The organism is Psychrobacter sp. GP33, from assembly GCF_014119005.1.
GTDB lineage: Bacteria > Pseudomonadota > Gammaproteobacteria > Pseudomonadales > Moraxellaceae > Psychrobacter.
The window spans coordinates 1-56,887 of sequence record NZ_JACGYX010000010.1 but is presented as its reverse complement, the minus strand read 5'-3'; the positions used below and the strand labels follow the sequence as shown (position 1 = coordinate 56,887).

Genomic DNA, 56,887 nt, shown 5'->3' with positions numbered 1-56,887 from the left:
AAGCATATAAATTCGCGAGGTACCCCACTCTATCCACCAGGTGATTTTATCAATAGCCGCTAGCCACTCTGTGATACTAATTGCTACCGTCAGCCATAATCCGCCTACCAAATAGCCGCCAATTACATCGCTTAAATAGTGCTCGTTTAAAAGTATTCTACTGAACCCAATCAGTATCGCAAAAAAAACCGCGAAGACAAAAATGCGTACCTGCTGAATAAATTTTTGGCTAAATCGAATCAATAAGTAAGCAATAAACCCATATAAAGCAATGGTAATCGTCGCATGACCGCTTGGAAAAGAATACGTTCGCTCAACCAACAATATATTATCAGGTCTGGCACGTTGAAATAGGGACTTACTTAAGAAAGTAAAGGTAGTGCTACCTAATGTCGCGATGAGCAATCCAATGAGGACATAGCGTTGACGAAGCGACCAACAAGTAAGCATAGTTAGTAGTATAACCAAACAGGTTATCGCTGTAGACCCAAAGCTAGTTATAACGACAAAAATCTTGATGATGGGAGAGTCCTGCAATTGACTCATCTGCGCCGATACGAAATAATCCATATCCACGATAGGCTGTAATGTTATAACATCTTCAACCAAACCGATGAACCATGACACGAGATACCCCATAAGCACAAATAGAAGCGTCAGAGGCAAGCCATAAAAATGGCGACTATCAAAGCGTTGTGATAAAAAATGATAGCTTTTTGGGTGCTTATTTTTTACTCCAATCAGAAATATATTCTGTCCGAGATAACGCCTAAGCATCAACCAGTAATATCTTAATTTATTGAAAATAGATTCAGCATAGCGGACGATCACGTATTGCAATATTACCAAAAGAATAATTATAAAGAAAAATAGAAGACTAACGGTGGACAGCGGCTGATAGTCTTGTATAAAGGTAAGTGGCATTGCACAGTATTCCTTTTGGTTGATCTATACTCATATACTCATATACTCATTATAGGCATAACGCTATGAATGATGCTTGGCAATGGCTTGCGATATAACCAGGATAATCGGCTCATTAATCAAGAAGCGATACACTTGGCTATTGCCATCTGCTAGCGGATGAATATATACAAAGTCAAAGTAAGCAACAGCCCTACGTATCAGCGCCGATTGTCCATAGATATTTTTCATTAATACCTGTAGTCTTCGCAGTTTGCAAGCAATTATACCGCTACCCCAAATAAGTGCCCAATCAACGACGTTGCTACCATAGCCAAGACGCCCCAAATCACCACCCGAGCAGTAGCAGGAATAACAGGCGCGCCACCTAAGCGCGCAGAGATAATACCAAGTAGAATTAAACCAACTACAGTTAAAGATGATAATGACCATACCAATGTGCGCGCTGGTAATATCAAAATACCTATAACAGGTAATATCGCTCCGGTGATAAAAGCTAACGCAGAGGCAATTGATGCAGGAATGGGCTTAGCTTGGCTGAGATCATTTAACCCTATTTCGTCACGAGCATGCGCCTCAAGTGCATCATGCTTAGTTAGGGCGACGGCAACTTGATGAGCCAAGGCATGATCAAGCCCACGTGTCTCATAAATTTTTGTCAACTCAAACAGTTCGCGCTCAGCGTGATACGTCAGCTCATGCAGCTCTTTGTCTAAATCCGCTTTTTCGGTATCGGCTTGTGATGATACGGAAATATACTCACCAGCCGCCATCGATAGAGCGCCTGCTGTTAGTGCTGCTACTCCTGTCAGCAGCAGCGTCTGACTGCTTGGATTTGCTGCCGCAACGCCGACTAGTAAACTGGCAGTTGAAATCAAGCCATCATTTGCACCCAGTACTGCCGCTCTTAACCAATGATTGCGATTGCTTAAATGCGGCTCATCATGAATAGAATAGTGCATAGATACCCTCAACTTACGGAGATACAAATTTGAATAGATTAATGTAGGGTATAACGTTGTACCACTTCATGAATAGTCATGTAGTGTGATTTAAAACAATAAGTCGATAAGTGATAAGCAAAAAAACCAATGTTTGACTACCGGCATAGAACAATAATAAAGGCAGTGCGCGACTGTCAGAACCCACCATAAAGACATGAATACTAATAAACATATAAGCAAAGAAAGTTAGAAAGTGCAGCCAACGCCATGCTGATTGCCCAATATACTGCTTAACGTAGAAGCTAAAAGCGCAGATGAATAATAGCCAGAACCCCAATTGCCCTAATGCAACGCCCACACGCTCAGTCTGAAAACCAAAAGGTAATAAAATTTGCCATATGTTCAGATTTAAGAAATTATCTGCTAACAAAACTCCTGCATGAAAAGCTGCAAAGCCCACCGCAACCAGACTTAAATACTGATGTAAGGCAAATACTCGTGCGGCATTAAAGTGCTTACCTAATCGCGCGCTCAGCAACAAGCCAAAAACGACTGCTAGCCAAAATAAAGTATAGGCAATAACACCACTTGCTCGTGATAAATACCAAAAGTTCTTATCTGTGGCTGTTAATAGTTGAGAAACGGTTTCTCCCCACATTAATAGCGCATAACTGCCGAATCCGACAGCAATGCTTAACAGCAATACAGTCCATAAAGCCTGAATAAAAAGATTTGTTTTGAAAACAGTTTGACTGTTGGTAGGATTGTCAATGTTCATAACTATGCTCCTATGCTATCAATCAAGTTTGGTTGGACTAAATATGGATAAACAGCAGATGTCGTAATCACGTTGTTATCAGTATCAATTAACAGCGCCGCAATATGATGTTTGTTAAGCCATGTTGTTGCCGCTTTAACACCAAGTAGCACACAGTATTTAGCGTATACCTCTGCTGTCATGGTGTCCGTAGCCAGTACGGTTGCGGTCAGCACATCGCTTGTTACCGGACGAGAATAATGAGGGTGGATTAAATGATGTTGCCAGCGACCATCATGCCACCAGCGACGATAGTCTTGCCCAGACGTGGCGACAGCCCCAGAGCTGACTTTAAGGATCGCGACATCTTCATCATCGTGAACCTGCTCATCATTAGAAAAATAAGGTTTAGCAATAGCAATCCCCCAAGTAATTGGTTTATCTACTTGGTCTCTTGGAACGCCAATTGCGATATCGCCCCCCATATCCACTAAACAGGGTAGATGCCAATCATGGATTTGACTAACATATTCAGCCAACTGCATGGCGCACCAGCCTTTGACATAACCATTCAAATCTAGTGCCATACTAGATGGAAGATATACTTGATATTTTCCGTCAGTTAGTCGGCGAAGCTGAATACGTTCTATATTCTGATTGCCATAGTTGACTACAGGGGTATCTTGAAAACTTTTTTTAACATTTAAGTTAATATTTGATGTATCGCTTAGGTTAGTAAAAGGTATGGATGGCATAGACAGTTTTGGCAAAGTTTCAAATGAATGCTTATAGCCAGCTGCCCACAGGGATGTAAGTAAGGTCGGTGTCACTAATCCTTGGGTTTTTGGAACAAACTGAATCGCACGCTGTAAGACCTCAAATAACTCTGCACTCACATCAGTCCATTGGTCAGTATGCTGATTAAGTCTCATCAGCTCGCTGGTATCATCAAAACGACTGAAAACGTGTTCCCAGTGAGCCAATTTCTGCTGAACATCACTTGCTAGCAAGGCAATCCGGTTATTTATTTCCGTCTTTGAATACTGCGTGCTCAGTCTTTTAATATTCAAACTGACCTGAATATGACAACCCATCGCTAGTATGTCAAAAGTTACCAATTGCGGCGTAGTTTTATTGGGTTCGTTTATTTTCATTCGAAACCTCTCTATTTTTACCAAAAAACCAAAGTTTAATAACTGTTAATTTTTTCTCATTTATCGAGAAGAACGCGTACGAGCGACGACATCTATCTGCTCAACAGGCGCGACTTCATTGACCTGCCGCAACTGATTGATATTAGTAGGTGGCGTTGACTCCTTACTATCTTTAGGAGTAACCGCAGTTAACATGGCGGTATTCACAGGCGCAGTGTCAGTTTCTTGATTGAGTAGTATTAACCACCCGGCCATAGTGCCTGCTATTGAGACAATCATAATGCTGCTTTTAAGGGTGGCAAAAGGATCAGATTTTTTAGCTGTCTGATTAGAAGCTCTATTACCAGCTTGGGTCGGATGTGATTTGATATTAGTCATAGTAGTCATCCTCATCTTGCTGTTTATAACTGGTGGTAATTAAACGACCTTTCTCTTTATAATGCTTGTCGCCGTGTTTTTTGCTGTGGTGTTTCTCACCCTTATGTTCATCGTCATCGTGATGCTCATTTTTATAACTATCATGCTCATCGTCATCACTAAAGCCTTCTGTACCATAACCATTGCTAGTGACCGGATTTAGTACAGCGCCTAGATTGGAGTCAATATAAGTGGCACCACTATCTAAAATCACTTCATAAGCGACTGTACCGTTATAATTAATAAGCTCTGGGGTGGCCTGTAATATCGCATCAGGAGCGTTTTGTTTGGCAAGCGCTGTTGCTTGGGCAGCAGTGAGTGCAGCAAGGGAGGATTGCTGAGCTGATAAAGATTGTGTGAGTGGATTTGTTACTGCTTTAAATGAGGATAAAGAAGACGTCATGTCAGAATTTTGACTCACAGTATTTACTGCGGCTTGGATGCTATCAACGGTTGGCGATTGGATAGATAAAGCGATGACGCCACCAAAAAACACCAATGAAGTAGCACCGACAGTCAATAACAGGGGTTTTAATAGAGGTAAGCTCATAATATGTACTCCGTATATATCATTAGGGAATACAAGTAGCATACGGAGTGAATATTAACTCAAGCTTAAGAGAATGCGTTTTAATTCTTTATAGTATTTTTATAGGGCGTTTGATGGTTATTTTTTATTGCTTACCATTGCGATAAAACCATTCTCTGGTACGGAACGATTAGCAAACTCTACTCTCAGACCATGCAGCTCAGCAATTCGATTAACAATGGATAGTCCTAAGCCGCTACCTAATTGGCTTTGACCTGCTGGGCGGTAAAAGCGCTCACTCAGACGCGCTAATTGCTGTTGCTCTACACCTAAGCCATTATCTATTACTCTAATGGAATTGATATCTAACTGAAGTTCAATCAAAGAGCCGTCAGGACAGTAGCGAATGGCATTGTCTAATAAGTTTCGGATTAATAATTTGAATAATATTGGATTGATAAGAATGGGCAAAATATCGGCAGGATTATCACAGAATACGGTGCGTTTTAATTGAATATGTTTTTCACGAGCCAAACGATTGACATCACTAAGCACAATATCTGTGAGCATCAGCCAATCTGGTTTTTCTAATTGCTCAGGCGGCAATTGTTGTTGTGGTTCTATTTTGGCTAAAATCAGCAGTTGGTCAACTAAATGAGTGGCGCGCTCAATGCCATTGCTAATTTTTTGAGTATGATAAAACAGCAGGCTATCGTCCTCTATACTAGACAGCTGTAATAGCTGCTGCTCTAATAAATCCGCTTGTAGTTTTAATGCTGCAAGTGGGCTTCGTAACTCATGCGAGGCGTCAGCTGTAAAGCGTTGCTCACGTGCTAGAGTTTCCGCTACTTTAACAAATAAAATATTTAATGCCGTCACCAAAGGCTGAATCTCTTTAGGTACATCTGCGGTAATAGGACTATCATCTTGTGGCTGACGTTGTTCAAGCTCGGCACTGATTTGAGTTAACGGCATAAATCCGCGCCGAATCAACCAAATTACCAAACCGATAAATGCTAATAATCCAACCAACATCGGTAGCACTTGCACAGTCATGGCACTGACAATCATCTCTTGGCGAGAATCAAGGTTTTGACCGACAGCAATCACCTGACTTTTATGCTTATAGTCATGGTCATCATGCACATAAAATAAACGCCAGCGCTTACTGAATGGGTTTAGGCGCTGATACGCAGAATCATGCGCTTCTACAAAGCCATGCTGGTCAGCTAAAAAAGCAAAAGATTGCCCATTTTCATCCGCCATTAATAGACGTCCGTCTTTATCCCAAATAGCAAAGCCCATATAGTCATCTTTGGCATTACCAAGGTCACCTGATAGTAGCTCACTTTTTAAGTTATATATTTTGGCCGGGCGCTTTTTTTTACCTTTACTATCCTCTTGCTCATAATCGTCGTTATCGTTATCTTCTTTAGGAGCGACACCTATTAAATAGCGGGCAACTTGAGTTATTTGAGTGTCATTTATCTCGTTGATTTCGTGCCATAATCGCCACGCAATAAAGCTGGAGGTGAGTATCCATAATAAAGGAAGACCAATTAGTAAGGAAGTTAACAACCGTTGCTGGATACTTTTCATAGGCTCATATTTGCTCATATGTTAAATAAGAGAGATGAAATAAACAAGCTAAACGTAGTTGAGGCTATCGTTAGTGAGGATCATAAGCGGGATTAAGATAGTAACCGATACCACGTTTGGTCAAGATAAAATCATTGCCCAATTTTTTACGTAAATGATGAATGTGTACTTCAATGGCATTACTTTCGATATCTTGTTGCCAACCATACAGTTTGTCTTCTAAGCTCGCTCTACTATGTATTTGTTTAGGATGGGTCAGCATTTGCTCTAATATTGCCACTTCTTTAATAGTCAATTCAACAACTTGACCTTGATAAGAGACTTGCTGGGTATGAGGCTGATAAGCCACCTCGCCATAAAGGATTTCAGATTGGCTTCTACCTTGACTGCGCCTTATCAATGCTTGTAGACGGGCAATGACCTCATCTAATGCAAACGGTTTGACCAAATAATCATCAGCACCGGCATTGAGCCCCGCCACCCGATTGGCAATGGCATCGCGAGCAGTGATAATCAATACAGGCGTATCTATCTGTTTGGCTCGCCAGTTTTGTAGTACGGTCATCCCGTCACCTTTTGGCAAGGTTAAATCAAGCAGCACCGCATCAAACATACCGTCTTGCAGCGCCATTTCACCTTGCTTAGCATCGCTGAACCAATCAACCATCATGCCATGACTTTTTAAGCCGAGGATAATACCCTCAGCAATGTTGCTATCGTCTTCTATCAATAATATACGTGCCATATGTATGCCACCATTTTATTTATCTCATGTTATTCCATAGTGGACGGCTTATCTATTACCGTTTTATTACCGGCTATCATTGCTTTAATCAGATTCTGCCGTTCCCAATAACTCACAACAATAGCAGAGACAATGTGCAGCGGTACGAGCAAGTATAAACTATTGGCTAAGAATTCATGAATACCTTCCATTAAATCTTTGCTGCCAAGAATTTTTGTTTCCATCAGATAACCGGTCAAACCTAAACCTATAATCACTGCCCATAACGTAAACATCATAAGAGCTGCTAAGGGATTGTGTCCAAGATGCTCTTCATCAACGCGACGAGCACTTAAGTCAGCAAGATGGCGTTTAAGTCGCGTCGGTGTGGGGAAAAAATTACTAAAGCGTGCATAGCGTGTTCCTACTAGACCCCAAAGCAAGCGTATTACCACTAACCCTACAACGGTATAGCCTACAATTTCGTGCAGCTCGCTACCGTCTTCAGTAAAGAGTAGATTGGCAAAAATACCAGCAGCGACCGTCCAGTGTGTGATTCTGACTAAAATATCCCAAACGCGCACTTGTTTAGTTTTAGGGATGTTTGATGGCATTAAATCAGAATTATGAATCAAATTAGTTGTGTTATTGTGGCTCATGGTCGTCACTCCCTCAGTGATACACTTATTTATTGACGATATTCTGCTGCAAAAAAATAAAACTAAGCCAAATATCGTAAGCAGACTAGAGATGACTCCGTCTGTCTTATATCTATTACAACAAACGAACCTTAAGGGAAGCTTAGGAAGCTAAATTACTAGGCAGTAGTTAATATGTCATAAAACCTATAGTCTCGTAGACATGAACTTGGGTACAACACGGTCTTGAATAGCTGTTCATGTAGAAGGATAGTAGCTCGCCGCTGAAACCTCAGTAGTGCAGATCTTTTTATTGTCGTATTTTCTTAGAATGCTCAGTCTCCGATAGACTCAGAGCAGTTCAATTCAATACGTCCTAATCCAAATACAATTTTCTTATCCTTAAAACCTTATATTCAGTTAAAATCTTTTTTACTTAACAACGCAGCTGAAATACGGTCACACAATGAATATGCAACAGATTCTTGATGATATTGCCGCAGAGATGACCCTTGAAACCGATCGGGGAAAAGTAGCCGATTACATTCCACAATTGGCGCATGTCGATCCAAATCAATTTGGTATTGCAGTAGCGACACCTGACGGGCAGGTATATACAGCAGGTGCTGCGAGCACACTGTTTTCGATACAAAGTATCTCCAAAGTATTTACTTTAACTATCGGTCTTGGCAAGTTAGGTGATGGGATCTGGACACATGTTGGTCGTGAGCCATCTGGCGATCCCTTTAATTCGATCATGGTATTGGAGAATGAATCTGGTCGACCGCGTAATCCATTTATCAATGCCGGTGCGATTGCCGTGGTGGATGCCATTATGATGGGGCATGAGCCTAAAGAAACATTGGGTGAAATTCTTCGGTTTGTTCACTTTATTGCAGACGATGATTCGATCCGTTTCGACCATAGAGTGGCGGCGTCTGAGATGGAGCACAGAGATCGAAATGCGGCATTAGCGCATTTTATGAAGTCCTTTGGTCATATAAAGCACGATGTGGATAAAGTACTGGGGGTTTATTTTCATCAATGCTCAATTGCAATGAATTGCCAACAGTTAGCCCGTGCAGGTCTTTTTTTAGTGTCTAATGGTGTCAATCAACACACAGGGGTAAGGGTGATTAATGCACAGCAGTCTCGACGGATCAATTCGTTAATGATGATGTGCGGTCATTACGATGGTGCTGGTGAGTTTGCCTATCGGGTCGGTCTGCCGGGTAAAAGTGGAGTTGGTGGGGGTATATTAACGATAGCGCCAGGTAAAGGATCCATTGCTGTATGGTCACCAGGGCTTGATTATGTCGGAAACTCCAAACTTGGGTCAAAAGCATTAGAGATGCTGGTACAGAAAACGGGCTGGTCTGTTTTTTCGCATTAAAAACTGCAACTTAATTTTTTAATTGAGTATGACCAGATTTATTGTCTAAAAATCAGATGACTGGATTTCTCTAATTGTTGTCATGCAAGCCGCTGTTAAATGTCATTGTACATTTTCAGCGGTGCTCTATAGTGAACTCAATACTGATTTAACTATCTTTTAACCTGGCTTTATAATGTACTAATAACTACAACATTAAATATATATATAAATCGGCATGATTACCGAATATGTCATTAAAAAAATATAGGACAAGGAATTAAACAGGTATTAAGTTACAGCAGTATTATTTAAAAAAGAGTCTTTAACAAAGAAGATTCTTTAATATAATCAAAGTGGTTCAATTTGCTCCAGAATCCTCTTAACATCTTCTTAACGTCGTATTTGCTACCTTAAAAGATGACACCCTTTTTCATTCTATTAAGAAGTTCGTGTATGTCCAGACAGACAACTCCTAATACAAGCACAACAGAAGCCAATCAGCTCAGTACTGCTAAAGTCAGCATTGCCAAAAATAAAAAGATACTCAACGATAGTAGTAAATTCTATAACCGTGAGATTAATCTTAATTATCTTATTGTCGTGATTGCGCTATATCTAGTTGCTACCGCAAATATTGGATTTTTTGAGCAAGTTCTGAGTGTCTATCCTTTGAGCACAAATATAGGCTTCATATTTTCTCTTACAGGCTTGCTGTTTGGATTAATGTGGTTGGTGCTACAGCTATTTTGCTATCGTTCAACAACGAAAGTAGTGCTGGTCATCATGGTAGTCGTTGCAGCCATCTGTGGCTATTTTACTGACGCCTACGGGACAATATTTGACCGTGATATGTTAGTCAATAGTTTACAGACTGACCAAGCTGAAGCGATGGGGTTAATGGCACCCAGCTTTATTATTCGATTGATATTATTAGGCGTCATACCCGCTTTTATTCTTAGCAGGGTTCGTATAAAAAGATTCTCTTGGCGACAAGCTACTATACAAAAAGCGATTACCTTAGTGTTATCTGTGGCGTTAATAGCAATTTGTCTGGTTCCATTTGGTGATCAATACGCAAGTTTTTTTCGTCAACACAAACAGGTCCGTTATTATGCCAACCCAATTACTCCTATTTATTCCGTTATTAAACTGGGTACAGATTATGTAGATGAGTTAAGCCGTCCTGATGCGCTCATACTGCATGCAACCGATGCAAAGCGAACGACAATGAGTAGAACAGCCAAACCTAAATTAATGGTCTTTGTAGTAGGAGAAACCGTTCGAGCTGATCATATTGGCTTAAATGGTTATCAGCGCGATACGATGCCCCTGCTTGCCAAGCAAGCTGATATTTATAGTTTCAAAAACGCCGCTTCCTGTGGGACTTCTACAGCGTATTCAGTGCCTTGTATGTTCAGTTATGCGAACCGAGAAGACTACGATGTCGATACTGCGGAATATAATGAGAATGTGCTAGATACGTTACATAAACAGGGTGTCAATGTTATTTGGCGAGACAATAATTCTAGCTCTAAGGGCGTGGCAGACCGTGTCATTTTTGAAGACTATAAAACCCCAGAGTTAAATTCCAATTGTGACGTTGAGTGCCGAGATATTGGCATGCTTAATGGTTTTGATAAATTGGTTAAATCAAACACAGCGCCAAAAGATACGCTAGTTTTACTACATCAAATGGGCAATCATGGCCCTGCGTATTACAAACGTTATCCTCAAGCGTTTGAGGCTTATAAGCCTGTGTGCATGACCAATGAGCTTTCTAAGTGTGACACTCAGTCGGTTATTAACGGCTATGACAATGCGATTCGTTACACGGATTACTTCTTAGATAATGTTATTAAAACGCTCAAACCCTATCAGCAAGATTATGATGTAATGATGATATATATTAGTGATCATGGGGAAAGTCTTGGCGAAAAAAATGTGTATTTGCATGGTCTTCCATACAGCATAGCGCCCGATGCGCAAAAGAAAATCCCTGTTATTATCTGGTCACCCACGAGTAATAGTATCGATGGCAATAGCTTATCTCATATGACCAATCAGCCGGTATCACACGATTTTATTACACCGAGTTTGCTTAGCTTCTTTGGTGTGATGACCCAAGAAGTGGCATCAGCCCCAACTTTCTTTAAGACAGCAGATTAACAGTCTGATTAAGAACATAAGTACTCAAACGCGAGACCTTTATGTACAAGATACTTATTATTGAAGACAATCCCGATATTGTGGCTAATATTTATGCCTTTTTTGAACAAAAGGGGTTTGAGCTTGATAATGCCCATAACGGCTATAGTGGCTTAGCATTAGCTGCAAATAATCGTTATGACGTTATATTGTTAGATGTGATGTTACCGGGTATGGACGGTATTAAACTGTGCAAAGAGCTTAGAGAAAATTTACATGATAAAACGCCCGTATTAATGCTGACGGCCCGTGATACTGTCTTGGATAAAGTTGCAGGGTTTGATAGTGGTGCTGATGATTATGTGGTTAAACCATTCTCACTGGTCGAACTAGAAGCCCGTATCAAAGCATTAATACGTCGCTATCAAGATGAACATTTTCAGCATAGTATAGAAATAGGGGCATTGACTCTTAACGCAGCTGAACACAGTATCAAACGTGAAAACACGCTTGTTAAACTGACTCCTACCGGATTCAAAATTCTACAGACGCTGATGAGCGCATCGCCGCGCGTGGTCAGCAAAACAGAGCTAGAGGAAAAGGTATGGGGACAAGATATACCAAGTAGTGATGCGCTGCGCACCCACCTACATAGCATCCGTGCGCAGGTTGATAAGCCGTTTGCCAAGCCTATGATTATGACCATACCAGGCGTTGGCTATCAGATAATTGACCCTGAGCATTAATAATGCAGCTCTTTTTTACATCTGAATAAGTAAATACTATGTTTCATGTAGACTCTATAGCCAATAAACTTCGTCTCTCTTATTTAGTATTTGCCATATTACTATGTGTTACTTTCGTCAGTATATTCTTATATGCTGAGATGCGCATCGAACAAGAATTAGTCAAAGGTCGGCTTCTACAACAGCTACAACTCAGTCAAGAAACACAGGGTGAGCAGCCTATTTATGTCGCCAATCCTGATATTAAAATCTACCGTTATGATAATGCGCCCGAGAATTTAAAAGCGATAGCAAACGAAACCGTCCAAGAGATACGTGTCACTGTAAGTAATAAAGCAGGTAAAACGGAGACTAATCTGCATTTTTTCGCTTATCGACAAAATGACCAAAATTATATTTTAACCTATTTAGAAGGTAATGAAATGGTGATGGAAAACTATCCCGTTTTAGCAATCTTCGAAAATTTAGAAGATATCTTTGCTGATGCGCTGAAATTTGCTGTCGTTTTGAGTTTGCTAATCGCAGCCCTATTCTCTCACTTATCTTCTAAGCAAATCATCAAGCCTTTATTAGATTTGAAAAAAGCAGTAGAAACCGACCATGATAACTTAACTGAGTTAACGCACTTACCTTCAGAAGTGGGCGTATTAGCACGAGCTATTGATGAGAAAAATCATAAACTAGAGCAATATCTAAAACGCGAGCAACTGTTTACAGGCGATGTCAGTCATGAGTTGCGAACCCCATTGACCATTATTATGGGCGCATCTGAAGTGTTAGCCTCACAGCTGGAAGACAATAGTCGATTGAGTGAATTCGCCAATCGTATCAGTACTACCGCCAAAGAAACCTCCGAAATCATCAGTGCATTGTTACTCTTATCGCGCGCTCCTGAACAGCTAGAAACACCAAAAACGTCTATTAATACCATCGCCTTTAGCGAAGTGACACGCTTAAAATATTTGCTACGCCATAAACCTGTGAGTTGCAAAATCATTGCTAATGAAGATTATGTGGCATTGGTGCGACCTGAATTACTAAAAATGGCATTGGGAAACTTAATCAAAAACGCATTTCAGTACACAGATGATGGTGAAGTGCTCGTGACTATTGATGCTAAAAAGATAACAGTGACTGATACAGGACTTGGTATTCCTGAAGTGATGATGCCGCTGTTATATGAGAGATTTGAGCGACTGAGTGATATCAATACAGGCAATCAGGCAGAAGGAACAGGTCTGGGTCTAAGCATTGTGCAACGAATCACGGCTCATATGGGTTGGCAGTTAACGCACCAAGCCAATAAGACTGGTGGCAGCACGTTTAGTATTTACTATAATAAGTAACACTTATAAACCCTTATGCTACTTCATGCTTCAGCTATCTTAACGCTTTCTTAATAGCCATTGTCTTATACTAATTTTATAAAGATAGCATCCCTCAATGTTAATGAGTATTAAGCATTCAATATGAATAAAATCAAATCTAAACCTAAAACTCGAACGGAAGCTAATCAGCTGCTTGCACCCGATAGCTATGCGAATGAGAATAAAGGCAAGAAAGGGTTTTCTCGTATTGTTAAAGCCACTGGTTATTCTTTAGATGGTTTTAAAGCCGCTTACAAGTATGAGGCAGCCTTTAGACAAGTTTTTTGGCTGAATATTATATTGTTTATAGCCATAATATTTATCCCTTTTGATATCAGCGTAACAATGATACTGATACTCGCCTCTTTTTTATCCCTTATCGTCGAGCTCTTTAATACAGGTATTGAAGCCAGCGTTGATCATACCTCAACAGACCAACATCCACTCGCGAAAATAGCTAAGGACGTTGGTTCTGCTGCACAGTTTTTGGCGCTATTACTGTTGTTAATTCTATGGTTAATGGCATTACTTAGACTTTTGTATTAAGTAATACTTAGGTATATCGCACGTTAATGTACTTTATAAGGCTTATCAATGACTATAGCAAACACTCCATCTCATTGGGGTTGGCTCATACTACTGTGTTCAACTATTATTGTGGCTTTGACATTTGAGCATAGCCAACTAGATGTTTATATTAGTGAGCTTTTCTATGCAAATGGACATTGGTTACTTGAAAAAGGGGCACAGCCTTATGCTTTTATTTTTTATGATTTCCCTAAATTGCTCTTAATATTGCTAGCTGTTTATTTAATGATCGTTTTAATGATCGTTTTAATGATCGTTTTAATGATTAAATATAGACAACTTGTGAACGCTACTCCTTCCATTAACTACTCTAAATTTAATAGATTTCTTATAGCATTGTCTTTTCGTGAAATAAGCTGTTTGTTAATTATCTTAATTGTGGTACCTACGCTTATTGCGACACTCAAAGGGATCACACATGTTAGCTGCCCAAATCAGCTACGTCTTTTTAACGGAGACTTGCCTTATCTAAACCTTTGGCAAGACATGAACATTATGATGCCAACACGATGTTTTCCGGCTGCCCATGCCAGTGCCGGTTTTGCTTTATATGGCTTTGCCTATTTACCTAGTCTAAAAAAGCAGCAAGTCAACATTATTATTTTAGCAAGTATCTTAGGCTGGACTATGGGGCTTTATAAAATGCTCATTGGCGATCATTTTTTTAGTCATACCTTAGTATCAATGTTGCTGTCATGGACCATAGCATATGTTATCGCTATGATTTTTTTCCCTAAGACTATTGAGTTATGCTGAATCAGCAGTAGAGTATATCTACTCACTTGGGTCAGAACCGGGTGGAAAGTCATGGCGTAACTGTGCCACGTTAGCTGCGGTGACGGTATCGGTAAAATTATTCAAATCACTATGCACATATTGAGTGACCGCGGCTATTTGCGCATCACTCATCATGCTGTGAAATGAGGGCATTCCGCGTAATCCATTAACGACCACGCTGATAATATAATATTTAGATTCCATCTTACTGTTGTCTTTAAGCGGCGGATAATAGCCTGCTCCTATCGCGCCCTCGCCTTTTGACATATGACAGCCAGCGCAGGAATCATCATAGAGCTTTTTGCCATTAGTAGTAATAAACCCCTTTTTACCTTCACTACTACCTTCAAATTTTGCTAGCCACTTTTGCAGCTTAACATCCTCTGCCATCTTCGGTATCAAGTTGAAATTAACGATATTAGCTGGAGGCGCTCTCAGCTCCTCTTTCGTCATGTAGACTGCACCCCACGCGCCGTTATTGCGACTGGCTTGATTATCAAATACGTTTTGTGCGGCTTGCAGATTGGCAAGGATGGCTGTTTGTGCGGTTTGGTCTTTGTTATAGCGACTACAGCCTGATAGCGCAACGGTAGCTCCGATAGTCAATATCGTAGCCATAACAAGCAGGTTTGGTTTGATCATATCCATGATTACCTCTGAATTTATTATAATTACCCACCTTCATGATTTTACCTATTAACCAATCTTTTTTGCTTTTTGATGTAGCCGACTTGCCGCATCCATACCGGATAAAATTGCCCCTTCTTGCCACGCTGGAATATGCGAGCAATGCTCACCTGCCAACACGATACGGTGATCAATACTACACAGCGTATCGTAATATTGAGTACGGCTTGATTCACTCCAAATACCATAGCAGCCAAGCGACCATGGAATACGATGCCATGCAACCGAGGTACCAGAGCGGAACTCTTTAGTGTATTGTGGATGAATATATTTACCATACTCTAAGGCGGCATTAATACGCTCTTTTGGACTTAAGGTATTAAACTTATAGGACGCTTCGCCAAAACCGTAAGCACCAAGCAGCACACCTGAGCCGGTGGTAAACATATCGTGTGAGGGATAGGAGATTTGGGTAATTGGCATATCGGTGTAAGTGATACCACCATAAATCCATTCATCTTCTTCCCAAAAACGGCGGTTAAACTCTAAGCCTACTTTGTATGAGCTGTCATAGGGTACCGCTGCCATGGCTTGCTTCATCGGTGCGGAGACGTTAATGTCCATTTGGGTCAATACGGATAGTGGGATGGTACAGATACACCAATCTGCGCGCACGGTTTTGGTTGCGCCAACAGGATTGTTACTATTGCTGCTGCTATCGACGTAATCGACAGTGACGCCACTCTCATCTTGATAAATCTTAGTCACTTTGGCATTAAACGTAATCAACTCTCGGCATTCGCGGGTGAAGGCATCCCCGATTTTGCCCATACCGCCGACAGGTTGGAACATCGCTGGTTGATGGTCATAAATCGTATAATTGCTATAAATATCCGACCACATACCTGAATTTAATAGCTTATCCATCGGTATTGGCGTCGAAGGTTTGGCATCAGGCATCAAGCCGCCACCCGGATAAACGCTATAGCCGCGATGCTTACTGGTATCATGGCTCTTAACATAGCGATAATTGTTATCAAGGACACCCCAGCCCTTTAACCCTTCTAACAGCTTTTCTTTGTCCTCTTTATTGACCGTCTTATCGAGGCTGCCGGTATTGACCGCTTTGGATAATAGTTCTGAGACATAACCACGGATGTCGCTTTGCACTTCGCCTAAACGCTGAGGCGCGCCATTAAAATGCGTGGTACGATGTAAATAGGCGCGGTCATTGGTTTGGATAAAAGGCTGCAATGCCACACCAAATTTTTTACAATAATGAAAGACAGCATAATGATGAACGGGAAGTCGCCACGGTCCACCGTTAAAGTAGTTGCCTTTTTTAAAGTTGCAGGTTACTTCGCCACCACCCAATTCCGTATATTTATCACCAGAATTTAATGTCCAACTGCGTCCGCCACCGCGATTTTGGAACTCAAGAACCGTGACTTTATAGCCAGCTTTACGTAGCTCATAAGCGGCAGTCAGTCCACCAAGTCCTGCGCCAAGAATAACGATACTAGCCCCAGCAGGCGCACCTTTTAAATTCATCTCTTGTTTAAAACTAGATTCAGAGGCAAAGCCTAACGTGGTCATCGCCTGATACATTGCTGTCGCCCCTGCGGTCTTACCAATCATGGAGAGCAGCTGCCGCCGGGTAGGCGATTGAAACCTATCGTTCATATCGTTCATTTTATTATCCTTGTTATAAAGCTTTCTTCCATGAAAGTAGATAGTGACTGGCGTTTTTAAAGCTAAGTTAAAATCACTTACTTTAGTATGCGTTTGACGTCAGCAGCACTCACATCACTACTTGGTAGACCACCGAAATTTACTCGCACATAATTAGCGATACCCGCAATTTGAGCATGACTTAATTCTTTCTCAAAGCCTGGCATTTTGGGTACTGTGTTTAATGCCCCTTTTGCGCCATAAGCAATGACATTGATTAGCGCATCAGGTTTAGCGCGGCGAATACTACTCAGTCCTACGATAGAAGGATAACGTGCATCAGGCTGCGCGTAGCCATCTACACCGTGACAGCTAGCACAGGCGGCAAGATATAGCGCTTTTGATGAATTTCGGTCGTTATTAGAATCAGTATTAGTCGTAGATTTTACCTGCGCCAGATAGTCTTTTTGTTCGATTAAATTGTAGGTAATAGAGCGACTAACCGGACTGGGTAGCCGTGATGTATCTACAGGTATCACGTGATTGTCAGTCTTAATGATAGGGACAACTTTTAGATAAGCTGCCATTGCGCTTAAGTCGCCATCGGTGAGATAGCGGGTACTGTGAGCAACGGCTTCAGCCATAGGTCCACCGGCATAGACGCGTTTATCCAGCATACCCGTACGTAGATAAGTGACAATATCTTGCTCGCTCCAACGCCCGATGCCGCTATCATTATCTGGCGTAATGTTAGGCGCATACCACTTACCCAGTGGCGCACCGGATAAATACTTGTCCTTATCTAGACCTTGCGTGAGGTTGCGCGGCGTATGACAAGTGCCGCAATGTTCTAAGTTATTAACCAGATATTCACCTCGTTGCTGAGTTTGGGTGAGCCCTGAGCGATTTTCGGTAGAAGGTACGTTAATCACATTCCAAGCCAACATTAGCGTACGAATATTTAACGGAAACGGTAAATGCGTGGTTTTTTCAGGAGCTGCTTCTACTGGTGGTACCGTCTGGAAATAAGCAAATAAGGCGCTAATATCAGCATCATTTATGCCATGATAAGACGGATATGGCATAGCAGGATACAGCTGATGAGTGGGCGCACGACCTTTTTTCAGCGCTTTTTTAAAGTCAGTCTCAGTATAGTTACCGATACCATAACGCGTGGAAGGGGTGATATTGGTTGAATAGATATTACCAATGGGCGTTTCAATGGCGACGCCACCGCTATAGTCCTCGCGATGACACGCCATACAGTCAGCAGTGCGGGCAATATATGCCCCGCGATTGGCCAAATTACTGTTAGCAGGGCTGACATTCGGTAAACTCGTCGCATGAGGCAGGCGTACGCTATCCGCCATGACAGCGCTGGAAGCCATACTTAGTGTAAGTGCTGATAATATTACAGATATTGGCTTCATAATATCCTCACAGGGCTAGCAAAAACTGCTTGAAGATGAATGACCTTGCAACACTTTTATTAAAATAAACGGTTCTAATTATCATAGCGTAAATAACTTCAAGTCATACAAAATTCGAGTAAAGAATTATTCTAAATTATTAATTTTATTACTGTCTCCAATCTTTCATTATGCAATCTAAAGTATAAGAAAAAATTGTTGCTGAAGTTGCGAAGAGAGACTAGAAGTGGAATTTTCAATTTATGACAACCTAAGTAAATTACTAATGTTTGCATTAGTAACTTGATAATAATTTAGGCATTAAAAAACTGAAAAAAGAGAAAATTCAAGGAAGGAAAATTGATGGTGAAATAAGCTTCTGCCGTCAAAAAAGAGGTGTTTTTAAATAGTCAGTATTTAATTGTTAAAGATTATTTGAAATAATAGGGCTTATGTTTGCTTTTAATAAACATGGTTCCCTAATTAATACTTGGATATTCGGTTTTAGCCTAAGTTATTTCAATGGATGTGTGCTATTAAATTGCATCAGTGTATATCTGAGTGTACTTAATGAGCTTGGCTTCATAGTTTTTTAACTGTGAAATCAGATGATGTTTTTATTGTGGACGGCACTGTAGGAACTAAACAGTGAGTTATAGTCCCAGTTTTTACTGACCTTCTCTATTTTATCCCAATAATAATACCAACGAGTAATTTATAGGTTGGCTCAATCAGTAGCCTTATAAAGATAGATTCAAATATACAAAGTAGGCTATCACTTGTAATAGTAATCATTTAAAATAAGTGCGATTTCTGCAAATTCATATTACACAGCATGTATCACTTGATAACTATCACACCAGCAGTCACTGACTGTCCGCTACACCAATGTAAGGCTAATCATAATGACCCCAGTAATTAGAGTCGCCATCGCCGGTTACGGCAACCTCGGCCGCGGCGCCCAAGCCGCCATTAAGCAAAGTCCAGACATGCAGTTAGTCGGTGTATTTAGCCGCCGAGAGCCCGCCTCCGTCACCCTGATTGACCCAAGCGTGCCCGTGTACGCCATGGACGATATTGCACAATACAAAGATGATATAGACGTGCTGATCTTATGTGGCGGTTCCAAGTCTGACTTGCCGGAGCAAGGCCCAGCGTTCGCTGGCTTATTTAATATCGTCGACAGCTTTGATACTCACGCTAAGATTCCTGAATACTTTGCAGCACTTGATACGCCTGCTAAGAAAGCGAATAAAGTCGCTATGTTGTCCGTCGGTTGGGATCCTGGGCTTTTTTCTATCAACCGCTTATACGGCGAAGCTATTTTACCGGTCGGCGAAACCTATACCTTCTGGGGCAAAGGCTTAAGCCAAGGGCACTCAGATGCGGTACGCCGCGTAGATGGTGTTAAATCTGGCGTACAATATACGCTTCCCTCAGAACCTGCTATGGCACGAGTACGCAATGGTGAGCAGCCAACCTTAACCACCCGTGAGAAGCATACCCGCGAATGCTATATCGTTCTGGCAGACGGAGCTGATGCCGATGCCGTACGCAACACCATAGTGACCATGCCGGATTATTTTGCCGATTACGACACTACAGTGAACTTTATCGACCAACAGACTTTTGAGTCTGAGCATCGCAGCATGCCCCATGGCGGCTTCGTCATTCGCAGTGGTGTAAGCGGCATTGACAATAAGGAAAATAACCAAGTATTGGAGTTTTCATTAAAGCTCGGCAGTAACCCTGAGTTTACCGCCAGCGTGCTTGTGGCCTACGCCCGCGCCACCTATAAGATGAATGTGGCAGGGGAGACCGGCGCGAAAACCGTGCTCGACGTCGCACCGAGCTTATTGTCACCTAAAACACCAGCAGAGCTGCGTAAAGAACTGCTGTAAACGCTCGCTCTGAGCTAAAAACAAAAAGGCACCAAACCATTAAGGCTTGGTGCCTTTTTTTGATCTACTCTTTGGTGCTGCTACCTTAGCTTGTGTAACGCTGTTTGTGAAATTTTGGAGATAAAGTCTGCAAACCACTTTAAGGTAGTTCTCTTGACTCATTTAAAATAATTTTCTAAGATAAACACTACACTTTACACGGCTTAATCTTTAACACTATCTACCCAAGAAAATTCTTCCATAATGCGCAGCCATTGACTGTCTAATCCCGCTTTTAGCAACAATGGCGCACCGGTGACCGGATGGCTGAGCGCTAAACTCTGGGCATGTAGTAGCATACGCTCACAGCCATATTGAGAACGAAAAAACCGATTATGCCGTCCGTCGCCGTGGCTGGTATCACCCACGATGTGATGGAATACATGTCTCATGTGCCGACGCAACTGATGCTTGCGTCCGGTCTCGGGTGTTAAACGCATGAGACTATAGCGGCTAGTGTCATGCTTTTTTGATACAGCAAACGGCAGCTCAACTTGTGCTAAACTCTGCCAATGAGTCACCGCCTCTTGAGCAGGTTTGTCCAAGTCGGCAAACTTATCGGCAATGGCATCGGGCTGAAAGCTCAATGCATAATCCACAGTGCCCTGTTCTGGCATAAAGCCGCGCACCACAGCCAAATATTGCTTGGTAACTCTGTGTTCAATAAAAGCTTCATTAAGGCTGCGTGCCACGTCTGAGCTCTTGGCAAACAACAATACGCCTGAGGTCGGTTTATCCAACCTATGCACCGGAAATACATGGCAACCTACTGCATCACGGGTGAGTTGCATGGCAAAGCGTGTCTCGCCTTTATCCAGCCAACTGCGATGTACCAACAGACCGGCCTCTTTATTAATCGCCACCAAAAATTCATCTTCATAAATAATATCTATTTGGTTAGCGGTGTCGCTTTCGATAGTCATGTTTTGAGTGCCCATATTTTAGATACTCTAATTATATATCTTTTTTATCGCACCCTACCAAGTCACGTATAAAGGTCTTCCAATAATTTTACCTATATTCTTGTCTATGCCATAATTTTTTCTATAACATGACGTTTAAACTCTCTCACTTCTTTAAAGTGATCAAAAATAGTTATCAAAGTTTATTATAGTATAGCTATTTTAAACCCAGAATAATTCAAAATAAAAGGCTCTAACCGATACTTGAGTACCGCTTAGAGTCATTATTAAGTAATATGACAATGAGAGCATTAAAAATTAGTGAGCAGCGTTCTTAATAATCATCGTCAGAGCTTTCTAGGAGACGACTAATCTAGGCGACTACTAATAATTTTGCCAGTCATGCTATCGACAACGACTTTGTGTATCTCATTACCTTTAGCGACCTTGATCTCATAAACTGACTTGCCATTGTCAACATCAAACCCTGCTTTAATGACTTTTCCGTTTACATTTTGAGTGGCTTTTTCCATTGCTTGGGTTAGGCTAACTTTAGCCTGTTTCATCGCTTTGTATTCTGCCATATCTTCTCTATCAAGCTGATTTTGTTTAGCGCTTAACACCTCACTCGTATCCGCATCGATTCTTATTTTATATTCGGTATTATGAGCGATGAACTTAACGTCGTATATACCCCCTGCCGAATAACCCTTTTGGTCAAAATCTGCACTGACAAGATCGCCTTTAATCGTTTTATTGCCAATAGCAATGGCTTGCTCAAGGCTGATTTTACTTTGCGCTGCTGCTACAGCTTCACTAACCTTTATGTTTGGAGTGGCGGCTTGTGCAACAGAAATAGTAGCGCTGCCAACCGCTACAATACCAAGTGCCATAACGATAGACTTGCTAAACATTGATAGGGTTTTCATGATGTTCTCCTTGTCTTTGAGGTTTTACAAGCTGCTGCATCAATCAATCCGCATTAAAGAATATAATAAAATCTTAGCATGTTAAGGATTGATTTAGTTGTTGTATTTATTGGGAAAGTATTAATAATAGTACAGGTCAACTCTTAACTAAACCTTAAGCTTTCTATCGGAAATCAAAGAACTCATAATGAATATTCTTAGCAGGAATGCCATTTTCCTTCATTAATTCCTGTACTCTTTTTAAAAGACCTTTTGGACCACAGAAACTAATCTGAATACTCTTTGGATCAACTTCACTGGCTGCTTGGCGAATGGTATTGGTCATAGCATCACTGCCACTCGGGTTGGCTACTAACTGGACGCCTGACTGGTCAGTTATTTCCTGCATACGCTCAACACTAGGAAAAGCGCGAGATGGATCGAAACAGTACACCAAAGTGGTACGTTCAAAATGACCGATGGTTTTATCCTGTTGCCAAGCAATAAAGGGTGAAATTCCTACTCCTGCACCAATCCAAATTTCATGTTTTGCACCTGCTATACGTTTAAAGCGACCGTAAGGTGCATAAATATCTGCCAACATACCTACTTTGGCTTGTTCATTTAGCTTTTTCGTATAATCACCTAATGCTCGAATCACGAAATGGATATTTCCAGTATCAGAATGGGCATTGGCTATGGTAAACGGATGTGGCTCGCGCAACCCTGATTCTTTAAGAGAAATAAAGGCAAATTGACCTGCCTTGAATGGAAATTTCTTACTAACTGGCTCAAATTCTAAATGTATCGCTGCTTTACCATGGGATATAGCGGCTAACTTGTATTCGCCAGCTTTGGCAACGAAGGGATACAATAGCATTTTATACAGCGCTGCAATCACGCCTACTGTGCAAAGCACTGCCAACCAGATGCCTGATGGGCTCGTCAATGTGATAGGTGACTTAATGCTTAACCAATGCAGAATGACAATCAGAAAAAGCGGGCCTGAGAATTTATGCAACCAACGCCAGTTGCCATAAGGGATTTTTCGATTCAGCGCCAGTAGGATAATTAAACCTAGGACGACAAAGCTAAGTTGACGCACTACACGCGTCCAATATTTAGGAAGTTCTAGAATAGGAGCAAGTTCCCAAGTATCCAGTTCAGCTTTAAAAACGAAATGATAGACGGCGAAAATAAGCGCCCATATACCAATCCATTTATGGGCTTCATAAACTCTGTCCAGACCACCAAATAGCGATTCAACACCATGCCAACGGCTAGCAAGTATGCATGAGCTGGCCATACACGCTAACGCTGAAGCACCTAATATCAAACTGGCGGTTGCTGAGGTTGCCCACGTTTCAGAGGGGATTTGCATGAGCACAGTGATTGACGTAATGAGCACGATGCCAACGATAGCTTGCCAAGCTTTTATAGCCATAATAATTCCCCTAGAAATTATTTTCTTGAAATTAAGAAAGCTTGATTTACCAAGTTTATATTTATTGAGAAAGTATCAATGATAATACAGGTTAATTCTTAACTGACCCTTAAGCTTCATATATCAGATATAATAAAAAAACCAGAAATTATTAAATTTCTGGTTTTTTAGTATCATTGAAAAGTAAACTGCTATGTACACTGAGCTGCTGTAACTAAAGTAGACTACTGATAACAATAGCCTACAGCCAAATATTCAAGTTCTCACTAGGGAACAGAACTTATTCAATCAGTTGAGCAATTACCACCTCATTAAATTATGTCGGTGCGCTATACAAGAATCGATGTGGCAGATGTATGAAGCATCTCGGAATTTTCATACTCTCTAAGATTGTTGAATCTCAAACAATCCCAGCGTGGTTCAGCATACGCATCAAAGAAATACTTTTTATGGTATTCACTTGTCCAATAGTTATATTGATAATGTCGCAAACCTAGAGAGCATAAGAAGCTTACTGCAAACATCAATATAAACCATAAAATATGCGGCGTCTTTTTAGTAAAAAAACGGTACAGCATTAAAAAGGCAGTAAACTGTAACAATGGCATGATTAGATAATTAAAATACTAAAAGAGTATCATGTGGGGATTATTTGCATAAAAGATGGTAAAAAAGGGGAAGTAATACCCGCTTTTTTATGAATGTTTTTTACTAGGAAAGGTCATGCTTCTTCGTTTTATTGCGCGTCATAGCACATTAATTATGCCAGTTTGCGCCATTGTGGGCTTTGTTTTTCCAAACTTATCCAATGCGGTATTGGTATATTTACCTCAAATACTGTTCTTCTTGATGTTTTTTACTTTACTGGGTATCGACCAATATGCACTGTTAAAGCGTATAGCGACAACCTATGTGTGGGTTTTTGCCTTGTTACAGAGCGGAGGCATGTGTCTAGCTTTAATATTAATTGCTTATGCACTCGGTGTACGTGGCGATTGGCTATTGGCGATTGCAGGTCTTGGTGCCACTGCCCCATTGTTTGGTAGTGGTGCGTTGGTCAATGCGGTGGGGTTTGATGCACAACTGGCGACGGCAAAAACTATCGCTGCTACGCTCGTTATGCCATGTACATTATTAGGCGTATTGTGGCTGTTAGGCAATGAAAATGCGCATATAGACGTTGGTATGTATGTCAATCGCTTGTTAGTTTATATTGTTATGCCAATGGTGCTAGCTGTGGGGGTGCGTCGGTTCGTTTCACCTGCTATTTTGTTACGTTATTATCCCAAAATTGGACAGTTTAATATTTTACTGCTGATGTTGTTTCCATTGGGACTGATGGCAGGGTTTCGTACCACTTTTGACCATGATCCATGGCAAGCGCTGTTATTACTGGTGCTAAGTTCGGTATTGGCACTGGTGTTTTATTTTACGGCTTATATCATATATCGGCGTTTTGGCTATGAAAATGCCATTGTCGCTGCGCTGGTGTGTGGCGGACGCAACGTATTACTAGCTTACACCATAACTGCCCCCTTTATGGGTGCGGTATTTTTACCGTTACTGGGTGCTTTTCAATTACCAGCATTTTGCTTGCCCTTACTGGGCAAATATATGGCAAAACGCCATACAATATAATACTCGACCTATGGATTTAAAAGCAGGTTTTAAATCCTTGAGTCTATTAAATTTTCACTTAAGGTAACTTTGATTGTTACTCATTCAGGAATATCGACTGGCTCACCAGTCTTAGGATTTCTACCCTTTCGAGCGCTCCTTCTGACTTTCTGAAAGGTAGCAAACGCTATCAATTTTAATCTTTCATTTTCTTCTAATTTATCTAAGCCTTCAGCAATTACTTCTAGCACTGAATTTAAGATAACTAAACTGCCGCGGCATTGTCGGCATAGCTATGCCGAACCAATTAAGTACCTTCATTGGTTCGGTTCCTACATTGGGAGCCGAACTTGATAGGTGAGTTGCTAATATTTATATTATTAACTGTAAATTGTTGCTTTCAGTGTACATCACAGTGTACTTATTGATGATATTTCGAAGTTTTTCGATGGATTCGACCTCAAGTCGAGAGTGTGAAGCAATTTACCTTAAACTTTTAGAAACGCTCTGACGTAAATGTGCATATGTCATTAGACCCTGTATCAGCATGAAAAATGTCCATCACACCAATAAATTAGAGAAATTTTTTAATTATTCGTCATAGTATATATCAAGATAATTAAAACAGTCATGTGAATAATTTGGGTTGGAACAAAAGCAAGTGCGTATTGAAAACCACCAGTAATTGCCGCATTAATTGATTTAGAAATTGCATGTGTCGCTAAACCTAATAATAAGGCGAGCAATAAAATAGGGTTAGTTGGGTTCCCTTGCATGACTACGGCAGCCATTGCTGCATGTACTTCAAACATAGAACTAAGTACGGTTCCTGCAATAAGACCTGCGTCACCCAGCCATAAACTTAAACCATAAACAAGTACTTGAATAATAGTAAGTGAAACTACAATGATACCCGCTTCTTTTAAACTAAACATGGGCGTATCCGTTAATTTAACTTTCTCTCCGGATCGAGGTTTTCTCATCAACCATATTGCAGGAATAATTAAAATTATAATGGCAATAATAGATGGGAATAATAAAATTTTAAGCCAACTAAAACTTACACCTGCAACAATAATAAGAAGTTGTACCACTGTTGCGACACAGGATATAAGGGCAGCTCCAGCATTTTCTTTTGCATCTGCACGACCCTGACGAACTTCTATTCCAAGGCTCGCAACGCAGGCTGTACTGGATACAAACCCCGATGCTAAAGCAGATAAAAACATGGCGTGGCGTGATGGTAGAAGCCTCTTTGCCATATGTGCTAGTGCTTGAACTGCTAAAATCAATGTCAATAATTTTAAAATAATATAAGGATTTAGTACTGAGCCCCAAAGAGCCCTATTGGGGGTTAAAGGAAGTGCAATTAAAAGTAAAGCCAGTAAAAAGATACCATCTTTGAATTCACGCTCAGTAATCCATCTAACCGCTACTCCATGCATTGAATGTTTTGTCAGTAAAAGGAAGGTAAGGACTACTGTAAGTGCAGCTGCATAAGAAATATGCCATAAGCATAGTCCACCTATAAAATAGGTGAGTATAAAGGCAAGTTCAGTGGTTACACCTGGATCTTCAATTTGTTTATTAGTAGAGATAATACTTATACCACCTACTATCAATGCACCTATGATTCCCATAAAAAAACCGAAAGAAAAACAAATTGCCCCTAATAGACAGCAAATTGCAAAAGATCTAATACCTGCAAAGCTGTGTTGATTTTCACGTTGTTTGCTACGCTCTCTTTCTAGACCAATGAGTAGTCCGCAACCCAGTGCTGCAGTAGATGCAGTCATTAAATTTTGGACAGGTTCAATCGTAAATGTATTAACAATTATGAAATTCATCTCACTCTCCATGACCCCTGCTGTCAAGTCCGTATAACTAAACTTGGGAGGTTTTGATTACGCAGCATGACGATAAAAATCAAACCACACCTGTCTTGGCGATCTATACCATTAAAGACTGCCTAGAATTTAACTCTATCATTACGAATATGGAATTGAGCCGTTTATTCTTTAGTAGTTTACGTATAGTATAATTACTAGTTTTTAGGGAGATAATAAAAGATCATCAGAGTACTTACGAATTACATAATAAACAAACCAAATCTAGAGCAACTAGTCTCTCTGTACTGTATTTATAGTGAATGTGTTGTTATTTGCGGCATTAAATGAATATCTGGAAAAAAACTATGCTATCACATCGCTCAAATGAAAAAGAAATTCTCGATTTAGGTCCGGGCAACTACACCGCGGAAGAATTTATTCATTGTCAAAAAATGCTATTTCGCATCAACCAAATTCTTGGAACCTTTCACGGGACAGTGAATGTTTTGAAGAAAAGTGGGGAAAAAGCGCATGTGATGGACGTTGGTTGTGGCGCAGGCTTATTTATTCTTAATCTCAGTCGTCATTTTCCAAAGATGACATTCCATGGCATTGATATCTCGTCTGAAGCGATTGATATGGCTGATCATGAGAAGTCCGTATTTACATCGGATACCTCAAATGTGAAATTTGAGAAAATGGCTGAGCCTAAATTAACATTTGATGAAAATAGTGTTGATATCATTTTGGCAACAATGGTTTGCCACCACATGAGCAACGAAGAAATTATTGCCTTTTTCAAACAAGCATTACGCACCACAAAAGACAAAGTCATCATTAATGATTTGCACCGCAACCCTATTGCCTATTGGTTTTATTATCTTTTCAGTCCAATCTTATTTCGCAATAGGCTCATCACCTATGATGGACTTATCTCCATCAAACGCGGCTTTATCCGTCAAGAATTAATTACCCTGTTAGAACAAGCAGGAATGAAACATTACCAAGTTAAATGGTGTTTCCCATTTCGTTGGAGGGTTATCATTTGGAAGAAGAAGTAGTCATTATCGGTGGTGGCGTTGCGGGACTATCGTGCCTAAATGCATTGCTGGATCAAGGTATAGCGGCGCTATTAATCGAAGGCTCAACCATCGGCACACCTAAAATGTGTGGCGAATTCTTAGCGCCGATTGCGGCACAGCAACTACAGCTTTGGGATGTCGATCCTTTTATCCCCATTCCTCATGCCACATTTTATGCTGGAACTAGTCAATTAGATATTCACTTCACCAAGCCCTCTGCTGCCATATCAAGAAGTGATGTTGAGCTAAAGTTAGCTGCACGAGCACGCAGACTTGGTGGACGCATACGTGAAAACACTTATCTAGAACACACAACACCCGCCACTGAGAGAACGCCATTTTACTTTAAATTATCCACAGGTGAAATCATTGAGGCTAAAAGTGCTTTTTTTGCAACGGGTAAACTTAGCAACAACACAGACAGTAAAAAAATCACTCTGCCTTATTTTGGTTTCAAATTGCATTTTTCCCATACCGAAAATGATCATAGTCTTAAGATGTTCAGTCTGGATAAAGCCTATTTGGGAATTGTTCCAATCAGCGAGACAATAAGTAACTGTTCCTGTTTGGCAAAACGAGAAGCGGTTGATGCTGCAACTTCGCCGAATGAATACTTTCAGCATCTGACACAATCTCATCCTGTGCTTAAAAAGCTATTCAACCCACTTGATCTTAGTGCTATCGATATTATGTCTGGTCGCGCACCTGCATTCACTCAAAAAACCCCGCCTAACTGGCCTAACAGCTACTGGATAGGGGATGCAATAGCGTCGCTTTACCCTGCGATTGGCTCTGGATTTGCGCATAGTGTTGATAGCGCTATTCAAGCGGTACAGTTTTACTTAAAACAACAACCTGAGCTCTATCGTATCAACTATTCGAAATCGATCAAAACAAAAGTACTATTAGGCAACGTATTTAACGCCGCATTACTGCAACCAAAGGTGGGTCAATCGGCTCTTCCTCTACTGAAACGATCACCTAAGCTGGTGAACCTTGTACTCAAAAAGCTTGATTATGTTTAATTCGGCTGGTTTATCTTAAGTAACATTGATTCTAAGGTTAATCCAGGTCCAAAAGCGCAACTAAAAATAGTTTCTTGATGATTCTTAACCGTCAAATTAGCCATCAATTCTTTCAAAACAAACAAGATGGTGGCTGATGACATATTTCCATAGTCACGCATCACATGATAAGCATGCTTGTTTTTGTCTTTTGTAATATTCAACGCTGTTTCACAAGCTTGCAGTATTTTCATGCCGCCTGGATGAATTGCATAGTGATTAACATCGGTGATCGCTTCCTGTCTCAATAGTTTCTCCATAAACTCCGCAATCCCTGACTCAATCACTTCTGGAACATAGGATTTTAAAACAATATCAAACCCTGAATCTCCTATATGCCATGCCATATCTTCGCTGGTCTGTGGTAATAAATCACAATTGAAGGCCTCGATCGATAGGCTCTTCCGATTCTCAGCCATAGGCTGAATCAATGCCGCTGCTGCACCGTCTGCAAAAATAGCATTTGAAACTAGATGATCCAAATCATCATCATTTTGAAAATGCAGACTGCAAAGTTCAACACTCACAACTAAAACAACAGCGTCTTTATTCGCGCGACAGGCATCATCTGCCACCTTCAACGCGTTAAAGGCACCGTAACATCCCATAAAATTGATTGCCGTGCGTTTGGCATCGGTGCGTAACTTTAATTGCTGCACAATTTCAATATCTAAGCCGGGCGCATACATGCCTGTACAACTGACTGTAATAACATGTGTGATATCGGCGAATGTGGCATTCGACTGCTCCATACATTGCTTGATAGCAGAAACGGCTAACGGCAGCGCATGCTCTTTATAAAGCTCCATCCGTCCTGCTGTGGTTAAATCAGGTGATGATACGTCACTTCTGGAATTTGAGAGATGCCCCATATCGCTGAGCACACTATGCCGCGATTCAATACCCGTCGCATTATAAATAAATCTAAGCAGTCTTTTTTTTGCGGGAATCAAGTGCAACCGTTCTGCAATGAGCTCTGCGGCTTCACTTTGCGTAAATTTATGCTGCGGGACTGCGGTTCCAATGGCGGTAATACTGCTTTTCATCCTGAAATCCTGCTTTATAAAAACCGAATAACAGTATTACATGTTTATTGCCACCAACCCTATTAAAATATAAATACTATACATTTTCTGACACCAGCATACTTTTTAGAACACCACCTTAAGTCTTAGTAAGCAAGACAATTAGCCGATATTTTGAAGCTTGCATAGCGCACCGAACGTACTCCCATAACAAACGTTATGACAAATGATTTTGGATAGAAGAAGTCGGTTTTCACTGTTTCTGCTGGGGTATAGGTTAACGATAGGGTGGTTAAAGTGGTTTTACGGCATCAGTTTATTTTAGGTAAACTATTAGCTAAATTATTGGTTTTGATAGCTAGCCTCACTGGAGCATGGTATACGAAACGCAAAAACCGTAGTATATAACTAGTACCTTTACTTAAAAGTCATCATTAAAATTTCCCGTCCCGCACTACCAATAAATTAGAGTTGTATCAGTCATTGTTAACGCATAAATAATCCACCATTCATATCCCACGTTGACCCCGTCACCCCAAACGCATCACGTTGCAGTAACTGAGCGACAATATTTCCAATAAAACTGGGACTACCCAAGGCTTTTACAGGGATAATATTTTCTAATAAATGTTGCAGTTTATCAGGCGGAACCAGCTCATATACAATTGGTAAATCTATAGGACCAGGGGCAACTGCATTCACGGTAACGCCATTTGCTGCTAAATTGCTCGCAAACACCTTGGTCATGGTCAGAATGCCACCTTTGCTCGAAGCATAATGGACACTGGCTGCCGCACCGCCGTTTTGACCTGCTAATGACGCCATATTAACAATACGACCGTAACCTTTTTCTGCAAGATAAGCGCCAAATACTTGGCAACCAAATAACGTACCGCGCAGGTTAACGTTGATAACCTTATCGAACTCCTCGGCAGATACCTCCATTACAGGCGTCATTAAAGTAAGCGCTGCGTTGTTAACAAGACCGTTCACTTGTCCAAAATGCGCTTCGACATTCAATAATACTTGCTCAAAATCCTGTTTTTTGGTCACATCTAACTTAAACCCAACCGCAGTATCACTATCAGGATCGAGTTTCCTGGCTGTCTCGATTGCCTTTTGCTCATTAACATCGGTTATTGCTACGCGAAAACCGTTACTGATAAGCGCTTTGGCGATATATTCACCTAAGCCTTGTGCAGCACCAGTGATTACAATGACATCTTTCATTATGGCTCTCTTTTAATAACTTTCTCTTCACAAGTGAACTATTCAGGAACAACCAATTCTCTACCGATACGGGCTTCAATCTTACAATATTTCCATAATTTATAAGTGCCGTCACCAACAGGAACCGTTCTAAAGAAGTTACAAGCGGCGATAATGGTTTCGATATCTGGTACGTCAGCCATGATATAAGCCATCCAAGGCGCGGTTGAGACGGCGCCTACTTGTAGACGGTCGTCATCCATAATACCTAGAATGTTTAACCCCGGTAATTCGTGAATGTTCTGTATCATTTGGCTAAATGCCTGCCAAACTTGCTTCATCTCTTCTATCGGAGCATCCATAAAGTTTTGGTTAATACCTATACAAAATAATACGCGGTGTGATTCTAGCTTTTCCATTGAGATACCTTCTTAAATTGGTTTTAGACTGAAATAAAAAGTAAATGGCTGATGATACAAACGACGGTTACGATAGCGCTGAGCGATTATTTTAAACACTTTATCAGAACCATTTTTTACTTAATTAGAATATAGAATCTGTCTAAATGAGGATTCAGTTTTTTGTAATAGTCTAGTAATTTAAAGTCTCTCTACTTTTAAAAGGTGTGAACATTTGGTCATGTAGATGAGTTATATCTTGATAGCCACTACATGTTAAGTAGCTAGCGTTTTCAGATAACCGATCAGTATAGGTTGTTTGTCATAATTATTTGTTATGGAAACAATGGCAGCGTTAAATCAAGCGCTAGCAGACAGAAACAAGCCCAAAGAAGTGATTCATCATAGCGATCGCAGCGTTCAGTATCTATCCATGCGCTATACGAATAAAATGGCTGATTGCGGCGTGATTACTTTCGTTGGCACAACAGGCGATTCATACAATAATGCCTTGGCTGAAACCGTCAACGGGCTATATAAGTCTGAGGTGATTTAGTACCTAAAAGAGTAGTGGCATGTGGTGAACGATGTTGAACTGGCAACCCTTGAATGGGTGGCACTGCGAGCACAGCTCTTGTCTTGCGAAGCTAAATCGATAATTAATCGATTTTTAACGCTTCTCAGGTTTAATAAAGCCCGACTGCATAGTGCAATTGGTTATGTCTCACCTTTTGAATTTGAAAAGCGGTATTATGATAATTTAACCCTGTCAGACATTACTGCCTGATTCAAGTAAACCAGTCTCTGATATAGTCGGGGCGGTTCATTGCAAAAGATCCCGGTTTCGATAGACCTGCGCGGCTTAGGTGTCGCCTCGCGCCGTTCAGAAAGTCCTACGCGATCGTCAGCCCGCCAGATCAATACCCTTAGAGAGTTCGAATATGATCCTGAAACTTAATGTCAAACTCCATTATCGGCTCTCCGCACCGATGGATCTTTTGCTTCAGATCGAAGCCGCCGATCTTGTGGATCAGCGGCTTCGATCTGCCGAGATTTGGACATCAGACGTTGCGTATTTTTCACGGGTCGCCGCCGATGATGACATAGGAGAGCGGATTTGGATCCGAGCCGAAGGGGATTTTAGCTGCACTTACATCGCAGAAATTGCCGTTGACCGTCCTGCCTTGGATATATCGGCACTGCCTCAAGCGCCCCTCCATCTTTTGCCCGGAGAGACGATCAAGCATTTGATGCCGTCTCGCTATTGCCCGTCAGACCAGTTCCAAGCCTTCGTGGACGCCGAGTTTGGCAATCTTGCAGGTGGCGCAAGGGTTACGGCGATGCGTGATTGGATCGAGTCGAGGTTTAGCTATGTGCCTGGATCGAGCAACGTACAAACTACCGCACTCGATACCTTTGTTCAACGTCAGGGCGTATGCCGCGACTTCGCGCATGTTCTCGTGACACTAGCGCGCGCGTCGTCGATACCGGCCAGGTTCGTGAGTGTTTATGCACCCGATGTAACGCCACAGGACTTTCATGCCGTGGCCGAGGTCTATCTCGCGGGGAGCTGGCATCTCATTGATCCGACCGGCATGGCAGATGCCGACACGATGGCTCGCATCGGTGTTGGATCTGACGCGTCCAGCGTCGCGTTCTTAACCGCGTTCGGATCCATGGAATTGGTCAACCAATCGGTATCCGTGACCAGACAAGTTTAGTATCCTGACCCTAGGCCTGCGTTTAAGCCAATGACCGCCGCCATAATAGGCGTGAGACGGCAGTGGTCTTGCTCAATCGGTTTCGCGCTCTTCACGTTCTTCACTCTGCGGATCAAGGTCTTCGTTCAACGAATTAAGGACACGGTAGGCATGACATGTTGCGTGTCCAAGAATAAGCAAGATCAAGATCTGCTACAAACGAGTAACGGCGTCGGTGTTATTGTCTCGAGACATGCTGTCCCTCATGCACGATAAAAACTTTACTAAAGCGTCTCAGGCTGCTGCCTTTTTAGGACTGATCCCTATTCAGTCTCTAAACCCATTTTCAAAGTAGTATATTCACTCAATGAGTTATCAGTATATGTTCGGTGCGCTATACAGGCATCGAACTACTTATGTTAGATACGGATTGCATGATTACTAAATCGATAGCATAGATTATTATTAAGCGGTATGCTTAAAATCTCCCAAGTTATTTTCTACGGGGTTTACAGCGTAGATCAGTTACTGAAGGGTCGCTAAGCTTGTCTCTCGCCTTCTCTTTATGGTATTTATAATCTGTCACAATTAACATGCTCTGTAAAATATTATTTTAGCCCTAATACTGTTTTTGCTGCAAAGTCACTGCCTCTACTTTGGCTAATCTCACTGTAATATTTGAGCTTATCTTTTGAAACTTGTTCTACCTGTTTAAAAGCAGACACCATATCGTGATGATCAAAATTATTAGGATCTAGGGTTGCACCTAATTCTTTTTGTTCAATATCATAAGCTATATTGAATTGGTCACTTGAAAACGGCAAGATAATCATTTCCTTTCCATAATACATCGCCTCGGTTAAAGTATTGCAACCACCATGGAATATAACTAAATCAATCCATGGCATTAAGGCAATTTGAGGTATAAAATCAGATATGATTGTTTTATCTGAACTGTGTTTTTCTAAGGCTTTTGCGTTTGCTCCAGCAGAAACAATAATAATTGCTTCTGGATACTGTTTTCTTGCTGACTTAATTAGTTTATCTAAAACGTCTTTACGATTGGATAAAAAGGTTCCTAGTGTAATAAGTATCTTCTTTTGATCATTATCTACAATATTTTTCCAATCATTGTCTAAATTGCGTCCTTTAAAACTATGCCCTGCATAAATTTTATAAGGCATGGTTTCTAATTCTTCCTGATTATTAAAATCAAAGTAGTTGTAAATAACCGCAATATCAGAAACTAAACTAAATGTATTATCAATCGGGTGAGCCAAATTCTTTTCAGAAACAATCTTGTTAAAAACTTCTGTAAATTCTTTTTGTGTGGCTTTTGACTCAGCTCTTAATCTGTCTAAATCGCTTTCTTCTAGCTTTATAGCAGAAGGCCAGTGTTTAGGTATTCCATAATTCATTCCTTCATCTGGAATTGTGTAAGGATGTGGTGGACAAAAGGTTATAAAATCTAAATCTAATGAATAGAGTGCTAAAGTGACGCTGTAAGATAAAATATCTACAACATATAAATCAACGTTAAACGTTTCATCAATCCTCTGGATATCATCGATTAATTTATGTGGATCATAAAGCATATCTGCTTTACGGTGTCTTGATTGAGTTATTAACGTCTCAACCGCTCCTTTTTTAGTTGATTCAAAAAACTCTTCTAAGCGTTCTTTTTCAGAATCTGGTTGATCTGTACTCTCTGCCTTTTGAGTATTTTTATTTGCACTAATATCAATTTCATAAAATTCTATTCCTTCACCCTCAACTTGATCTTTAAATTCTATGCTGCAACCCATATAAATTTTGACACCTAATTTATTAAAACTTTTTGCTAAGTTTAACAATGGATTGAAATGAGAATAAAATGGTGGACTAATAAAAAATATAGAACTATACTTCATTTTCTTTATCTCCTAGTACTGAAAGATAGGTATCAGTAAAAGTTTTAGCAATTTTATCAATTGAGAATTCTTTTTCGATTGTACCTTTACCTAATTTTTGAATTTCTCTAAATTCTTTTGTGCTTATATCAGAATTATAGAGAATTTTTTCTGTTGCTCTCGCAATCGTTTTAGAGCTAGAAGTATCAATTAAAAATCCGTTTTCTCTATTTCTAATATAACTTTTTACGCCACCTTTAATTGGTGCGATAATGAGAAAACCTCGAGACATTGCTTCTAAGATTGCGATCCCAAATTCTTCTTTAATACTTGATGCAAGGTAAATATGCGGAAAGTCAAACGTCTTTTTCTTGATGCTTTTTTCTATTAACTTTATTTTATCGTTATGTAGTGCACCTTTGTGGTAGAACTTATCTTTTAATTCAGGTCGATCCTTTATTTCTTGATTAAAAAAATCAATAATTTCTTTTTCATCTTTATTAGGGTTTTCTAAATCCCCACCAATAATCAACAAATTATAATTTTTATTTAATTTAGAATTTGACCATGCTTTAAATAAATTAACTTGTCCTTTTATCTTTGCAAGTCTACCAACATTTAAGATGATAGGTTTATCGCAGAAACTTGGATGGATTCCAATCAATTCGCTAAGGTTGCATACGTCGACATCTTCTTTATCTTTAAACATATCTTCGTCTGTCTTAATACCTTCTGCAATCATTTTAACTTTGTCCTTGATATTATAATGCGTGAATTGTGGAAAGTATAAGTGTAGTTCTTTGTTTACTTTTCCAGCACCAATGCCTAAAACTTTATCACTTTCAAAAATTAAGTTATCACCGATTGCTATCTTATTTGCTAAGATTTGAATTTCGTCAAAAGAAAATTTTTTTAATACACCTTCTTCATCAATCATATTACGATGTGGATCGGGTGCTAATGTTAAGACTAACTTTTTATTTAATTCTTTACTTAATTTTGCAACCGCAACAGATGCATTATCTAGATATCGGACATGGAATAAATCGGGCTGAGTATCTAGCTTTTCAAGATAATTTTTAATGTAACGTTTAGTAAATAGTTCTCTTTTTAAAAACGGATCCCTCACTGCTCTATTGAGGTACGCAGGCAGTCGAACAAATAAATGATTGTCTTGATAATTAACCATAAATGGTTTCTCACTGACATCACTTATGGTTATTGTTATAACTCGGTCAATTCTTTCATCAAAGGATACCTCACTACCCAAAATTTTTAAAAGAATTGCAAGACCTCCATTATTTCCTTTACCACTATCTTCAAAATCTCCATAGAACATAGATTGTAAAATAACAACACCATTTTTTTCTCGTTGATGCTTACCTTTTAAAAATTTAATATAATCGTTGACAAAGATAAGACTACCTTTAACCCTAATCTCATCTCTTATTAAGGTTAAATCTAAATTATCAATTGAATAAAAATGATCCAGCAGAGCTAGTATTTGAATTTTTATCGTTGTAGGATAATCTATTTTTATTTGATTGTATAAATATTCTTTCGATGCCTTCAAGTTAAACTGCTTTAAAGACTCAAATAATAAAGTGATAATATCAAAGTCATCCTTGTATTTTTCAATCATTCCTACAGTAGAATCTAGTGATAATATATCAGAATTTATTTCTAAGTTTAGATCTAACAAATGATATATTTTGTCTTTATTGTTATCTGTATTTTCAAGTTCTTTCCCAATAAGACTTTCAATTTTTTCTTTTGGATAGGCACTATACTCCTTAAGAATTGTGTCTATTGTGAATCTATCAGTGTAAGGGTTTTCTCCCAAATAAGATAAAAGTTCTTTAAGCTTGCTTTCATCGAGTTCATTACCTTTATTGATTTCATTAATATTATCAAATCTACTCAAAAAATTTTCTTCAATTATTTTTAATTGATTTTCAACACTCATTACATTTTTGATCAAAACCGGTGTGAAATCATAGGCACTATTATTTTTAAAGAAAGTTTTTCTTAGCTTCACAAATTGGTTCATATTTCATCCTGCTCTTGGTATTCAGGTAAATGTAATCAAACGCTGGCGATAGTATCAATACTTCTAAATTCAAATCTTCACTTGAGAGTTATTTCGCATTATTTTATATTCCCCATCATATCAAATTATAGTCAGTTCAAAATAATATTGTTATGGCTAGGGCAAATATCATAAAATAATTTAGATAAGTCATTTTGCATCCAGCCTTGGCATAGAAAATTTGCTTGAGCTCATTTCTTTTCAATGAGGTTCAGATCATTAGGTTGTCAGGCTTTTTTGTGTGCAGCACCTCTTCTCTTAAACATTATCCAAATTTAGTACGCCACTACAGTTAGCATTAAAAACCTAAGTTATTCTGATCGCTATCGTAGGAGTAAGTATATTGTGGAGTCTCAATAGTCATATCACCACCGATGACTTTTAGACTTTATCAGAGTCTGTCCTCTTAGTTTACCAAGTTTGGTTCTACAGTCTCTCCGGCATAGCTCAGATAGAGATAAGCCTAAAGACGTCATTCATCATAGCAATAGAGGGGTTCAGTATTTATCCATTCGCTACACTGATAAAATGAGTGACTCTGGTATTATTGCCTCTGTGGGCACAACGGGTGACTCCTATGACAATGCATTAGCCGAAACGGTTAATGGCCTTTATGAGTCTGAGGTGATTTATTATTTAAAGCAGAACTGGACTGGTGTGAACGATATTGAACTGGCAACCCTTGAATGGGTGGACTGGTTTAACAAAACACGGCTGCATAGCACGATTGGATATGTGTCACCCTTTGAGTTTGAAAAGCGGTATTATGATAATCTTAGTCTGTTAGGCATCGCTGCCTGACTCAAGTTAATCAGCCTCCGATAAAGTCGGGGCGGTTCAGTTTTCAAGTTATGAAAAGGTGATAACCTTGTGTTTGCATGGCCATAGCTTATCTTGTTTAGTAGATACTCCATCCTCTATTCTTGATAATAGCTATGGTAAAAGTACGGCATATTATGAATTATGGAAAAAACATTTATTTGGGATAAGTAATTATGTTGCATATATATATAATTTCATTAAAGCAGGATATAGAAAGGAGACAGGCGATTAGTAAATCCCTAGAAAACCTTGGTTTGAAATTTATTTTTATTGATGCTATTTATGGAAGGGAGTTATCAGAAGATTTCATAAAAATAACTAGAGATAAAAGTAGAGGAGGAATTCTTAATAGAGGCTTCTCAGTAACCCCTGGCGAGATTGGATGTACTTTAAGCCACCTTAAAGCTTACCAAGATATATTGGATAAAAATATAGATTGGGCATGTATTTTAGAAGATGATGTTATTTTAGATGAAAGATTTGAGACATTTATTCGTACTTTTCAAGCTACTGAATTAGATCCAACATCACTTTATATTCTTGGTGGTCAGATTGATGTTTCTAAAGATAAAATTGTTAAGAGTATCAAAAACATCACTGTAGTAGGTGGTCAGAAGTTTAGTAAAACTATTAAAAGCGAGGGTTTTATTTATGGAACTTGCTGTTATCTTATGAGCTCATGTTTAGCTGAAAAACTTATAACTTTGTCCCAAGTCAACTTTATAGTTGCTGATGACTGGCAATATTTAGTAGGAAACGATGTTATCCAAAAAATATACTTATCTGAATTTGTCGATCATCCATCAGGCCTTTCTAATAAAAGTCGTTTAAAAAAAGAAAGGGAGCTTGCAGCTTTAAACAAAGTATCAATTAACCCTTAATAGAAAAACTTCTTTTCCTTTAAGGGTTAAGGATGATATAAAATCACGACTTAGATTACATGTGTTGAAAGCATATAGGTATATAGAAAAAAGAAATTATTTAACATACCTAACGATATTGCTTCTATACACAAGAGTATACCCCATAGAGACTACCCCTAACCTCTCATAAACTTATTTATAGACCATCTTAATAAGACTGATATAATAGAACCACTTATATTAGACTTATTAGGATGGTTATGTTTATTCGAGCGTATTTAAGAGCCTCAACCAAAGAACAAGATGCCAAACGTGCAAAAGCAGAGTTAGTACAGTTTGCCAAAGAGCATGATCATAAGATTTCATCTTTCTATGTGGAAAATGAATCAGGAGCAACTCTGGTACGTCCACAGCTGATGCAATTGATTGAGGATGCGCATGAGGGTGATATTATCCTAGTCGAGCAAATAGACCGCCTAGCTCGCTTAAATCCAGCGGATTGGGACACCTTAAAGCGGTTGCTATCAGAAAAGAAGCTGTCGGTAGTCTCCAAAGAGTTGCCAACGTCTTATATGGCGTTCCAATCTGAGGGCAGCACTGAGTTTATGAGCAGTATGCTGCAAGCCATCAATGCCATGCTTTTGGATATGTTAGCGGCCATTGCCAGAAAAGACTATGAAGACAGACGTCACCGTCAGATGCAAGGTATCGCTCGTGCCAAGGCGGAAGGCAAATACGTAGGTCGCCGGATGGATATTGAGAAGCGAAAGATTATCGCCAGTCTTCTGAAATCCGGTCATAGCTATTCGGACATTCAAAAAACCGCTAAGTGCTCACGGCAGTTGATTGCAGTGGTGTCTAAAGAAATTAAAAATACGTCGACGTAAATACCTATATTTGCTTTATAAGATTTTGCTTATGCATTACTGCGTTAGTAAAACAGAACGTTGTGATACATTAAAAACATTGTGGTAACAGCCACATTAATTCGTAGCGACAGATCGAATATGCGCAGTGGGGAACACCGCACTAAATGTCGAGCCTATACCTTCTGTTGACTCAATTTTCAATGTCGTCTCATACTGATATAAGACATGTTTCACAATTGCTAACCCCAACCCTGTACCGCCTGTGGCGCGGCTGCGACCACTGTCAACTCGATAAAAGCGCTCAGTCAAACGCGTCACATGCTCTGGAGCAATGCCAAGGCCATTATCTATAACTTCGAATAAACAGCCGGTAGAGGTTTTTGACCAACTTATAACGATGTTGCCATACTTTGGAGTATATTTGATGGCATTAATGACTAGATTGGACAATGCACTATTCAAATACATCTCTGATCCATACAGACCATCATAGGTGTCAATCTGCAAATGAATCGTATGCTCATACTCTTGGTTATAAGCCTGCGCATCATCATAGATGTGGGTAAGCAGCTTGGTCATATCAATATAATGTAACTCATGCGTCTCTTCGATTTCAATACGAGATAGCAGCAATAAATCATTCACCACTCTATTCATGCGAACGGTCTGCTGAGTCATTAACTCAAAGCCACGTCGCCAATGCGGCGGCATATCTGGCTGATCTGAGAAGTTTTCCAGATATCCCATCAGTACCGTTAATGGCGTTCGTAGCTCGTGAGAGACGTTCGCTACAAAATCACGGCGCATTTGTTCTAAATGTTGTAGACGCGTCACGTCATAAATAATCAATAACTTTTCATCGCCAAAAGGTGTGAGCTCGCACTTTAAATAACGGTTGGTATCCCGCCATGACGTAATATGGACGCCATCATTGGGTATTGGCGACGTCTGATAGTATTGTTTGAATTCAGGAATATCAATAAACTCAAAAATGCTTTTGCCATGATCTTCTGAGCGTAACAATAATAAGTCTTCGGCAGCCTGATTCCACCACTCCAAACCATCATTATCGTTGAGCAAGATGACTGCATCTCGTAGTGCTCGTAAAGCGCTTCTGATTTTCTCAAGTTGCTCCGTTGTATTTTGCTGAGAGACATATTGTTTGTATTTCTGTTTGTTGTTCTTTTGGATTTTTTCTATACTCGTTTTCATACTCATCCGTTGTTGTTAACGCTATTTACTATATTGTCATGTATTGACTGTTTTTTAATATTAGATTGCCGTTATTCAACCCGACTAGAAAATCGATAGCCAGTACCGCGAACCGTTTGGATTAAGGTATTACAGCCGTAAGGTTGCAGTAATTTGCGTAATCGCCGAATATGTACATCAATCGTCCGATCTTCGATATAAACATTCCCTCCCCAGACTTGATCTAGTAGTTGCGTACGTGTATAGGCACGTTCCGGATGGCTCATAAAAAATGCTAATAGACGGTATTCTGTTGGACCTAAGTCGATGATTTTATCATTGGCAGTGACGCGCTGACTTTTATTATCGAGGCTAAGCTGACCGATTTTGATAGGCTTATCGCTATTGAGTGCACTAGTACGACGTAGTACCGCCTTGATTCTTGAGATTAACTCACGAGTTGAAAAAGGTTTTGTCATATAGTCATCAGCCCCAGCATCAAGACCGTGAACCTTACTATCCTCTTCACTTTTTGCAGTCAGCATAATGACTGGTATCTCACAAAGCATCTCATCATTTTTGAGCATGCGGCAAAAATCAATACCACTTTTTTTCCCTGGCAGCATCCAATCTAGCAAAATCAGCGCCGGACGGTAATCAACCACTTGCTGATGCGCCACTAGAACATCAGCTGCCTGTAAACTCTTAAAACCCGCCATCTCTAACGTCATGACCACCATCTCACGAATGGCAGGCTCATCTTCAACAATCAAAATCTGCTCGTTCTGCATACCGCGCTCTCATTTATCATAATAAAAAGTAAAAAAGATAAAAAATCAGGGAACAAAAAAAGGATTAAGCACTTGCCAATATCTGCTTATTAAACGTCTTAATTGTGACGGTTTGATGACATCTATCTTTTAATTAAAAACTAAAGTGTCGACATAGCGCTACCAAGCGTCTGAATATAAACCCATATATTTTCAGGCTTCTACTTTTTTCACAAAAATGACTTATTTCATCAAACTGTCATATTTGCTGGTCACAATATGCTCATTAACCACAGAGCAACATGGCAGCAAAAATCGTAGCGGTGAAAACATTAATATCGACATTATTATTGATAAATACCTCACATTCAAATCTGACCACCTTTAGGAGACATAATGCGTTATTCATTCATGGCTGTCGCAGTCGCTAGCATCTTAACTTTAGCAGCGTGCAATCAAACCACTAGCAATGGCGATAAAACCAATAATCCTGCCATGTCAGCGGCTTCTAGCAGCGACTCTAATGTTACCTCAGATGAAAATATATCCATGAACATTACCGGGGCTGGTGCCTCTTTCCCTCAGCCTATTTATGCGAAATGGTCAGATGCTTATCATAAAGCCACAGGCGGCCAAGTAAATTATCAGTCCATCGGCTCGTCAGGCGGTATCAAACAAATCGTGGCAAAAACTGTTGATTTTGGTGCATCTGACGCTCCAATGACTCCAGAAGAATTAGAGGAAGCTGGTCTGATTCAGTTCCCAAGTGTCATCGGCGGTGTGGTTCCTATCGTAAATATCGACGGTATTAAACCCGGTCAGTTACAACTTGATGGCAAAACGCTGGCAGATATTTATTTGGGTAAAATCAGCAAGTGGAATGATCCAGCTATCGCTGCTCTGAATCCAACACTTGCATTGCCTGACGTTGCAATAACCACTGTGTTCCGTTCAGACGGTTCTGGCACCACATTTAACTTCACCGATTATCTGGCAAAAGTCTCAAATGATTGGAAATCAAGCGTCGGTGTCGATAAAACCGTGAAATGGCCAACTTCAGCGACTGGTGCAGGCGGTAAGGGCAATGAAGGGGTTTCAAGTTACGTGAATCGGATGAAAAACTCCATTGGTTATGTCGAATATGCTTATGCTAAGCAAAATGGTATGGCTCACGTTGCTCTGAAAAACGCGGCAGGTAATGTGGTTCAGCCATCTGCCCAAACTTTTGCTGCCGCTGGCGACATTGATTGGTCGCAGTACAAAGGGTTTTATAAAGTGATTACCAACTCTGAAACAGCTCAAGCTTGGCCTATTGCAGCGGCTACTTTTATTTTAGTACATAAGCAGCCACAAGACGCCAAACAAGTCGCTGGAGTGTTGGCATTTTTTGACTGGGCATATGCTAAAGGTGATGAGGACGCACTGGCGCTAGATTACGTGCCTTTCTCTGATAGTGCCGTTGCTTTGTTCAAAGCCCAGTGGAATGAAGTTGTCGATAGTGAAGGCAAGCCGGTTTATTCTCAATCTCAAACGCCTCAATCTCAAACCAATTAACCCCCTCAATTCTCATTTTCAAAGCAGACTTATCAGATTATTGAGGCTTTTATGACAGACTTAACCCGCCAATTGGCAAAACAAAAACGCTACGATGCTATTTTTGTCAATGCGACCAAAGCATTTGCAATCTTAGTGCTGCTGTCGCTTGGCGGCATCTTGCTCTCCTTAATCGTAGGAGCATGGCCAAGTATCACCGAGTTTGGATTGGGGTTTTATACCAGTAATAACTGGGACACTGTGAATGATAAATATGGAGCTCTTGCACCCATTTATGGGACGATTGTTACCTCCGTGATTGCTATTGCTATTGCAGTGCCAGTCAGCTTTGGCATTGCTATTTTTTTAACCGAGTTATGCCCCAATTTTTTAAAAAAGCCATTGGGAATTGCCATTGAGCTATTGGCAGGAATCCCGTCCATTATCTATGGTATGTGGGGATTGTTCGTATTTGCGCCTTATTTTAGCGAGCATATTCAACCATGGCTCATTGAAAACATCGGTCCGTTACCACTTATCGGACAATTTTTTAAGGGCGCACCGATGGGGCTTGGCATGTTCACCGCCTCTTTGGTGTTGGCGATTATGATTATTCCCTTTATCGCCGCTACCATGCGTGATGTGTTTTCTGTAGTGCCTGATTTGTTAAAAGAATCCGCCTATGGCATGGGTGCGACGACGTGGGAGGTGATGTTCAAAATCATCTTACCGTATACCAAAGCTGGTGTGGTCGGTGGCGTGATTCTAGGGCTCGGTCGGGCATTGGGCGAGACCATGGCGGTAACCTTTTTAATTGGTAATGCTTTTAATATCAGCCCCAGTTTATTCACCTCTGGTGTGACGATTACCTCAGCACTTGCCAATGAGTTTGCCGAGGCGTCCAGTGAGTTACATTTAGCCTCACTATTGCATTTGGGCTTGATTCTGTTTGTGATTACCTTTGTCGTCTTATCTCTCTCTAAATTAATGCTGATGCGAATGAACCAAAAATCTGGTCTGTAATGAACGTTTTAATCAGCGTTTTTAATCAATAACAATGCGACTGTTATTTGAAAGACTCTTATATTTAATAGCTATTTGAAAAAAATTATAACACCTTGAACAGAGGAAAAACGCCCGATGACTTCAGCATTAATCACCCCTGACGCCACCCAAACGAGTGCGCTTGATGTGCGTTTCGAGGATCGCTATAACAAGCGTTTGTATCGTAAGCGCCAGTTTATCAATCGAATGGGACTTGGTTTTGCTATTTCAGCGATTGCCTTTGGTTTGTTTTGGCTGACTTGGATTTTGATGACGCTGTTTATTGAAGGGTTTCAAGGGCTGATTGAGATGCCTGTATTCACGGCAGATACGCCGCCGCCCATGGGTGAAGGTGGTCTGCGCAATGCCATTGTGGGTTCAGTGATGTTGGCGGGGTCAGGCTTAGTTCTTGGAACACCGATAGGCATGATGGCGGGTATTTATTTGGCAGAGTTCTCACATGGCAGCGTATTGGGTAAAGTTACCCGTTTTTTAAATGACATTTTACTGTCTGCGCCGTCTATCGTGATTGGTCTGTTCGTCTACGCCTTGATGGTGAAAGGTCAAAGTTTTTCAGGATGGGCAGGTGCCATTGCCCTTGCTTTGATTGTGATACCCATCGTCGTGCGCACCACTGAAAATATGCTCAACCTTGTGCCCAATACCTTACGTGAAGCGGCTTATGCGCTAGGTACGCCAAAGTGGAAGCTGATTAGCACCGTTACTTTAAAAGCCGCAAAAGCGGGGTTGGTCACTGGCGTACTATTGGCATTTGCGCGTATTACCGGTGAGACAGCACCCTTGCTATTTACTGCATTAAACAACCAATACTTCAGTACCGATATGGGTCAACCGCTCGCAAACTTGCCCAATACCATTTACCAATTCGCCATGAGCCCTTATGAAAACTGGCATGCACTGGCATGGGCAGCGGCATTAATTATTACTGCTACGGTATTGATTGTTAATATTATTGCCCGCTATGTTGGTGGCAAAGACCACACCCGATAGTTAATTATTAAACGGTTCTCTAAACCTGCCTACCCTAAATTTATCTACAAAACTGATTTTATACACATTGATGACCCAATTTTAAAAAATGGAAGACGATCATGACAGATGTTAAAAAAAGAAAAGCAGTTAAGAAAACCATGAGTAAAGACATCACCACACGCGGTTTATTAGGGCAGCCTATTTCTACTAGTACATCATGGCAGCAGCCTGATAGTGATTTTTTAACCCAGCAAACGGTAGCGGATATCCCTGAAGATATGCCACCTGCCAAAATGACCATTCGTGATTTAAACTTTTATTATGGTAATTTTAAAGCGTTAAGAAATATCAATATTGACATACCAGAGAAAAAAGTCACGGCATTTATTGGTCCCTCAGGCTGTGGTAAATCAACCCTGCTGCGCACCTTTAATCGTATGTATGACTTATATCCCAGTATGCATGCTGAAGGTAAGGTGACTTTAGACGGTCATAATATTTTGGCAAAAGAGATGGATGTCAACTTGCTACGTGCACGGGTCGGCATGGTGTTTCAAAAACCTACACCGTTTCCGATGTCGATATACGACAACGTAGCGTTTGGCGTGCGTCTATACGAAAAGCTGAGCAAAGCTGAGATGGATGAGCGTGTTGAATGGGCGCTTAAAAAAGCAGCGTTATGGCTTGAGGTGAAAGACAAGCTAAAAGCTTCAGGATTATCATTATCAGGCGGTCAACAACAACGGCTTTGTATTGCTCGCGGCGTGGCAACCAAGCCTGAAGTTTTGTTATTGGACGAGCCAACCTCAGCATTAGATCCGATATCGACAGGGGCGATTGAGGATTTAATTACTGATTTAAAAAATGATTATACCATTGCGATTGTGACTCATAACATGCAGCAGGCAGCACGTGTTTCCGACTATACCGCTTATATGTATCTGGGCGACATGGTAGAGATGGGTACGACTGATCAGATATTTACCAATCCAGCACAAAAGGCAACTGAAGATTATATTACCGGACGTTATGGCTAGGCTTCTCTTTATTTAAAGTACTTATTTATAGCCTTTATTGATAAGCAATACTAATACGACTAAGGAAGCAACCATGTTAATAGCGCAAAAACATCTGTCAAAAAGTTTTGATAATGATTTACAGGAAGTAATTGAATTGTTCATGCAAATGGGACGCCTAGCAGCTGAGCATGTCATGATTGCCACCCGCGCCTTGATATCAGCAGATGAGGTAATCGCCAAAAAAGTCATTGATGACGACCATATTATCAATCAATTAGAGATAAAAATTGATGAGCAAATTATATTATTGGTTGCCAAACGTCAGCCAACCGCCAATGATTTACGCTTAGTCATGGCACTGAGTAAAGGCATTGTCGACTTTGAACGTATAGGAGATGAGGCAGTAAAAATTGCCCGTATGGCGTGTCAATTGATTGAAGAAGGGGCATCCCCAAAGGGCTACTCAGAGGTTCAGCATTTATCCAATCAGGTGCGCTTGATGTTGCTCAATGCTATTGAGGCGTTTTCGCGTATGGATCCGCAGCAGGCATTTTCAGTGTTACAGGGCGATACCGCGGTTGATGAAGAATATCAGTCTGCCACGCGCTCATTGATGACATATATTATGGAAGACAATCGCCATGTGTCCAAAGTGATTAATATTTTGTGGGTATTGCGCGCACTTGAGCGCGTAGGCGATCATGCGCGCAATATCGCAGAGTTGGTCATTTTTTGTACCAGTGGCAAAGATATTCGTCACACCAATTTTTTGCAAATTGAACAAGTGTTACAACAAATCACTAATGTTGACAGCCACTAAGACATGTCGAGTATAAGTAATAACTAGGTAGCAAAAATAGTAAAGTAATGATTTTTGTATCGACCTTCCAATTTTTTTAGTCAATAGAAATTTGAGCGTTACTATTAATTCTATAGAAGTAGACTTGGGAGGTTTGAGTTAAATAGCCTGACAGTAACCGTTAATTCTCATCTGCTGTGGCGTATTCAAACCTAACCCTTTTTAATTATAGTCTTATACCATTCCGATGTAGTTGGATAGGTTTATTGAGTTCATGAATCGTTCAATAACTACTCTTCTAAAGCATCGTTAATCATATCTTGGTAGTTTCTATTGGTAGTTTCTATCTGCCACTTTGGCTCTGTTTTTAAAATCGGCTTTAGTACTGCGGCTCATCAGATTTACAATGGCAGAAAAGCTATTTAGTAACATACCTTAAATACAGAAAAATTTGTGTTACTCCACAACTGGCGTACCCTCTGTGGTAAAAGCAAAAGCTTTATTACTATAGCTGGCTATCATCACCGCTTCGATAACGGGCGTAACCGTATCGTCTATACCTTCCACTTCAATGATAAAATTCGCGCCAGATCCACCCTTATCTTCTTCTTTTTCAACAATATAATTGAGTGTAGCCATAGGAGGTATTTCTACGGGATTTTTGACATAAGATTTTAAAAATGTGCCATCCGTACCATAGTAGTCAATTTTATTGATATAGAGTGAGTTTTTTAGAGTCGTATTGCGTACGCTAAGGGTCGCTGATAACAATACTCTACGGTTGTCTTTATCGGTATAAATGTCGGAATAAATCGGCACATAAAAGGTTTGCTTGTAGCGAAAATTACTACGGTCAACTTTGGTTGTTGTCTCAAGCTCAACAATCGGGTCTTGATGCGTTTCTGTATACATAATGTTGGGGTCATCCAACGACTTATTGCAGCTGGTTAGAAAACTTAAGCTGGCAATAAACAAGACAGATAGATAGCATTTATTCATCATATTACCCTCTATGACTGTTATCGCTTAGTGTGCTTTTACACCTACACTACGCAGAAACTGATTGATATGTTTATTAGCGCCATAGACTACCAGTACATCGTTATCTTGGAGCACTTGTTCTGGGGTGGCTAAACCTTGAATACTTGGCTTGCGTTGGGTTCGACCAAAGCTATCATCATAATGCTCATATTGCATGGTGCTTAATAATTTAATATTAAATTTATGTTCCATCTGTAATGCGGCAACTGTTTTACCAATCAAAGCCTCTGGAATGCTAATCTCAACAATACTAAAACTATCTGTCAAACTATACGAGTCTACAAAATAGCGTAATGACAGTCGTTTTGACCAGCGCATCGCTGACTCTTTTTCCGGATGAAATATATCGTCAACACCAATGGCTTGCAGCACTTTTTCATGGAGTGGATTGATACTGCGACTGATTAAATGCCGCGCGTTTAGCGTTTTAAATAAGGCGGTTGCCATGACATTCGCCCCTTGATCTTCTCCAATCGCTACCACCACGATATCAGTATCGACAATTGGTAACCCCTTGACCGTATACTCGTCGGTCGCATCCATACAGATTGTATGAGTGATAAGCTCCTTGTAAGCTTCAACCTTTTGCATGCTGATATCGATAGCAATGACCTCATGACCTTGGCTAGTGAGCGCCACACCCAATGAAGAACCAAAACTACCCAAACCCACGATGATATATTTCATAAAGCGCCTTGTAATGAGCCAGTAATAAGCAGCGTGCTCTTGTTAGTTAATGGTAATCTCTTCGGTCGGATAACGATAGTTACCTTGGTGTCTATTTTTAATCAAGGCGATAAAAATCGTTAACATACCGACGCGCCCAACAAACATAATGACAGAAATCACAAGTTTGTTAAAAGTGGATAAATCAGCCGTCAGATTTAAACTTAAGCCCACAGTGCTATAAGCTGAAAAACATTCAAAAATAACTTTAATCAATTCAAGCTCAGGCTGATCATAACTGATAAGCGTCACGCCCAGTCCAATAACCAACAGCGACAACCACATAATGGAGAATGCTCGACGAATAGAGATGTCTGAAATTTCACGACGGAATACTTCAACTTTGGTTTGACCACGCGCAATGCTTAAGGTGTTTAATATGGCAATTGCTAACGTACTGGTCTTGATACCACCGCCGGTCGAGTTTGGAGACGCCCCAATCCACATTAAAAAAATAGTTAGCATAATCGTTGGAAACGCCAGCGCGTCCATATCAGCGATATTAAATCCTGCTGTTCGGGGCGTCGCTGCGGTAAATAGTCCCGTTATTACCTTGCCATAAAAGCTACGATGCTCAGCTAAAATGCCATGATATTCAAACATCATGACCCCAATCAGTCCAATCAGTAACAACATACCTGAAGTAACTAACGTAATTCGACTATTGATACTCAATAGCCACGGCTGATAGGCATAACGCTGACTATTACGATAAAGCAAACGCTGGGCACGGTGCCGTAGATAGCGCAGTAGATTGACGACAATAATAAATCCCATACCACCAAATAAAAACGTAGTACTGATAATCAGCTGTAAAGGATAGTTAAAGCGCAGCGAGTCATCATATAATCCGGCGCTAAATGTCGAGAATCCCGCATTACAAAACGCAGAAATGGCATGAAATCCGGCAAAGAACATTTTTTCAGCGCCACTCATCCCTGGTAGATCATAAATACTGATATAAATAAGAATAGCAGCCAGTGCCTCAACGCCAAAAGTCACATACAGGATAGATTTCAGAGTCGTGACCGCATCGCCTATTCGCCGAGCGTAAGTCATCTCGCCAATACTCAGCTGAGTCTCATAACTGACGCCGCCCTTAAAAAAATAGCTGAAATAAGTCACAAAAGTCAGAATACCAAGACCACCAATTTGAATCAACCCTATGATAATCACTTGCCCAAAAGTTGTGAAACGCGTTGCCGTATCAACCACAATCAGACCTGTCACACATACCGCACTGGTCGCTGTAAATAGCGCATCGATAAACGATATCGGTTGCGTGGTGGCTTTTGGCATCATTAATAGCAGTGATCCAACCAGCACAACTGATAAGAAACTCAATATAAAAAACTGTCCCGGTCTTAAAAAAGCACGGTTAAGATTAAAATCATTATCGGATATTTCACGTATAAAAGTGACCAATACAGCGATTTTAATGGCAATAAAACCATCAATAGCCATTGAGTATCCTGCTCTCACTAAGTCAGCTAAATGCACCATAAGTAAGATAAAAATGGTCACACTGGTGAGCAAGTCAAAAATTGCCACCTTATTCAATACCAGAGGCCTATCTGACTGTAGGTAGCGACCTACGGTAGCAACAAAGCCCAATAATACAAGGGTAAGATAAAAGACATGAAAAAGTTGTTGCAACCATATTGAGAGCGCAAATCCGCTATCAACTAAAGCAACCCCGACCCCAATTAAGCTGATAACAATCATAAATTTATTTAAAAAACGATACGGTAATGTTGCGCGCATAGCTCAAGTCCAGAACAGGATAAACCAACATACTTATACTCCTTTTTTCTGTCATTCACTAAGAATGGTTTTTAAGAATCGTAACCATTTATGATGAATTTTATTATGAAACTCTATAATTGAAAGCAAACGTTAATGTTGAGCTTAATCCTACTAAAATTAAATTAAACTAATAAGTGCTCTTTACATCAACCGTTATTTATCAAGCTGCTTGATTAATATTTTCTACTTTAGTTCCTGCAAATCTAATGTCACGGTTCAATCATCTTAAGGTTGGCCTCGTAATCAAAAAAAATTTAAGTAATCATCTAAAAGCCATCAGTGAGACGTATAGATATCTTTCAATAAAAATTCAGTAGTTTTATAAAACAAATTAAAACAATATAATTAATTGATTTTAAATATTATGATAGATAGGTTGTAATAGAGCTTAGACAATTGATCTTGAATATTGAACTTCAGCGATTAGCCAACTTAGCTTATATATTTACAATGTTTTATACCTTACGACAGCGGTGATATCTCGTTGCACGCGCTAACCAATTTCTTCAAGGAGAAGCACCATGAGTGATAAAAAATGTCCTTACGCACCGACCCAATTAACCATGGGAAATGGCGCACCAGTTGCAGACAATCAAAACAGTCTCACCGCAGGTAAGCGAGGTCCATTATTAGCACAAGATATTTGGCTCAATGAAAAGCTCGCTAACTTTGCCCGCGAAGTAATTCCAGAGCGCCGTATGCACGCCAAAGGCTCTGGCGCATTTGGTACCTTTACGGTGACCAACGACATTACTCAATATACTCGTGCCAAAATCTTTAGCGAAGTTGGTAAGCAAACTGAAATGTTTGCCCGTTTTAGTACGGTAGCAGGTGAGCGCGGTGCAGCTGATGCAGAACGTGATATTCGCGGTTTTGCCTTGAAGTTTTATACCGAAGAGGGTAATTGGGATATGGTGGGAAATAATACGCCAGTATTCTTCTTACGTGATCCGCGCAAATTTCCAGACTTAAATAAAGCAGTTAAGCGTGATCCACGTACCAATATGCGTTCGGCAACCAATAACTGGGATTTTTGGACGCTACTACCAGAAGCCTTGCATCAGGTCACTATCGTCATGAGTGATCGCGGTCTTCCAGCTTCCTATAGAAATATGCATGGTTTTGGTTCGCACACCTATAGTTTTTGGAATGAAGCCAAAGAACGTTTTTGGGTCAAATTCCATTTTCGCACCCAGCAAGGCATCAAAAACTTAACCGATGCAGAAGCGGCAGATGTCGTTGGCTCGGATCGTGAAAGTCATCAAAAAGATTTGTACGATGCTATCGAAAATGGCGATTTTCCAAAGTGGAAAATGTACGTGCAAATCATGCCGGAAGCTGAGGCGGATACCGTCCCTTATCATCCGTTTGACTTGACTAAAGTATGGCCAAAAGGCGACTATCCGCTGATTGAAGTTGGCGAATTTGAATTGAATAAAAATTCTGACAACTACTTCGTCGATGTCGAACAAGCAGCATTTGCCCCAAGTAATCTAGTGCCAGGTATCAGCGTATCACCTGATAAAATGCTACAAAATCGCTTGATTAATTATGCCGATGCCCAGCGTTATCGTGTTGGTGTCAATCATCAGCAGATTCCAGTGAACAAACCACGCTGCCCAGTGATGAGCAATCATCGTGATGGTGAAGGGCGTGTCGATGACAACTATGGTAGTCGTCCACACTATGAGCCAAACAGCTTTAGTCAGTGGCAAGAACAGCCAGACTATGCTGAGCCGCCATTAAAGATTGACGGTGATGCCGCGCATTATGATTTCCGTGAAGATGATAGCGACTATTTCAGCCAGCCACGCGCTTTGTTTCACTTGATGAATGATGAGCAACAGCAAGTGTTATTTGATAATACCGCGCGAGGAATGGGCGACGCCTTAGACTTTATCAAGTATCGTCATATTCGTAACTGTAATATGTGTGACCCTGCGTATGGCGAAGGTGTGGCTAAAGCGCTTGGTATGAGAGTTGAAGATGCAATAACAGCACGGGAAACTGATCCAGCACGTCATTTGCCTAGCTTTTTATAATTAATAACATTTAAACAAACAACACCGCTCTAGAATATCTAGAGCAGTGTTGTTTGTTTGAGTTCTAAACTACAAACGCAATAATTTTTCACAGTAACTAGTCATTGCTGGTTAAATATTATGAAAGCTACTAGCTGACTAATTTTTACTACCTTTCTGCCAAGGTGCTTAGGCTATGCCAACACGATCTAAGCAATAAGCAATAAGCAATAAGCAATAAGCAATAAGCAATAAGCAACTGAAAATAAGGCCTATTATAATAATTTTACTCATTTACTCATTTACTCATTTACTCATTTACTCATTTACTCATTTACTGGAGGTTAGTAGATTTTTGCTTAGCCAATCCATCTAATTGTTATTAAGCCACCCGGTGCTTCTTAAATCTTTCCGTGTGTTCAAAGATGTCCTTGTATACCTCACCACGATCAATAGACCTATAGACTTAATCATCGAGTAGTACCATTAGATTGAACTGGAGCTCCGCCTTGATGTTCTCACGCTTGTTCCAGTAGTGTACTTGGCTTTGGTCATCAATCGCCTATTTGACGGCTCTGGAGAGCTCTAAGAGCCTGTCTTCAAGATAGATGAAATCATATTTATGGACTAACATCAGGATAATGTCATAAAACGCCTTCTCCTCAAAGTCAATTCCCACCTCACCGAATGAGTCCATCTCAGCATGCAACTCATAATACAAATTAATGATCTTATCTGAGCAATTACCGATGACCTCATCGCGTAGCACGTCTTGCTCGTTACACTCATTGTACTTATCGACCAACGCATTCACTTTTTTAGTGAAGTTGACCTCTACCTTATTGGTATTTTTCATCTCTTCAATTGCCTTGGTAAATAAGTCAATCTCACCGTCACTGGTTTCACCAAATTTGAATATATTTTCCACCTTTTAGCTGATTAAAACTGCTTTAACCAAGTCTCATACCTATCGGTTCATTTGTTTAACGTCAACAGCGCCTCCTATGACTATTCTAAAGAGGATGGTACGAATGGCTATGTAGTAGTAAACCTCATCCTTACGCGACTGTATGAGCTCATTACTGTCCACATAAATGTCACAAGCAAACCTAATGCCTTCTGCTGAGTCTATAAAGTTCTTTTCTACCTTTTTAATTTGCAAGGTAAAGTTAGCATCAGCGTTGAGGGTGTCATCTACAGACGTACCTATAAAGCCAACATAGGCAACATCGGATAAAAAGTCATGCAGGTTTTGTCATTATCGCTAGTCTCAATTTGTGTGATAAGTTATGAATGGCTATAAAGTGGTAGACAGGCAACGCAAAAAAGATGGCATATGGTCACAGTAAAGGACTGATCATGACTATTACTTACCTTAGAGATCTAGATACCATGTTCTTAATTTTTGTATTTATGAATGTTGCATAATCTATCTTCTTTCTGCATTTAAAACAGCCATATTTTTAGAAATATATAGGTGTAAATTCTCATATTTATCAAGTTATCCACAGAAAAAAACGAGTTTTATATTAAAAGGTTTTTATTTAATCCTGTTTAACCTTGTTTACTCTTGTTTAGAGCACTTTTTCCTTTTTAAAATCAAAGGGTTACAAGCCGAGAACACACAAAATGACGCGAGAACACACAAAATGACGCGAGAACACACAAAATGACGCGAGAACACACAAAATGACGCGAGAACACACGTCATATCAAACATGTTTTTTTGTATGGTTGATAACTGATTTTATTCGTTATAATATATCTCCTAATTTGGGCATAGAGAATCTCATATGGAAAACAATCTGGTCGCTAAATCAAATGATTTAGTAGTCGCTAGCTATGCGTTAACTCGTCACGAGCAAAATTTATTATTGGCGTGTGTCAGTCAAATAAACTCGCTACCAGACGCACCGATTGTTTCTATTGAAAGTCGGTTCATCGTTACTGTTGAGCAGATTAAAGGTTTATTTTATCGAGGTTCTACTGAGCGTAATGCTTATAGAGATTTGAAAAAAGCCGCTGATCATCTTTTTGAGAGAGAGGTGACGATAAAGTTAGATAATGATGAGACGCTACGCACGCGATTTGTATCTAGTGTTAAATTTCAGCCCAATGATGCACAAGTGACTCTTAGGTTCGCTGAAGATATATTGCCTTATCTAACTCAGCTCAAGAATAATTTCACCCGATACAGACTCGCAGATACGGTAGAGTTAACTAGCGTTTACGCGGTAAGGCTGTATGAGATGATCGTGTGTTGGCAAGGACAAAACAGATGGAGTGAAACATTAGATTTAGATGATTTTCGCTACATGATGGGCGTTGAGAATAAATATCGACAGTTTAGTAACTTACGTGATCGTGTATTAAATACAGCCGTAGAGCAGATTAACGAAAACACTAATTATAACGTCACCGTTTCCTATCGAAAGGTTAAACGAGAACATCGAAGCGTTACGTTTGCATTCTATAAAAAAGGAGCCCTCTTACTAACAGATGATAAGGGCGCATTGTCTTTAGATAAAATCAGACGTATCGTTCGATCTTCACAATTCACTGCAGACTATAATGACCACTGCTTATTGTCAGTCGAAGCCAGAGAAAGTAACGAAGCGTTTTGGGCAAAAGCGGAACAACTGATAGCAGAGCGTCCAAAAGAGTTTTCTAAACGACCCTTTGATGATTACCTTAAGTCAAAATAGGTAGACGTTATAGTTAATTAGTCTGTAAATTTACTCTCTATGTAACTGTTTTCACTTAATAAATGCTATTATTTTATAGTATACTCAAATACTCAAATACTCAAATACTCAAATACTCAAATACTCAAATACTCAAATACTCAAATACTCAAATACTCAAATACTCAAAACGGATAATGTCCTATGAAAGTCATCGCAGTATTGAATCAGAAGGGTGGTAGTGGTAAGACCACTATTGCCACTCAGCTTGCCCGTGGCTTACAGTTGCAGGGACATAGTGTATTGCTAGTAGATAGTGATAAGCAGGGTAGTGCACGCGATTGGCGAGCGGTTGATGAGGACAATCCGGTGCCAGTCATTGGGCTTGATCGTCCAACGCTTGATAAAGATTTAAAGAGCGTGTCGGATAAAGATTATGTGGTGATTGATGGTTCACCGCAAGCCACTAGCCTTGCTATATCAGCAATCAAAGCGGCTGACTTTATTTTGATACCTGTACAGCCCAGTCCGTATGATATTTGGGCGACTAGTGATTTGGTCGATTTGGTACAGCAGCGCATAGAGGTGATGGATGGTCAGTTAAAAGCCGCCTTTATAGTCTCTCGTGCCATCCAAAATACTAATATTGGTAAAGAGGTAGCGACAGCACTCTTAGATTACGGTTTGCCAGTTTTGGAGACCAGAATCATGCAGCGTGTTGCTTATCCTAACAGCGCTGCCATCGGCAAAACCGTTTTTGATACTGAGTCGCCTAACAGCAATGCGATACAAGAGATGACGGCATTGGTTAATGAAGTCAAAACATTTTTTAGTGAGGAGTAAGTGATGAGTCTGACAGCCGGTCGCCCGAGTAAGAAGTCAAATAATGAATCAAATCTATCAGATTTTACTGATAAACCTAAAAAGACAGTTCGGGTGAATTTTAACTTGGATGAGGAGGTGTATATTGCACTTAAAAGATATGTGCTTGATAATCGTAAAACAGTCACGCAGCTATTAACTGAAATGATTGATGAAAAAGTGGTAGAACGATAAGTAAGCAATTCCATTTAGACCCTATAGCAAAAGCTACAACCAAACTAAATTTATTAACAAGTCAGGTGCATCAAGCGGAGTCTTCCTCCTAAGATAGAAGTGGAAATTGATCAACATTGGCATATATCAGCGTACTAATAAGTATGCCAATTGCACTAAACCA

Annotated in this window: 51 protein-coding genes and 2 pseudogenes; 24 read left to right on the top strand and 29 right to left on the bottom strand. The window is 40.2% G+C overall.

The features are described from left to right. From H2245_RS11330 to H2245_RS11285, 10 genes are all read right to left on the bottom strand, one after another. Positions 1-924: phosphatase PAP2 family protein (locus H2245_RS11330; RefSeq protein ID WP_182407521.1), on the bottom strand; the 924-nt coding region annotated here is incomplete at its 3' end. A 63-nt stretch (positions 925-987) separates the two neighbouring features. Further along, positions 988-1,155 carry a Fic family protein gene (locus H2245_RS11325; RefSeq protein ID WP_182407520.1) on the bottom strand — a complete coding sequence of 56 codons (168 nt, stop codon included), beginning with the start codon at positions 1,153-1,155 and terminating at the stop codon, positions 988-990. Between the two features lie 32 nt (positions 1,156-1,187). Then, entirely contained in the window at positions 1,188-1,886 is a 699-nt protein-coding gene (locus H2245_RS11320) for a VIT family protein (RefSeq protein WP_182407519.1), read from the bottom strand. A 76-nt stretch (positions 1,887-1,962) separates the two neighbouring features. Continuing rightward, positions 1,963-2,646 (bottom strand): ferric reductase-like protein, encoded by a 684-nt coding sequence (locus tag H2245_RS11315; protein WP_182407518.1) that lies wholly within the window; start codon positions 2,644-2,646, stop codon positions 1,963-1,965. Positions 2,647-2,648: 2 nt separating this feature from the next. Beyond that, positions 2,649-3,779 (bottom strand): FAD:protein FMN transferase, encoded by a 1,131-nt coding sequence (locus H2245_RS11310; protein ID WP_182407517.1) that lies wholly within the window; start codon positions 3,777-3,779, stop codon positions 2,649-2,651. A gap of 60 nt (positions 3,780-3,839) precedes the next feature. After that, a complete protein-coding gene (locus H2245_RS11305; protein ID WP_182407516.1) occupies positions 3,840-4,157 on the bottom strand; it encodes a hypothetical protein in 318 nt (105 codons plus the stop codon). After that, complete coding sequence (locus tag H2245_RS11300; RefSeq protein ID WP_182407515.1) at positions 4,150-4,746, bottom strand: hypothetical protein; 597 nt, start codon at positions 4,744-4,746, stop codon at positions 4,150-4,152. Before H2245_RS11300 ends, H2245_RS11305 begins: the two co-directional genes overlap by 8 nt. 117 nt (positions 4,747-4,863) lie before the next feature. Continuing rightward, positions 4,864-6,324, bottom strand: coding sequence for an ATP-binding protein (locus H2245_RS11295; RefSeq protein WP_182407514.1), 1,461 nt, complete (start codon positions 6,322-6,324; stop codon positions 4,864-4,866). A 70-nt stretch (positions 6,325-6,394) separates the two neighbouring features. Next, complete coding sequence (locus H2245_RS11290) at positions 6,395-7,069, bottom strand: response regulator (RefSeq protein WP_182407513.1); 675 nt, start codon at positions 7,067-7,069, stop codon at positions 6,395-6,397. A 29-nt stretch (positions 7,070-7,098) separates the two neighbouring features. Beyond that, positions 7,099-7,707, bottom strand: coding sequence for a cytochrome b/b6 domain-containing protein (locus H2245_RS11285; protein ID WP_182407512.1), 609 nt, complete (start codon positions 7,705-7,707; stop codon positions 7,099-7,101). 445 nt (positions 7,708-8,152) lie between these two features. Between H2245_RS11285 and H2245_RS11280 the strand changes: the two genes are divergently transcribed. The 6 genes from H2245_RS11280 to H2245_RS11255 all read left to right on the top strand — a co-directional run bounded on the left by H2245_RS11280 (position 8,153) and on the right by H2245_RS11255 (position 14,663). Further along, on the top strand, positions 8,153-9,079 hold the full coding sequence (locus tag H2245_RS11280; RefSeq protein WP_259365205.1) for a glutaminase: 927 nt from the start codon (positions 8,153-8,155) through the stop codon (positions 9,077-9,079). Positions 9,080-9,514: 435 nt separating this feature from the next. Continuing rightward, entirely contained in the window at positions 9,515-11,227 is a 1,713-nt protein-coding gene (locus H2245_RS11275) for a phosphoethanolamine transferase (RefSeq protein ID WP_259365204.1), read from the top strand. A 41-nt stretch (positions 11,228-11,268) separates the two neighbouring features. After that, positions 11,269-11,952, top strand: a complete 684-nt coding sequence (locus H2245_RS11270) for a response regulator transcription factor (protein WP_182407510.1) — start codon at positions 11,269-11,271, stop codon at positions 11,950-11,952. Between the two features lie 38 nt (positions 11,953-11,990). Then, complete coding sequence (locus H2245_RS11265; RefSeq protein ID WP_182407509.1) at positions 11,991-13,298, top strand: HAMP domain-containing sensor histidine kinase; 1,308 nt, start codon at positions 11,991-11,993, stop codon at positions 13,296-13,298. Positions 13,299-13,421: 123 nt separating this feature from the next. Next, complete coding sequence (locus H2245_RS11260; protein WP_182407507.1) at positions 13,422-13,865, top strand: diacylglycerol kinase; 444 nt, start codon at positions 13,422-13,424, stop codon at positions 13,863-13,865. Between the two features lie 48 nt (positions 13,866-13,913). Then, positions 13,914-14,663, top strand: a complete 750-nt coding sequence (locus H2245_RS11255; protein ID WP_182407506.1) for a PAP2 family lipid A phosphatase — start codon at positions 13,914-13,916, stop codon at positions 14,661-14,663. Positions 14,664-14,681: 18 nt separating this feature from the next. On the opposite strand, the gene H2245_RS11250 is transcribed toward H2245_RS11255, so the two are convergent. The 3 genes from H2245_RS11250 to H2245_RS11240 form a co-directional block, all read right to left on the bottom strand. After that, on the bottom strand, positions 14,682-15,332 hold the full coding sequence (locus H2245_RS11250; RefSeq protein WP_182407504.1) for a cytochrome c: 651 nt from the start codon (positions 15,330-15,332) through the stop codon (positions 14,682-14,684). A gap of 48 nt (positions 15,333-15,380) precedes the next feature. Beyond that, complete coding sequence (locus tag H2245_RS11245) at positions 15,381-16,994, bottom strand: flavin monoamine oxidase family protein (protein ID WP_182407525.1); 1,614 nt, start codon at positions 16,992-16,994, stop codon at positions 15,381-15,383. An 86-nt stretch (positions 16,995-17,080) separates the two neighbouring features. Continuing rightward, positions 17,081-18,412: a cytochrome c gene (locus H2245_RS11240; RefSeq protein ID WP_182407502.1), complete on the bottom strand. Its 1,332-nt coding sequence runs from the start codon at positions 18,410-18,412 to the stop codon at positions 17,081-17,083. Positions 18,413-19,296: 884 nt separating this feature from the next. Between H2245_RS11240 and H2245_RS11235 the strand changes: the two genes are divergently transcribed. Then, the gene (locus H2245_RS11235) at positions 19,297-20,292 is read left to right on the top strand and encodes a diaminopimelate dehydrogenase (protein WP_182407500.1); all 996 of its coding nucleotides are present in this window, start codon (positions 19,297-19,299) and stop codon (positions 20,290-20,292) included. 203 nt (positions 20,293-20,495) lie between these two features. Here H2245_RS11235 and truC read toward each other — a convergent pair whose 3' ends face one another. From truC to H2245_RS11220, 3 genes are all read right to left on the bottom strand, one after another. Further along, positions 20,496-21,254 carry a tRNA pseudouridine(65) synthase TruC gene (truC, locus tag H2245_RS11230; RefSeq protein WP_182407498.1) on the bottom strand — a complete coding sequence of 253 codons (759 nt, stop codon included), beginning with the start codon at positions 21,252-21,254 and terminating at the stop codon, positions 20,496-20,498. Positions 21,255-21,601: 347 nt separating this feature from the next. Beyond that, positions 21,602-22,162, bottom strand: a complete 561-nt coding sequence (locus H2245_RS11225; RefSeq protein ID WP_182407496.1) for a PepSY domain-containing protein — start codon at positions 22,160-22,162, stop codon at positions 21,602-21,604. 163 nt (positions 22,163-22,325) lie between these two features. Beyond that, entirely contained in the window at positions 22,326-23,585 is a 1,260-nt protein-coding gene (locus H2245_RS11220; protein WP_182407495.1) for a ferric reductase-like transmembrane domain-containing protein, read from the bottom strand. Positions 23,586-24,308: 723 nt separating this feature from the next. Between H2245_RS11220 and H2245_RS11215 the strand changes: the two genes are divergently transcribed. Further along, positions 24,309-25,223 carry a lantibiotic ABC transporter permease gene (locus H2245_RS11215; protein ID WP_182407493.1) on the top strand — a complete coding sequence of 305 codons (915 nt, stop codon included), beginning with the start codon at positions 24,309-24,311 and terminating at the stop codon, positions 25,221-25,223. A gap of 80 nt (positions 25,224-25,303) precedes the next feature. On the opposite strand, the gene H2245_RS12240 is transcribed toward H2245_RS11215, so the two are convergent. Together H2245_RS12240 and H2245_RS11205 are read right to left on the bottom strand one after the other, a co-directional pair. Beyond that, positions 25,304-25,453, bottom strand: a complete 150-nt coding sequence (locus H2245_RS12240) for an HU family DNA-binding protein (RefSeq protein WP_404944681.1) — start codon at positions 25,451-25,453, stop codon at positions 25,304-25,306. Positions 25,454-25,789: 336 nt separating this feature from the next. Next, the gene (locus tag H2245_RS11205) at positions 25,790-27,049 is read right to left on the bottom strand and encodes an MgtC/SapB family protein (RefSeq protein ID WP_182407492.1); all 1,260 of its coding nucleotides are present in this window, start codon (positions 27,047-27,049) and stop codon (positions 25,790-25,792) included. Positions 27,050-27,396: 347 nt separating this feature from the next. On the opposite strand from H2245_RS11205, the gene H2245_RS11200 reads away from it, so the two are divergent. Beyond that, positions 27,397-28,092: a methyltransferase domain-containing protein gene (locus H2245_RS11200; RefSeq protein ID WP_182407523.1), complete on the top strand. Its 696-nt coding sequence runs from the start codon at positions 27,397-27,399 to the stop codon at positions 28,090-28,092. Further along, positions 28,077-29,138, top strand: a complete 1,062-nt coding sequence (locus H2245_RS11195) for an NAD(P)/FAD-dependent oxidoreductase (RefSeq protein ID WP_259365203.1) — start codon at positions 28,077-28,079, stop codon at positions 29,136-29,138. Before H2245_RS11200 ends, H2245_RS11195 begins: the two co-directional genes overlap by 16 nt. Here H2245_RS11195 and H2245_RS11190 read toward each other — a convergent pair. The 3 genes from H2245_RS11190 to H2245_RS11180 form a co-directional block, all read right to left on the bottom strand. Then, on the bottom strand, positions 29,135-30,223 hold the full coding sequence (locus tag H2245_RS11190; protein WP_182407488.1) for a type III polyketide synthase: 1,089 nt from the start codon (positions 30,221-30,223) through the stop codon (positions 29,135-29,137). The two genes, H2245_RS11195 and H2245_RS11190, sit on opposite strands and share 4 nt — an antisense overlap. Before the next feature lie 465 nt (positions 30,224-30,688). Further along, a complete protein-coding gene (locus tag H2245_RS11185) occupies positions 30,689-31,432 on the bottom strand; it encodes an SDR family NAD(P)-dependent oxidoreductase (protein ID WP_182407486.1) in 744 nt (247 codons plus the stop codon). 38 nt (positions 31,433-31,470) lie between these two features. Beyond that, positions 31,471-31,830: an IacB protein gene (locus H2245_RS11180; RefSeq protein ID WP_182407485.1), complete on the bottom strand. Its 360-nt coding sequence runs from the start codon at positions 31,828-31,830 to the stop codon at positions 31,471-31,473. A 331-nt stretch (positions 31,831-32,161) separates the two neighbouring features. On the opposite strand from H2245_RS11180, the pseudogene H2245_RS12235 reads away from it, so the two are divergent. Together H2245_RS12235 and H2245_RS11170 are read left to right on the top strand one after the other, a co-directional pair. Next, positions 32,162-32,377: pseudogene (locus H2245_RS12235) on the top strand (IS3 family transposase); the annotation flags it as partial. A gap of 373 nt (positions 32,378-32,750) precedes the next feature. Next, positions 32,751-33,530, top strand: coding sequence for a transglutaminase family protein (locus H2245_RS11170; RefSeq protein ID WP_182407482.1), 780 nt, complete (start codon positions 32,751-32,753; stop codon positions 33,528-33,530). Between the two features lie 587 nt (positions 33,531-34,117). Here the strand turns inward: H2245_RS11170 and H2245_RS11165 are convergent. After that, positions 34,118-35,419, bottom strand: a complete 1,302-nt coding sequence (locus tag H2245_RS11165) for a glycosyltransferase (protein WP_182407481.1) — start codon at positions 35,417-35,419, stop codon at positions 34,118-34,120. Then, positions 35,409-37,448, bottom strand: coding sequence for a glycosyltransferase family 4 protein (locus H2245_RS11160; RefSeq protein ID WP_182407479.1), 2,040 nt, complete (start codon positions 37,446-37,448; stop codon positions 35,409-35,411). Before H2245_RS11160 ends, H2245_RS11165 begins: the two co-directional genes overlap by 11 nt. Before the next feature lie 459 nt (positions 37,449-37,907). Here H2245_RS11160 and H2245_RS11155 point away from each other — a divergent pair. The 3 genes and pseudogenes from H2245_RS11155 to H2245_RS11145 form a co-directional block, all read left to right on the top strand. Further along, positions 37,908-38,288, top strand: a pseudogene (locus H2245_RS11155) (integrase core domain-containing protein); the annotation flags it as partial. 194 nt (positions 38,289-38,482) lie between these two features. Continuing rightward, positions 38,483-39,190 (top strand): glycosyltransferase family 25 protein, encoded by a 708-nt coding sequence (locus tag H2245_RS11150; RefSeq protein ID WP_182407477.1) that lies wholly within the window; start codon positions 38,483-38,485, stop codon positions 39,188-39,190. Between the two features lie 242 nt (positions 39,191-39,432). Continuing rightward, positions 39,433-40,059: a recombinase family protein gene (locus H2245_RS11145; RefSeq protein ID WP_182407475.1), complete on the top strand. Its 627-nt coding sequence runs from the start codon at positions 39,433-39,435 to the stop codon at positions 40,057-40,059. A gap of 96 nt (positions 40,060-40,155) precedes the next feature. Here H2245_RS11145 and phoR read toward each other — a convergent pair whose 3' ends face one another. Further along, positions 40,156-41,253: a phosphate regulon sensor histidine kinase PhoR gene (gene phoR, locus H2245_RS11140; RefSeq protein WP_182407473.1), complete on the bottom strand. Its 1,098-nt coding sequence runs from the start codon at positions 41,251-41,253 to the stop codon at positions 40,156-40,158. Between the two features lie 71 nt (positions 41,254-41,324). Next, the gene (phoB, locus tag H2245_RS11135) at positions 41,325-42,023 is read right to left on the bottom strand and encodes a phosphate regulon transcriptional regulator PhoB (protein ID WP_182407471.1); all 699 of its coding nucleotides are present in this window, start codon (positions 42,021-42,023) and stop codon (positions 41,325-41,327) included. A 375-nt stretch (positions 42,024-42,398) separates the two neighbouring features. On the opposite strand from phoB, the gene pstS reads away from it, so the two are divergent. From pstS to phoU, 5 genes are all read left to right on the top strand, one after another. Continuing rightward, positions 42,399-43,556: a phosphate ABC transporter substrate-binding protein PstS gene (gene pstS, locus H2245_RS11130; protein ID WP_182407469.1), complete on the top strand. Its 1,158-nt coding sequence runs from the start codon at positions 42,399-42,401 to the stop codon at positions 43,554-43,556. A gap of 51 nt (positions 43,557-43,607) precedes the next feature. Beyond that, positions 43,608-44,558, top strand: coding sequence for a phosphate ABC transporter permease subunit PstC (gene pstC / locus H2245_RS11125; protein ID WP_182407467.1), 951 nt, complete (start codon positions 43,608-43,610; stop codon positions 44,556-44,558). 117 nt (positions 44,559-44,675) lie between these two features. Further along, positions 44,676-45,590, top strand: a complete 915-nt coding sequence (gene pstA, locus H2245_RS11120) for a phosphate ABC transporter permease PstA (RefSeq protein ID WP_182407465.1) — start codon at positions 44,676-44,678, stop codon at positions 45,588-45,590. Positions 45,591-45,691: 101 nt separating this feature from the next. Continuing rightward, positions 45,692-46,609 (top strand): phosphate ABC transporter ATP-binding protein PstB, encoded by a 918-nt coding sequence (gene pstB, locus H2245_RS11115; RefSeq protein WP_182407463.1) that lies wholly within the window; start codon positions 45,692-45,694, stop codon positions 46,607-46,609. 73 nt (positions 46,610-46,682) lie between these two features. Beyond that, positions 46,683-47,411, top strand: a complete 729-nt coding sequence (phoU, locus tag H2245_RS11110; RefSeq protein WP_182407461.1) for a phosphate signaling complex protein PhoU — start codon at positions 46,683-46,685, stop codon at positions 47,409-47,411. A 435-nt stretch (positions 47,412-47,846) separates the two neighbouring features. Here the strand turns inward: phoU and H2245_RS11105 are convergent, their stop codons facing one another. From H2245_RS11105 to H2245_RS11095, 3 genes are read right to left on the bottom strand one after another with little or no spacing between them, the layout of a single operon-like run. After that, on the bottom strand, positions 47,847-48,392 hold the full coding sequence (locus H2245_RS11105) for a DUF3124 domain-containing protein (RefSeq protein WP_310734140.1): 546 nt from the start codon (positions 48,390-48,392) through the stop codon (positions 47,847-47,849). Between the two features lie 24 nt (positions 48,393-48,416). Further along, complete coding sequence (locus H2245_RS11100) at positions 48,417-49,118, bottom strand: TrkA family potassium uptake protein (protein WP_182407460.1); 702 nt, start codon at positions 49,116-49,118, stop codon at positions 48,417-48,419. A gap of 42 nt (positions 49,119-49,160) precedes the next feature. After that, a complete protein-coding gene (locus H2245_RS11095) occupies positions 49,161-50,921 on the bottom strand; it encodes a TrkH family potassium uptake protein (protein WP_182407458.1) in 1,761 nt (586 codons plus the stop codon). 563 nt (positions 50,922-51,484) lie between these two features. Between H2245_RS11095 and H2245_RS11090 the strand changes: the two genes are divergently transcribed. Then, a complete protein-coding gene (locus H2245_RS11090; RefSeq protein WP_182407456.1) occupies positions 51,485-53,005 on the top strand; it encodes a catalase in 1,521 nt (506 codons plus the stop codon). Positions 53,006-53,546: 541 nt separating this feature from the next. On the opposite strand, the gene H2245_RS12010 is transcribed toward H2245_RS11090, so the two are convergent. Next, positions 53,547-53,912 (bottom strand): type I restriction enzyme endonuclease domain-containing protein, encoded by a 366-nt coding sequence (locus H2245_RS12010; RefSeq protein WP_220464429.1) that lies wholly within the window; start codon positions 53,910-53,912, stop codon positions 53,547-53,549. An 865-nt stretch (positions 53,913-54,777) separates the two neighbouring features. Between H2245_RS12010 and H2245_RS11080 the strand changes: the two genes are divergently transcribed. The 3 genes from H2245_RS11080 to H2245_RS11070 all read left to right on the top strand — a co-directional run bounded on the left by H2245_RS11080 (position 54,778) and on the right by H2245_RS11070 (position 56,724). Continuing rightward, a complete protein-coding gene (locus tag H2245_RS11080) occupies positions 54,778-55,689 on the top strand; it encodes a replication initiation protein (protein ID WP_182407455.1) in 912 nt (303 codons plus the stop codon). Positions 55,690-55,872: 183 nt separating this feature from the next. Further along, positions 55,873-56,511 carry a ParA family partition ATPase gene (gene parA / locus H2245_RS11075; protein ID WP_182407453.1) on the top strand — a complete coding sequence of 213 codons (639 nt, stop codon included), beginning with the start codon at positions 55,873-55,875 and terminating at the stop codon, positions 56,509-56,511. Between the two features lie 3 nt (positions 56,512-56,514). Continuing rightward, positions 56,515-56,724 (top strand): chromosome partitioning protein ParB, encoded by a 210-nt coding sequence (locus H2245_RS11070; protein ID WP_182407451.1) that lies wholly within the window; start codon positions 56,515-56,517, stop codon positions 56,722-56,724. The last annotated feature ends 163 nt before the right edge of the window (positions 56,725-56,887 follow it).

Excerpts from the sequence above, each read along its gene's own strand:
- H2245_RS11260 (WP_182407507.1), top strand. The coding sequence starts at position 13,422 with ATGAATAAAATCAAATCTAAACCTAAAACTCGAACGGAAGCTAATCAG.
- H2245_RS11100 (WP_182407460.1), bottom strand. The coding sequence starts at position 49,118 with ATGAAATATATCATCGTGGGTTTGGGTAGTTTTGGTTCTTCATTGGGT.
- H2245_RS11165 (WP_182407481.1), bottom strand. The coding sequence starts at position 35,419 with ATGAAGTATAGTTCTATATTTTTTATTAGTCCACCATTTTATTCTCAT.
- H2245_RS11090 (WP_182407456.1), top strand. The coding sequence starts at position 51,485 with ATGAGTGATAAAAAATGTCCTTACGCACCGACCCAATTAACCATGGGA.
- H2245_RS11190 (WP_182407488.1), bottom strand. The coding sequence starts at position 30,223 with ATGAAAAGCAGTATTACCGCCATTGGAACCGCAGTCCCGCAGCATAAA.
- H2245_RS11325 (WP_182407520.1), bottom strand. The coding sequence starts at position 1,155 with ATGAAAAATATCTATGGACAATCGGCGCTGATACGTAGGGCTGTTGCT.
- H2245_RS11235 (WP_182407500.1), top strand. The coding sequence starts at position 19,297 with ATGACCCCAGTAATTAGAGTCGCCATCGCCGGTTACGGCAACCTCGGC.
- H2245_RS11170 (WP_182407482.1), top strand. The coding sequence starts at position 32,751 with ATGATCCTGAAACTTAATGTCAAACTCCATTATCGGCTCTCCGCACCG.
- H2245_RS11295 (WP_182407514.1), bottom strand. The coding sequence starts at position 6,324 with ATGAAAAGTATCCAGCAACGGTTGTTAACTTCCTTACTAATTGGTCTT.
- H2245_RS11205 (WP_182407492.1), bottom strand. The coding sequence starts at position 27,049 with ATGAATTTCATAATTGTTAATACATTTACGATTGAACCTGTCCAAAAT.
- H2245_RS11080 (WP_182407455.1), top strand. The coding sequence starts at position 54,778 with ATGGAAAACAATCTGGTCGCTAAATCAAATGATTTAGTAGTCGCTAGC.
- phoR (WP_182407473.1), bottom strand. The coding sequence starts at position 41,253 with ATGAAAACGAGTATAGAAAAAATCCAAAAGAACAACAAACAGAAATAC.
- H2245_RS11070 (WP_182407451.1), top strand. The coding sequence starts at position 56,515 with ATGAGTCTGACAGCCGGTCGCCCGAGTAAGAAGTCAAATAATGAATCA.
- H2245_RS11265 (WP_182407509.1), top strand. The coding sequence starts at position 11,991 with ATGTTTCATGTAGACTCTATAGCCAATAAACTTCGTCTCTCTTATTTA.
- pstC (WP_182407467.1), top strand. The coding sequence starts at position 43,608 with ATGACAGACTTAACCCGCCAATTGGCAAAACAAAAACGCTACGATGCT.
- pstS (WP_182407469.1), top strand. The coding sequence starts at position 42,399 with ATGCGTTATTCATTCATGGCTGTCGCAGTCGCTAGCATCTTAACTTTA.
- H2245_RS11215 (WP_182407493.1), top strand. The coding sequence starts at position 24,309 with ATGCTTCTTCGTTTTATTGCGCGTCATAGCACATTAATTATGCCAGTT.
- H2245_RS11270 (WP_182407510.1), top strand. The coding sequence starts at position 11,269 with ATGTACAAGATACTTATTATTGAAGACAATCCCGATATTGTGGCTAAT.
- H2245_RS11290 (WP_182407513.1), bottom strand. The coding sequence starts at position 7,069 with ATGGCACGTATATTATTGATAGAAGACGATAGCAACATTGCTGAGGGT.
- H2245_RS11300 (WP_182407515.1), bottom strand. The coding sequence starts at position 4,746 with ATGAGCTTACCTCTATTAAAACCCCTGTTATTGACTGTCGGTGCTACT.
- H2245_RS11310 (WP_182407517.1), bottom strand. The coding sequence starts at position 3,779 with ATGAAAATAAACGAACCCAATAAAACTACGCCGCAATTGGTAACTTTT.
- phoU (WP_182407461.1), top strand. The coding sequence starts at position 46,683 with ATGTTAATAGCGCAAAAACATCTGTCAAAAAGTTTTGATAATGATTTA.
- truC (WP_182407498.1), bottom strand. The coding sequence starts at position 21,254 with ATGACTATCGAAAGCGACACCGCTAACCAAATAGATATTATTTATGAA.
- pstA (WP_182407465.1), top strand. The coding sequence starts at position 44,676 with ATGACTTCAGCATTAATCACCCCTGACGCCACCCAAACGAGTGCGCTT.
- H2245_RS11255 (WP_182407506.1), top strand. The coding sequence starts at position 13,914 with ATGACTATAGCAAACACTCCATCTCATTGGGGTTGGCTCATACTACTG.
- H2245_RS11225 (WP_182407496.1), bottom strand. The coding sequence starts at position 22,162 with ATGAAAACCCTATCAATGTTTAGCAAGTCTATCGTTATGGCACTTGGT.
- H2245_RS11315 (WP_182407518.1), bottom strand. The coding sequence starts at position 2,646 with ATGAACATTGACAATCCTACCAACAGTCAAACTGTTTTCAAAACAAAT.
- H2245_RS11200 (WP_182407523.1), top strand. The coding sequence starts at position 27,397 with ATGCTATCACATCGCTCAAATGAAAAAGAAATTCTCGATTTAGGTCCG.
- H2245_RS11145 (WP_182407475.1), top strand. The coding sequence starts at position 39,433 with ATGTTTATTCGAGCGTATTTAAGAGCCTCAACCAAAGAACAAGATGCC.
- H2245_RS11245 (WP_182407525.1), bottom strand. The coding sequence starts at position 16,994 with ATGAACGATAGGTTTCAATCGCCTACCCGGCGGCAGCTGCTCTCCATG.
- H2245_RS11240 (WP_182407502.1), bottom strand. The coding sequence starts at position 18,412 with ATGAAGCCAATATCTGTAATATTATCAGCACTTACACTAAGTATGGCT.
- H2245_RS11250 (WP_182407504.1), bottom strand. The coding sequence starts at position 15,332 with ATGGATATGATCAAACCAAACCTGCTTGTTATGGCTACGATATTGACT.
- H2245_RS11160 (WP_182407479.1), bottom strand. The coding sequence starts at position 37,448 with ATGAACCAATTTGTGAAGCTAAGAAAAACTTTCTTTAAAAATAATAGT.
- H2245_RS11180 (WP_182407485.1), bottom strand. The coding sequence starts at position 31,830 with ATGGAAAAGCTAGAATCACACCGCGTATTATTTTGTATAGGTATTAAC.
- H2245_RS11275 (WP_259365204.1), top strand. The coding sequence starts at position 9,515 with ATGTCCAGACAGACAACTCCTAATACAAGCACAACAGAAGCCAATCAG.
- H2245_RS11095 (WP_182407458.1), bottom strand. The coding sequence starts at position 50,921 with ATGCGCGCAACATTACCGTATCGTTTTTTAAATAAATTTATGATTGTT.
- H2245_RS11220 (WP_182407495.1), bottom strand. The coding sequence starts at position 23,585 with ATGGCTATAAAAGCTTGGCAAGCTATCGTTGGCATCGTGCTCATTACG.
- H2245_RS11105 (WP_310734140.1), bottom strand. The coding sequence starts at position 48,392 with ATGATGAATAAATGCTATCTATCTGTCTTGTTTATTGCCAGCTTAAGT.
- H2245_RS11305 (WP_182407516.1), bottom strand. The coding sequence starts at position 4,157 with ATGACTAATATCAAATCACATCCGACCCAAGCTGGTAATAGAGCTTCT.
- H2245_RS11185 (WP_182407486.1), bottom strand. The coding sequence starts at position 31,432 with ATGAAAGATGTCATTGTAATCACTGGTGCTGCACAAGGCTTAGGTGAA.
- H2245_RS11280 (WP_259365205.1), top strand. The coding sequence starts at position 8,153 with ATGAATATGCAACAGATTCTTGATGATATTGCCGCAGAGATGACCCTT.
- H2245_RS11320 (WP_182407519.1), bottom strand. The coding sequence starts at position 1,886 with ATGCACTATTCTATTCATGATGAGCCGCATTTAAGCAATCGCAATCAT.
- H2245_RS11285 (WP_182407512.1), bottom strand. The coding sequence starts at position 7,707 with ATGAGCCACAATAACACAACTAATTTGATTCATAATTCTGATTTAATG.
- phoB (WP_182407471.1), bottom strand. The coding sequence starts at position 42,023 with ATGCAGAACGAGCAGATTTTGATTGTTGAAGATGAGCCTGCCATTCGT.
- parA (WP_182407453.1), top strand. The coding sequence starts at position 55,873 with ATGAAAGTCATCGCAGTATTGAATCAGAAGGGTGGTAGTGGTAAGACC.
- H2245_RS11150 (WP_182407477.1), top strand. The coding sequence starts at position 38,483 with ATGTTGCATATATATATAATTTCATTAAAGCAGGATATAGAAAGGAGA.
- pstB (WP_182407463.1), top strand. The coding sequence starts at position 45,692 with ATGACAGATGTTAAAAAAAGAAAAGCAGTTAAGAAAACCATGAGTAAA.